The organism is Paenibacillus sp. LS1 (assembly GCF_026013365.1).
Classification (GTDB): domain Bacteria; phylum Bacillota; class Bacilli; order Paenibacillales; family Paenibacillaceae; genus Paenibacillus.
The window spans coordinates 57,672-115,342 of the sequence record NZ_JAPDOE010000005.1; the positions used below are offsets into that span (position 1 = coordinate 57,672).

The following is a 57,671-nucleotide window of genomic DNA, read 5'->3' on the forward strand; positions in this document are numbered from 1 at the left end:
GATATTACTAGTTATAGCATTTGCAAACCATGCTTTTATTTCAGCTTTGCGTTCATGATACTCTTCCAAGGCGGCTTGTTCGATCAACTTTGCTTTGTTATATCTTGCAGACCATCGTTGGTTTGCAATAACTTCATCGGCTGTCCCAAAATAGGTTGAATCCATTGATTGGAGCGAAGGAATCGTCTTATATAATTTATCTCTGTCCCAGTAAGGTAGATCATCCAATGTGGATCTTTGGACTTTTAGTATTTTCTTATTACCAATCACACTAATATTGTGTTTCCCCTTTAATATTCTTCTACCTAAGATATTGGATACTTCTTCCTCTTTATTGGCTGCATAAAGTAGCGTAGACTCAGTGTTATCGTCTATAAGATTAAATAAATCAGTATCATCCAGTTTATGTTGGTAACGCTCTTCCATCCAGCGGTTATCGGAACCCCCTCCACCCCAATCCTCCTTAAATTTACTGTCGTAGGTTAAATCCTTGTTCGTTAGGGGAGATGAATTAAGTACTTGATAATTATCTATCATTACAGGTAAGTCTCTAGCAGCAGCAATCAATACATCCTGATTTTTTAACATATCACCCGTGTAAGATAGTTCTTTTGTTTTAAAATTCTCTTTCCAGAATTTTAAGTGAATTTGGCTGAACATCATAGAGATCCATATTATTTCATCAGGGTGCAGTTCAGAAATTCTTTTCATTGGATGAGAGGTAGACTGGTAAGGAGCAACAGCATGAGACTCTTTATGAATGACATAAGCTGAACGCCCCCCTTCAGAGAATTCAAGCCCCATTAAATCATAAGGAAAGTGATGCCTCCACTTTCTTTCTGCAAGATTTCTATCTGGTCTACGTTGCTTAAATTTGGCTAAAGGATATGCTTCCTTATCACGGTCAGTCAGAATGCTCACTGTCCCACCATTCCGGATGCCAAAGACAAAGAAAGAAGATGTCTCATGTGGGTCGCGTATCAGATTTAGGGTAATACCGGATTTAGGGATTTGGGTCATCGATCTGATTAGACTGTTGATATTCCAGAACTCATAAACCATATCGAAGTATACGGGATGCGTATCATCTGACTCTCCTTGAAGGAACTGATGGCATTCTAACGACTCAATAGAACGTAATGCATCTCGCCTTAAAAAGCCTAGCGCATGTAAGTCGCTAGCGAGAGAAAAGGTTTCTTCATTAGTAACTCCATAATGCTGCAACGAGGCCATGACACTGTCCTTGAATGTTTGCTTTGCTTCTGTGACTTCTTCAGAGTTTAGAATACTCAGTAATTCTCGACTTTTCTGAAGATAATCGGTTAAGACATCGTATTCTTCTAAGATTGACATTACACTGAAAGTCCTGTTTGTGAGGTAATCACGAACAAAATAATCTAACATCATCATCGTTGTAATCTTAGAAGGGTCCAGTTTGAGTGATTCTTTTAGCTCCTCATTGATGTGTCTTATCTCCCATTCATTCGTGGTAGACCAACTCTTTGTATTCGGATCAACCCCTGTAATATCAACCCATATTTCAAGGGCACGAACTATGGAATCAAGCCCTTGAATTGGTTCATCAATCATGATATCCCTCCTGGTATGTATGCCATAAAGCCGGCTTACCTTATATTGATTAGTTTGGCCTTTACTGAAGAGAAGAGTTCTAAAATGTGAAAACAGATCGGGCGGTAAAGGTTATTTTTAACCTATCACAATCGATTTCACTTAACAAAATTGCAAAGTTTTTTTTCAGGTTGTGCATGCATCTAGTAAAAGTACATTACTCGACGTATTATGAAGTTGAACAAAGATATTATTAATTAGGGAGGGTAACCATATGTCTACCGAGGACAAAGATCAAGCAACGCGAATCACTGAGGTTATCAGTAATATTTTTGATGAGAATGATCCAATTGTTAATTTGGAGCTACCTACATATTATGAACCCCTTCAGCGAATGGAGGATTTGACGTATGAAGTGGAATATCAAATAAGCAAAATAAATAATACTGGGCACAAGTTAATCCATCAAGCAACGAATCGATACAACGAAGAGGTGCTTGTTTTCCAGATTCTTAACGATAGTAGGGAAAATGAGCACATACATCTAAGGGTTATGGTCATTACCAAAAATGGTGTGCAAGTACCGTATTCCAATGTATTTCTAGGAATCAAACCAGAGCAAAATAAGATGCATATAAATGACTTCAGGATAGAAGGGGATCGAGTTAACCGAGGTTATGGCTCTATTGCGATGGAAGCTATTAAGAAACTCGTAAACGAGCTGAAAATCACACTGATCACAGGAAGTATCACAAGGGTTGACTGGGATCATATTGAACGATCGGTACACTTCTATAACAAGCATGGATTCACATGTAAACTTGATGCAGGACGTGAAGTGGGTAAAATTGAATGGAGAGTAAGGAGTAAATAGAGTGGACCGATGAGGAGGAGATTTAGACAGAGTGCTTCAAATATTATTATGATGAAGCACTCTGTTTTTCAATATCGATTACTGCAGATTTGAGGTCACGTAAGTTAAACGGTTTTTGATCACCTGGTAAGAGTGAGTGCAGAACCAAATTTCTTCCTTTTCTCCAGCCATTATTTGAATCGTTGTAGCAAACCGTCTTACATGGGGGAATCGAAAATTCAGTGTACTTCATTAAATTACTCAAAATCCCATAGTCACCTGGTGACCTGATGTTGAGGTGAGCGGGTTGAATGGAGCAGTCGTACTGAATAGAAATTCGATAGCATATTAATTTTCGATCCAGAATCTCTCGTTTAATAGTTGGTATAATCTATTCTGTGAAGCCGTGCCAAATAACCTTATCTGGCATAATTCCATGTAACTGATATCCATCAACTGTTCGATGGTGTTAATTCTATGGCGCATCAGGCATAAATACATTCTCTTTTCAAAGGAATGGTCCACTGGTGTTAAGAGCTCCTCAAGATCCAAGTTATAATCAAAATCATCAGCCAAGTTGAAGATCTCTCGCAAACTCAATGAAGGATTATTTTTGAGGTCTTGGATTGTACCAAAACGTAGTTCACGGTTTTGCTTACGTTCAAGCTCTTTTAAAAGAAATTCCTTTTCTCTTTTGATCCGTGCACATTGGGCACAGCCTTTAGTTCTTACTCTAACTTTAACTGGATTGAATTCTTCATGCCCGAGCTCACAAACCCACCAAACTCGTCGGTGTGAATCTGCTGAAACGTCTCCCGGAGTAAAGTTTTTTGTTTTGCTGAAGTTCCAATCGGTAACTAATTGATGATGGGTTTCGAGTAGTGATTTTCTATCCAAGTGTTCAAACATTGATATCACTCCATGATGTTCAGGATCTAAACTTCATCTCATTATAACTTTTTAACTGCCAGATTTGAGAATCTATTCATGCAAGTTGCAATAACTAACTGATTAAAAAATTAGCAAAGGATTTGGTTGTTTTATTTCCCTTTCACTTCACTTTATTTAATAGGCTTAGTGAGGAGGAATAAGAATGGACAATCTAATTCAATGGAGAACTAGGCATCACTCATTAAAAATAGAACTACTAAAACTTAGTAACAAAATTCTAGAATCAAGGGAACCTGACGACATGATATTTTATCAGGAACTGTGTGAAAAGTATGCACATCATTTGAAAAAGATAGAAAACGAGTGTTTCCAAGCTGTTGGAGTTAAAATTTGTTCGTGTAACTTTAACCCTGAAAATTGCAGTTAATTTACAAGCCCTTCCTTCACTGGAAGGGTTTTTTTATATGTCTGTTCGTAATATAATAGGAACATAAGTTCTCATTCGGGTTGTTATTCAACCTTCTAACATCACTATATATATATAATTGTAGGGAGGCGCTCTATGGATAATTTAAGTAAATTACTAGATAAGTTTAAGAACAACGTAATTCTAAAGGAATTTATTGGCGATGAAAATCACAAGAGGCTGCTTTTCGAATACATAAACAAGCCGACAATCTCTGCTAAAAAGAAACTCGATGAAGAATTCCGTAAGTTCTATTTTGAGATCAGATTTACCGCATACATCCTTTCACTAATTCGGTTTGCATCTATAGATTTCGACAAGCGGGTTAGACGAGTTAATCTCAGGTCAGCATTGATCTTAGATGACAATGATAACTCAAGTCTACTAGGCGGATTTGTAAATGGACCAGAAGTGAAATCGACAGAGATAGAAGATATGTTCTCAAATCCGATTCTGTTCAAAGCAGTTCAACGTTTAACAAAAAAGGAAAAAGAGGTGTTGCTACAAGCGTATCTGATGGAGATGTCTGATACTCAAATTGCCCTTAAAAATAACGTATCCCAACAGGCCGTTTCTAAACTACGAACAAAAGCGCTAAAAAAAATAAGGGAATATGCATCCCAACAAAAGGACTGATATCTATATGGATTGTTTAATGACCCTGCTAATACAAGCTAGAGAGAATGATAAAAATGCTATGGAGTCAATCATCGTGAAGTTCAATCCCAAGTTGCAGAAATCACTCTATCAAACTACGCAGCAGGATCGTAATGATCTGAAGCAGGAAATTCATCTAAAGATCATTGAAGCGGTATACAAATATGATCTCGAAACGGTTCCTGGTTTATGGGAGTTCATTCATACCAAAGAGGATGAAGATATGCTTCTCCAGCCAAATTGAGTTCTGTATCTGATTCACATCTTTAAGATATTTAACAATTATCCGTTTAGCCAACTAAACGGTATTTCTCGATTTGAGTTTATGGTAAAGGTTCATTTGTTCTATTTACATCTTATCGGAGGTGGTTTTATGTTGGAGAATGTGCCTTCCAGTCTTCAAATAACTAGCTGTGTAGATAAGAAAGGATCAGAAGTCTTTCCTTCTATTAATGCTGAGAAGTTGTGGAAAGAAGGTATCAAGGGGAAGGGGAGCGTTGTTGCTATCATTGATGGCAACTGTCAGATTAACAATCCGGAATTGAATGATCGGATTATTGGCGGCATGAACTTTGTATCTGGAGAGGAGCCATCTGATTATACGGTTACACCGAATCATGGTTCTGCTCATATCACCGAATCTCCAATGTGTAATGTGGTTATTGGGAGTGCCCCACTTGCTAAGTTGCTTGTTCTAAAGGTGACAAATGACCAGGGAATTGCGTTTAACAATGATGTCATTAGGGCAATATTCTATGCAATCTACTGGAGAGGCCAGGGCGGTGAGCGTGTAGGAATCTTGACGATATCTTTAAGAGTATCAGAGCACGACCCTATGCTTTACAACGCAATTAAATTGGCAACATCACATCATATACTAGTTGTTGCCTCCACAGGGGTGCTGACACGTGCAAATGATTCTGGAAATCATCGTGATTATCCTGAGATTGTGTCGGTTGGGGCGCTTGATGAAGGAGGGGGTCCTTCGCATACAGGCAACCTATACAGCTATGCAGACATTTACGCAATGGATCAATTCCTATTCACTTCTGAAATAGGGCACGATATGTACATATCTGGTCCTTCAGTAGCCACTGCTCACGTAGCAGGTGCAGCAGCTCTGCTGTTACAGGCACTTAAATCCGAGAATAGGGAGCCTATTACAACAAGTGAGCTGCTAATCGAACTGAAGCGAAATACAGTTAGGATAGAACCCAATAAGCAAATGCTTTATTTCACATAGCAAAACAAGTTGCTTCTGGGGTTGTTAAATCCTTCTTAAGCATCACTTTCTTAGTATAGAAAAGCAGTTATGGGGGTATCGCCAAGCGGTAAGGCAAAGGTCTGCAAAACCTTTATCCCCGGTTCGATTCCGGGTATCCCCTTGAAAAACCACTAATAGAATGGAGGAAGATTGATGAAAAAGGATATTACTGTGTATACGAAGTGGAGTTGTGTGCATTGCGTCAAAATGAAAGAATGGCTAAAGGAAAACCATATCGATTACAAAGAAACGGATGTAACAGAGATCAGCGATCCGAATCTGCTTGAGACGATTAAAGGTGTTCCTCACACTATCATTAAGAACGAAGATGGTACAGAGAACGTGGTTACTGGTTTTAACGTGAAAACGCTTAGTGGAATGCTTCTGTAATTCTTTCTTACCTCTTTGAAAGGGGGATATGTATGAGTGCAGAGGAGATCATTTCATTGATAGCAAATGTAGGATTTCCAGTATCGTTATGTGTTATCCTTCTTCGTTATATCTTACAGACATTAGGAGAAAAACTAGATAGATTAGATCAGTCCGTGAATCAACTTATTTTAACGATTAAAGATCTAAATATCCAACAAAGTTCAATCGCTAGCAAAGAAGAACATCACTCGGATTGATAAGGACTTATTTTACTTTCCCTCCCTGAGGCCCCCCCCAGTATAAATAAAAATCCTGTCTGAATATAAAAATGAGTCTATCAAAGCAACCTACTCAAGGTTGTTTTTTTGTTTTTGTTTACACTTTTTATTCTAGAGGGATTCATATGCACTTGATCCCAATGCAAATAATGAAGGAGTGATTTATTTTGAAAGATGGCGCAAAGGAAATCGTTCTAATTCCAAATGCTATTGCTTCAATTTATGAGGAAAGTGATGAAATCCCACTTGGTGTAAAAATGGTGGGTGCGCTTAATTATTGGAAGGAAGGTTTTACGGGAAAAGATGTTGTCGTTGCAGTTATTGATACGGGATGTCAGATGGATCATCCGGACCTTAGGAACAACATTATTGCAGGAAGAAACTTTACGCCGGATTTTGGAGGGGACGTTAGTAATTATGGAGATACACTGTTTCATGGTACTCACGTTGCTGGTATTATTGCTGGTTCTCTAAATAATGAAGGTATTGTTGGAGTAGCACCCGATGCCAAGTTACTGATTCTTAAGGCTATTTCTGAGAGCGGTGAGGGGACATACGATTATCTGATCAGGGCGATTGATTACGCTTTACATTGGAGAGGGGACACTGGGCAAAGGGTACGTATAATTACCATGTCATTGGGAGGTAGTAAGGACCATAGGGGGCTGTATGAAGCCATAATGCGTGCCATTAAGGAAAATATCCTGGTTATTTGTGCTTCAGGTAATTCAGGAGACAATGATTTAGATACAGATGAGTTTATGTACCCAGGATACTACGAGGAAGTCGTACAGGTCGGTGCTGTGGATTTGGATTGCTTATTGGCCCCATTTTCAAACTCAAACGATCAGATCGATTTATACGCACCTGGGGTTGGTGTGTTATCGACAATTCCAAAATCACGTTATGCTGAAATGTCTGGGACTTCAATGGCAGCACCTCATGTGGCAGGAGCTGCTGCTCTATTAATCAACAAGTTTGAGCTGCTCACATCGAGAGTGATGTCGGAATCCGAACTATATGCGGCCCTTAGGCAGAATACAGATGATTACGGAAAGCTGAAAATATTACATCTCAAATAGGTTGTGAACGGACCATGTAGAGATACTTTATTAGATATAAGGACGCTGACCAGTCAAGACCTGGCAGCAACCTTGGATTAAATTACTGCAGGGTTTAATCCACTAATTCAACTATACTGGAGGAATTAAAAATGAGTACAAATTATAAACGCGAATTGAGCAAAGTGGAGAAAGAATTCTTGGCAAACAGCTTGAAAGCAAATCCAGGGGTGCAAACCATAGTAGATTATTTCACCAAGGAAGGATTCATCGCTGAATCCCAGTTCAACATCACGAATGCGGTACAACTTCAAACAGCCGAACAAGGTGGGACAGTTACTGAAATCGAGCTTGGTGATACGGCATATGTCTGGTACAGCAACTTCACACGTGTTGAGCACCCGGAGAACATTGAGCAAGTGATCGGTGTCATTGTTGAGGATGGGAAAGAAAAGCAATATGAGATTGTTAATGACTCCGTGCAGCTGATTAATGAAGCTGAAGTTGTTGAGACAGCTGCTAAGGAAGACATCGTTACACCACAAGATAATTGCTTTATTCATGGTAACTGGTGTGGGCCTGGCTGTAGTGGTCCAAGTGCTCCGGTTGATGCAACGGATCGTTGCTGCATGAACCATGATAAGTGCTATGAAGCAAACGGCTACTTCAGTTGTCAGTGTGACTGGAACGTGCTGGACTGCTTGAGAGGTGTGTCTGGTTTTGCAGCTGGGATCGTTAGAGCCTACTTTGTTGCTGCACAAGTGGCCGGCGCGTGTTCTTAAGATAAATGAAGTAACTCATTACCTGTGATTAATACAATGACCGAATCCTGATACAGGGTTCGGTCATTGTATTTCGGTTATGGACCAAGAATCAAGGTTCCGAAAAACATATACAGTGGGAACAGTAATAGGGCAAATATATTGATTATGATAAGTATGGTATCTGTCTTCGTATGAACTTTCTTTTGTGCGAAATAAACTGCCAATAATCCTATGGGCGGGAGAATGAACGTTGATTTGATCCCAATACCGTCAAGAAATTGACCATAGTGAATAAACAAGCCATCAATACAAAACAAGGCTACCGTAACAATGAAGGTTGCACCAGATGTAAAGCGTAATTTCTTTGGACTCAAGTCTGATTCACATCCATTCACCTAATGTAATGTAGAATTAAATTGAAGTACCAGAACGATACATATAGATTTTACCATTATTTCAAATAAGATTAAAGTGAGCGTTTGAAACCACTTACATTAGTGAATTAGAAGAGTTGCTTAGAATATAACTATAGGTCTCAGTTTTGATTTCTAATGTAATGACGATTGGTTCATATCAAAGTAACTTATGGATTTATTAAATTATCTCTCAGCTATGTCCGATATATAGTACGTAAAAGGAGGAGAGGAAAATACATAACAGGGGTAATAAAATCAAGTTTGGATTAGTCAGTGTATTTCTCATGGCAATGACCATAGGACTGATAGGGTGTTCGTCCAATCAAAACAACAGGATTACCGTAGATATCACAGTGAAAGAAGAGTTTGACAGCGATAATCGCCTCAAAATTTACGGTAACACTAATCTGCCAGACGATATGGAATTGATGCTTTCAATTACTGGTGAAGATGAATATTCCATTCAATCTAAGGTGCACGTGTATAATGGATTTTTTGAGAGTGATTGGATGTCTAATCAAGGGGAAGGACTTAAATCTGGAAACTACAATCTTCTACTGACTTCTTCAGCGGCCACACTACAACCTAATGATGTACAGAAATTACTTGGCCAACAAGGTGAAAATCTCGCTGGGGAGTACATAGTTCCTGTGGAGCCTATAGGCAATCTTGTAGGATTCACATATGCATTTCACACGGATTCTTTTTCCAATACAGTCCTTGAAGAGGAGGATGTATGGGAGACGGTGAATGGCCACTTAGCAACAGGACAATATAAACTAGCAACAGAGCTTATTGATCAGCTACCCGATCCTAGCAACGATCTTCAGATGATGCAGTACTTCATAACGTATCAAATTCAGAAAAACCTGGGTGAAGATAAAAAAGCACTAGAATCTTTAGATAAAATACCCAGCGGATATACCGGCCGTAATGAGGATTTAGTGTCGTATTACAAATATTTAGAGCATTTTTATGAGGATTCAGCACCATTCAGTTTTAATGATTATGTGAGCCTCTATAGAAAGAACCGAATAACGCCCACTTCGTTTTCCTATTACAAACAACAATTTTCTGATGAGAATAATGATCCGAGTTCGAATAGCGAATCTATACCGACTTTGATCAAAGAAGGCGATATTAATGTCTATGGAGAATATCAACCGGTGGAAACGATGACAGCAGAAGAATTACTCGCTGAACTAGAAGAGATTGTAAAGCATTCGTTACCATCGAAATAAGATACAAATGTATAGCTTCAGAAGGAGGAGGGTCTTAATGAAAATTGTGTATAATGAACGGTACTTCCATATACAACGAAATAAAAGCTGGGGCGAATCAGATCATTGGGATATTGGATCTACCATTAAGATAGGAGACCGTCATAATAAATTAATGAAAGAACGATACTTGACTGACTATAAGATGCCGACACAAATTGACCTTGAGAAGTTACATTTAGATGCCTCTGTAAATCCCTTTTATCTGCGTAACATCGGGATTGTGTACCATGAGTATATTATCAAAACAAGAGAGTACATTTTTGAAAATGAAAGGCTACTAATCAATCCAGACCTGCCATCTCGGTTCACTTGCTTATTTTTGACTGATATAGATGGAATCGAATTCTGGAAACAGAGATTACTAAATAATCCTGATCAACAGCCTTATACCATCTACGAAATTAGCGTTTCTGGACGAATTCATAAAGCTAACCAACATTATGTAGAGTTAAACACGAGAAGCCAAGAGTATAATCATCAGTCAGCGAGGGAATATTGGAGTGGTGTTGATGCTGATAAAGAAGGAAGTGAATATCTTTTTGTTGGAGATATGCTAGTGAAAAATCGTGAAGATTTCAACGTGGGTAGAGAATATAAAGAAATAATTCGCTGAACGTGTCCGATTTTCTGTTTTTGGTCCCTATGATAGTAAAGGGGGATTACCATGAATGAATTGGCCATCATGTGTGAAATATGTGAGAAAAACATAGCGTATATATGCAAAGATGAAGGTGAGATGCAGAATCTGCTTACATCCACCCAGGAGTACTCCTACTTCCTACTCTGTGAGAAATGCTCTAGATTAGATTGACGGGTTGGGTGAAACATTAAGGACGACTTATTCGTCCTTTTTGTCGTTCCGTAAATACTACTGGTTAATCGACATTCTCATTAAAAATAGTACCAAACCTAAGTTGGATATATAATATGGTTAGTTGTTCAACATAAACAAAGTGGGTATTGTAGGGTTTGAAATATTTCTTGAAACATATGGTCCATAAAATTCCCCATGAGGAGGTACTGTGGTATGCATCCACGACAAATTAAATCTACTCTAGCAACCCTCTCACGCTATAGTAAGGGTGAAAATATTTCACACGAGGTTATGAGGATCGTCGCTTCCGATATGCTTGAGATACATAATAAAATTTCGGAGGAGCTGTATGAGCAAGAGCAGGATTATGATAAATTGTTTCACAGCGACGGATTGTCAAGCGAAGTGCGACAGTTCCTCTATGAAAGATTCGTGAGCAGTTTTCCAACCTAAGCATTTTCTTGGCCTGTGATTGATTAAATCAAGGCAGTGGGCGAGAGCATCATCCTCTACTTGAGCGAAATCGGTGCCCTTGGGGTGGAACTCTCGAAGTAATCCATTCCCATTCTCATTGGAACCGCGTTGCCAGGATGAATACGGGTCAGCAAAATAAACATGCAGGCCATGGGTTATTTCCAGATTGGCGTAGCAAGCAAACTCTTTTCCACGGTCAGCGGTGGCCGTGAGAAATGTCCCTTTGGGGTACTGTGATATGGCTACACCAAGCGCAATCTCCATGGACAATGCGGTACGATCAGGCATGAGAACAGCGGTAAACAGACGCGTTTTGCGTTCAATGAGTGTGGCTACGCATCCTTTACTTCTCCCGCGGCCCGATACAACGGTATCCAATTCCCAGTGTCCAAACGTTTCACGAGAACGAACCTCTTTTGGACGATCTGAAATGGTTCTGCCTATGGCGAATTTACCACGAGTTTCTGCGGGTTTCCGACGCTTCCCTTTGTGACGTAAAACTTGTAATGTACCTTGAACAAGACGTCCTGCATAGATCCAGCGATAAATCGTTTTAAAGGAAACCGCAGGTAGATCTTCGGTGCGGAAACGTTCTGTGATTTGTTCTGGAGACCACGTTGCCTCTAGTTTTTCCGCAAAAGAAGCCCCTAAGGCTTCTGACCATTTACCACGAGAGACCGAAGCCTTACGTCGTTCCCGATAAGCACTCTGGGCATGCTCTGCCTGATAAGATTGCGATGAAACCATGCGTTCCAATTCACGACAGATGGTCGAATGATGACGGCCCAGCTCCTTGGCAATCACTCGTGAACTTTTGCCTTGCTGGTGGAGGATTTCTAGCTTGCTGCGTTCGATTATGCTAAGATGTGTGTAGCTCATGGTGGATTCTCCTTGTGTGAATGGTTGTTGTGGTGACTTCATTCTACACGAATCCGGCCATGGGCCATTTTTTATTTATTTCCAGTGGGTGTCGCACTTCATATTACAATCCGTCCAGCACAAATTTATTAGAAGGGACAGAAAGCGTTGCTGCACTTCATCCCAAATACGAGCACCCAACTTTAAATGAAGTGCTTGTATATTTCCCACCTGTGGGGGAAGCTTGCTTAGAATTTTGTTTTTTTCTTCAGCGTGACGGCCAGCGTTTCTTCAGAGATTATCAGGAAATGTATGAAAGTCATAAAGATGAGCTACCGTTTTGTGAGACATATGAGCAATACATAACTAATTTCCTTGAACCTTCACTCAAAAAGTATGACAAAATTCGCTTGGGTGTTAATCCTTATGATAATAATGCTACTTGGTTGGGTTTGAAAGATACAAACCAATATACCTTGAATTTTTTGCCACGAGTCAATTATGATTTTTATTTGGGGGCAGCACAGTATAAGTCAAAATATCTACAGTCAAAAAGAGACATATTTTGAATACTTGAAGCTAAGAACTGGAGATATAACAAAATGGAATTATGAGAGGAAATAAACTATGCCCAAACCATCAGAAAAAAATAAATTAGAACAAGAGCAATATAAAGATGATGCAGGATATCTTCCCCCCCTAACATCACATTCGGCTCACAACCGTTTGATTGATAGCCATATGTCTAAAAAAATCATTACACCAGTGGATCTATTACCAGATAGCTTGAGCTCAGTTATTGATGGTATGGATACCATTGGTGGGATAATAAAAGAAGTTGGTCCATTAGATAATTTCAGGAGTATTACTGATAATCACTGGAATGTAAAAGTCGGATTTGAAGCTTTAAATCAGCCGTTTTCAGCAATCGAGTCCATAACTAATAGGTCAAGTTTATTTCCCAACGAACTTTCGAAAAAAAAACTGTTTGGTGAAGCATTTTCGATCATTGGCGGTGATAGTAACGTTATAAAAATTGATGACCCCCTGTGTTCACTCCTGAATACAAGTTGGGGGCCAGGTGACGAGAGTTTTTCAATCTTTGAGGTAGGAGAACTTCCTTTTCAATTAGCCAGAGAGAGTATCATTGCTGCAAATCGAGAGTTTACCTCGTTTATGGATGCTTTTGAAAATAAGGAATACTCTTATGAGACCCATAAAAGTAGCATAAACGAGGAACAACCCTCGTTATACTTGAGGAGACACAATGATAAAATGCCTGTTGAGCAGTTAAAACGTGCATTTGGTTTAAATACATTATTAGAAATTTCGGAAAAAGAAATGGTTGATTTCGTTGGAAGACTTCAAAGACTTCCAATGCTTGCTCTGGAACATCGTGTGGGGAAACATATTCTCAATTCAATAGATGAAATGTCCGAGATGACTGATATTAAAGGACTCACAGTGTACAGATGTAGAACGAGATCGCCTGAGGAGATGTCATGGTCTGAATTTGAAATGTGGGAAGCACCTTCAGGAGTAAGCTCTCAAGGCCGCTTTAATGCTGAAGGGCGGGGATTTCTATACCTATCAGAAGATCCGGAAGTTTCAGTTGCTGAAATGAAGCAAACCACTGTGACAACGTATGACATCATGGAATTGGAGTGCAGCGCTAAGTTTAAAGTCATCGATTTAACGAAACATCCGGATTTAAATTTGTTCAGGTATTGCATGTTTGAATCCAAATCAAAAAATAAAAGGGAATATTTAGTTCCTAATTTTCTAGCCCAGTGTTGTGAGCTCAAAGGAATCAAGGCGATTAAATATAAGAGTATATACAAACAAGATAGTCCTAATTATGTTTTCTTTGATTACTTAACTGACTGGTTTAAATATGCAGGTACATGCTCTGTAAAAAAATAAGTTGAAAAATCGTGGTTCAATCCCACATAAATAGGGGCCAGTTTAAATGCCTAAAATAATAACCGACTATATGATAGAAGTTTCGTATGATCATGCTAAGATGGTGTATTATAATCAGATGACCATAGTAGATGCTTTGAAGGAAATTGAACAACTCTCGGGTATGAGGCAAAGCTCAGCGAAGGATTACATAGGTAATTTCGCTGACATGATGGCAGGAAGCGCATACACTCGTACAATGAATAAAAAAGCGACCGAGTACTACTTAAACGGCATCAAAAGGGATTATGGGATTGAACAGTTGAAACTAGCCGTTTCCTCCGTTAGCAAGCATGCGAAGTATTATGGTGCTTTAGGTAATGGGCAGCTTAGATACGTCACGGATTTAGCCCAACGTATTGGGCGTGAGATTTTAATGGATGAGAACGAATGATATAAGGGCATCTGTACATGTAGAGCGAACCAAAATACATTGCAGACCGGTTTTCGCTAATTATGATTAGAAGGAAGGGTGTTTGTCATTAACGAGGATATTATTAAAAGACTAGGGTTGCCCTCTGTAGAATATGTAGCAACTACTGAAGGAATCAATGTTACTGCTGATGATGTTCTAATTCTAGGAGTGGCACGTGAGGATGTAATCAAAGGACGAGTGGAACGTTACGTGAGAGAGTTTGAGAGGTTCGGACGGAGAAAGAATATGGGCCAGGTGAGAATCCTTTTTGATGGTTGGGAACATGATCCAAGGGAAGTTTACCAAATCAGAGAGATCACGAACTGGGCAGCAAGACTCTTGAAAAACGTGCCTCACTTGTTTTATTTCCTTGCACCTGAAGACTATGCTATGAGAGTCTTTTTTATGTGTATTGTAGATGTTAAGTCCCGCGCCGGTGATAAAGTCTCTATTAGTAAGGAAGAGGGTAAGGTATTAATCGAAAAAGTGTCCAAGAGTGCTGTGTCGTTTGCTAAGAAATCGAAGGAGTCCGTAGAACGACAGTTTCATCTGGCTGAGAGCATTCTACATGAACTTGGATATGATGAGACAGCTTGAAGTGGATCAAGTGTTAAGGTTTACGGATAAGAAATATTGGGGCGCCATGTTACTTGATAACTTATGCTGCCTCAAGGAGGAGGGTAAACACGATGATTACGAAAGAGAATCTGGATTCATATTATAAACAAGGGGTTAGCTATAAAATGCTAACTAGAAAGTTCGAAGCAGATCTCCCTCAGTTTACTTCATATAAAGAAGTCCGAACATTCTTTAAAGATCTTTTTGGGGAGGATTTTATGTTACAAAGCAGTGAAGGCGAGGGTAAGGATAAAATATATTTTTTCACGCTAATCCACAATCGACCAGTATGGGAGGCGGGTATCAAGGAGTTAGAGGCAAGTGGAAGCCTGACAGGATTAGAGTTTGCGATGTCATCTCAAGATATTCAAATATACGTTGATGGGCGAATTCACATTGTATATTGAGGCACCTCACAAATAGTTTAATGTCACATTATTCTCCGAAAATCTCATTGTTAAATCAGCCGCCTGAGTTGTAGGTGGCTATTTTTAATTCCAGTAAATTAACAAAGTTTTTTTATGATTTGACAGTATATCTATCTCGGCTGTATATTTAACATATTCCTGCATATGTTAAATATGCGAATACATTATCGTGAATTAGGGAGGTTTTTCTGATTGATTTTGGCACCTACCTCAGATACAACCGTATTAAAGCAGGTTTCAGGACACAAGAATCACTGGCTAACGTAACATATCTTGCCCAAGGTTATATAAGCAGAGTCGAAAATTCAGAAACCGTTCCTAATGATGACACACTTATGATTTTTGCAATTGCACTTGATCTGCACTATGAGGAAGTTTTCAGGCAAGTGAAAAGTTACACGACTGAAGAGATGTTAGGAATCTTAGAACAAGAGGTTATTGATAAAAAATTATTTATGAAAGTATGCTCCATCTACTATCAGGTCCTAAAAAGTGGGGATACTGAGTTACTAACTAAATACGTAAATTGTCTAGCAAATGTAACAGGCTTGGATATTCAAAGGGGCGTGAAAATTAGGTTAGAACGGTCTCAAAATCAAATTAGTGAAGATATCAGAAATGGTCACGAATTTAAAGAAGACTACTTCAATGATATTTCACGGTGTGAGGCCACTCGCCTGTTTTATTCATTATCACGATCATATGCTATAAACTACCGGAGATTATTGCTACAAGCTTTAGATGGATTAGAAGAACCTGAGAAACCCGAATCTGAATCTGCTTTAAAAGGGATCATTGAGTTATCTGATGATTCTTATCTGTTCTCTATACATGGTAAGCAGCTGTCTCAAAAGGAGATGTATTCTATTATTGAACACCATTTAACTGCAAGAAAGATTGAGGAAATGTATGGGGGGAGAGGTTAAGCATGCTAGGTTGAATATTGTTGGCCCCTTCAACGGTACCCATACCTGACATTTCGACGTACAAAAGAAGATGTAAATGATTAGACAGTCTATTCTAATAAGAGAGGTGAATCCGATCACATTCAATCGAGCAGGTGTTAAAGGTTATAATCCTCCATCAAAAACAGCACTGACCCATACGGACACGTTTATAAGGTCACAACTGAATGAGACTTTAAAAGAGACAGAACAACTTGTACAGACGTACACCATCAAGGAAAGTATTCAGTTCGTTTTATGGAATGACCTTATGAACAAGCATACTTTGAATGGACTAAATTATGATACCTATCAAGGTGCTAATGCGAGAAGCAGTAATCCCATCCGTTATGCAACAGGTAGAAAAGTGTTTGTTGATTATGGATATGGAGTGGATCGAGAACTTTTTCAACCTCATCCAGCAATAGTATTAGGAGACTTCAACGAATTGCTAGTAGTGGTTCCTACCAATTCGGATGAAGGATCAAAGGTTTCAGGGACTATAGAAAAGGCGCTTATTAGAGTCCCAAACGATAATAAACCAACTACGAAGAAACCTGTGTTTCCGAAGGATACGATTATTAATTTACACCAAGTAAGACATATCTCCAAAAACAGAGTGGTGACGGATCTGCGAGCCAACGTTAAATCCTATGAGATGCCGCAACATAAGATTGATCAGCTTAATAGATACTTGCCTTACCCTGTATTAAAGCCTGGTGATAACTTACATAAAGTTATTATGGTGAAATTGGCTCACCTCTACTTTCCAGATATTTTGTTTGAAAACAAACGACTCCAAGACCAAATAACAGAGTTGGAAGCAAATGTGAAGTTACTCACTTCTCAATTAACGGCAATGGGGCAGGTAGCTGCAAGTTTAAGTTTGGAGTAAAAAAACATTGTGATAACACACTTTCTTGACATATTCATTGGATATTTGATATCATTAATGAAGCAAGCTAGTGTTTATCTATATTCCCCGCCAACATGGTTGGTTGTGGTGATTTTCTGATCGTTTATACGAATACGCCGTTACCATCTGGTAATTGTGCATGAAAAGCCTCCTATTGGAGGCTTTTTTTCTTTATAATTAGAGAAATTATATAATGTAAACTAAAGGAAGAAATTAGCCGATATAGATAAAGCTATAGTTAAAAGATCACAAATACGATTTATACCCTGGGAGGTAACATGAAAGACAAACTTAAAGGACTAATTATCGGAATGTCTATTGGCACGGTGATCACTGGCGCAACGGCGTACGCTGCTGGTGGAAAAATGATTGAAGTCTTCTATAGTGTCAATGACATTAAGGTGGATCACATATCTAAAATGCCCAAAGGCGATCTAAAACCCTTTTTATACAATGGAAGTACATTTGTACCTCTGGCCTTTTTGAGTAATGCACTTGGACAGCCCGTGAAATGGGATGCTAAGAATAAAACGGTGCTGATCGGAGAGGATCAGGGGAAAAAAATAATATATCCTGGGAAAGATATCAAACCGATGAATACTCAATCTGCACTGGGGATCTATAATACCTTTGAAGTTGTCTATGATGGACCGACTGTTATAGATAACATCGGAAATGAGTATTCTAACTATCATACATATCGCTTTTCCTCCAATCGGGACAATTGGATTTACGACGAATATTATCTCAATGGTCAATATAGCGAATTCAAAGCTACAGCAGGAATATTTGAAAGATTCAAAAATTCACTCGATACGCTTACACTAACAATTACTTTAGACGGGACGGAAGCTTATTCGCATAAATTTAAAGCTGGCGATCCACCTACTGAAATCAATGTTAATTTAAAGAACGCTTCTAAAATGAAGATTCAAGTATCAAATGGTGATGGTTCCGAGATGTCTGCTTTAGGTCTATTTGATGGATACTTTACGAAGTAAACAACGTTAAATCAAACTCTAAATAGTACTCTCTCGAGTTCAAAGGCAGGTATAAACAAACGTGTTGAAACGAGAAGCTTTAACTAGACGTGTCCTCTCCTGTATTGGATGGCTTAAAAACTATGTTGAACTTAATAATGTGAACAATCTAACCGACATCAATAAATACTGTGAGGACTTCCTGGTTCCCATACTGAACAGAACTTATGGTCTGAGATTGGTGAATCTGAATCAGATAAAAGTTAATTTTCCAGCTGTGGACTTGGGGGATTACGATTCACGTATTTGCTACCAGGTAAGTTCAACCGTTGACGTGAAAAAGATAGAGGAAACACTAAACACTTATGACATAAATGGTCTTTATAGTAGTTTTGATGAGATCTATCTATTTATGCTGGGTACTCGGAAAAAGTATAGGAAGGAACTGCAGTATGATACATTTCCCTTTGATTACAAAAGAAATATCAAAGACTTCACGGATTTATCGCGAGATATACTCAGCAAAGAAATAGATGAACTTAAAGAAATTGTTGATTTGCTGGAATTTGAAATGTCTGGGAACAACAATATGGATGAACAGATAAAACTCATTATTACTGATGAACTTACTACTAATTATTCAACTTTGTTTAAGCAAGTAATCAGGACTAAAGATGTGGAATTGAGATTCAGAGATGTTCTTAACCTAATCACGCCAGAAGTATTTGGTTCAGAAAAGTTTTTCTTTATGTTGACTTGTATGAGACTGAAAACAACTGTTTATGACAAACATGAGCAGCTACTAATCAAGCATCCATCCGGTTATACAAGGAAACTAATAGAAATCTATAATCAATTTAAAAAACTCAACTCGTATGATGACCTTTTCCATATGAGGAGAGATGAATACAGAGATCTGGTACGAGTACTTCAACCTATCTTAAATAATTTTATTATCAAGCCCTTAGTGAACGATTGACTACAGCTGCAGGAGTAAAACGAATGGTTGGTCTATAAACCACAAATAAGGTAGGGGTGAGATCAATGAATAATCATGGTACCGGACATTAAACTGAAGCATAATTTAACACTTGGGGTTACCTATTGTGGGAACACACTTCGTTACGTCAAGAAATGGAGGTCGGTCTTATGCCGGCCTTTATTTCTATTTTGGTGACTATATTGGTATCGTCCCTAAGGAGGATTAAGCATGTCAAAAGCTGAGGATGAGTATTCGTTTATGGATGAGGTAGCTCAGTATGAGAAAGAAAATCCAATTAATTTCGACTTCATTGGAAGAGAGATGCTTAAGAAGGCAGAGAGAAGTGTTAGATCTAACGCAGAAAAGTATAGATACAAAAATCAATTAAGAAATATTACTCATAATGAGATCAGGGATCATGTTGCGAAGAAAATGAAAAAATTGTTCTCATCAACACTGGTGGAAGATCCAAACGTATAAAACCAAATAGGATAAATACCTGATTGATGAATTGCGTGTTCAAAAATAGAAGAAGATGGGGGGATTTAACATGTTATTTGAAGATAAGCTTTGAAGCAGCAGTCTAATGTTATAGGATACTTGCAGAAAAGATGGTATAACCGATACTTGTCAAAAGGCTCAGAAGCGTCATTAAGCTGTTTAACGAATTTGCTGTGAATGTATAGGGATTCTAATTAGAATCAACGAGAAGGGTTGTCTGATGGCTAACAAGCTACTTATAGCAGTTTGTTGGATTGTATCATTTATCATACATACACTATTTGATCTGATAAGGGAGAGGATCTGAAATGGAGATAGCCAAGTTAGCTAATCAAGAGATTGATATTCTGAAAGAATGGTCCCATCTAAGGAGCTGTGGACATTCCATAGATTCAGCGGTAGATACCCTCGAGCACAATTATCGAATACATTCTCAAAAGCATGGGTTTAGATGTAAGTGTTGCGATCAAGAGGTAACCATGGTATTACGTAAAGGTTCACCACATTTTCGTCATCAAGGAGAACGATGCCCAAGTGCAGATAATTATAAATCGTATATCAACCGAGTTAATAACTATGAGACAAAGGAAATTCATAGTATCGGTCGTATTATTCTAAGAGTTTATCTGGAAGGACAGTTAAAAATTAAAGGGGTTACTGTTGAAGATGGTTACATGTATCGCACATTGCTAAAAATAGTCCCCGACTTTATTCTAACATTTCCAGACGGCCGGCAGTGGGCTATTGATTACGTGACTGGAAAGAAGCAAGATGACACTTACCGAAATTACATTAATAAAAGGACGAATACATACAAGGAATTTGGATTCAAGCCGGTTTATTTTATTGACTCTTCGTGGATAGCTGAACACCCCGACCATTCCATGATCACGCTCTATTTGGCAGAAAATCAGATGAGGGTAACAAGCTCAAAAGATCGAATGTGGACTAACTTTATTCAGGAGTACTATGACACCTTTGGGGAGGAGTTTGTGCATCGTGAATTATTTAAAACTTCAAGTATCAAGAAACTTGATCCGGTTCTTAATATCTATAGCCTAGCCTACGTCAATCCGAACGAAGGCTTAGCTTGGATTCAGCGGTTGATCCCCTATTCCAAAAAATTTGGTTATCATGTTTACAGGTCCACATTGTCACTGGATCAAGTGACTACGTTATCTGCAGATATGGAAGAGTTTCAATGGTGGGATGAGAACGAAGATCAGGTCATGATTGATACGTTGAATCAGCTAAGTGCAGCATTTGAAAATGAATATGAAATACCTCAAAACGAACCTGAAGCACCAATCTCATTAGGCGATAATTTTCAGGCTACAGCTATAGACTCTGTTAATGGATTTTATTTGAAAGGGCAAGCCAATACGCCTTCTTCATCGGCACAAACTCTTGTGGAGCTAATCAATGAAAGTATGGATGTAACGATGGCTAAGGACCTGGTAGAAATCATTAATAATCTCAAATCACAGATGAGTAGAGAAGACCTTGTTTTAATCCGAGCTGAAGCCCGTTCAGTTATGGGGAAGTTAAGTGAACATAGAAATCTCCCATGGGATTTAAGGGAGGTATTAATTGAAATTGCACTGATTACTTAATGAAGCGTCAATTAAAATAGGAGTAGGAGTCAGTGTTTCTGGTTTAATTTTATGAGTACCTAAATTTCGTTTTATGTACAATCTTAAAATAGAGAGGGAAGTTTAGAAAATGAGCTGGGAAAGCAGTGAAACTCGTGAGCCGTGCAAATGTGGGAAGGGATTCATATTGAACACTACTCGGTCAGATGACTGGAATCGATTTGAATATAGCACAAGACTACAATGTGATGAATGTAGAAAAAAATATACTAAGTACGTTTATGAATATATAGATTCAGGTATGTCAGACCTTGCCACATGTTGGGTTGATAAGGAGCTGTATAGTTCTTTCAAGAAGAAAGAAACAGAACTTAAAGAGTTTACGGAGCAAATCATTAAGGAATGTAACGAACATATGAGTAAAGCATATTTAACCAGATGGCTTGCAATTTTTAATGACGTTCCCAGAACTAAGAAAGCTGTTTGGGAGTTGTTTAAAAAGTTTCGAATCACCGAATACAGCTACAAAACATTTTGTGCTTACACTGACAAAAAATACTTAACAGAATTAATAGAGAGCAAAGTGGTATATGGAAACAGACACATCATCCTTCCAGCCATAGGAATTGAACATGATGATTTTTTAGACAATTGTCAAGATAAAGTGAAGGAATATCAAAAAACTAGAGACGATGCGAATAGAGAAATGATGAAAACTGCATTCAGATAAAAGCGGGGTCTTATTGTTATATCTAAAATTTATTTGTAGTATGGAGGAATAGTGGATGGTAAACTAAAAGTTAGAAGTTATTATCGATTTAAGGAGTGGAATAGCAAGAATGATCAACTATCATCCGTTGAACTTCGAGCAATCCGAAGAAGTTTATAATACATGTAAACAAAAAATTGAAGCCGGAGCTTGTTATAACAACATCTTCTCAGTAATGATGGCTTCCAAGACTAAATTAAACTCGAAGCAATGGAGAATAGCTTATGGATATTATGCAGTGCAGGGAAACATAATGGCAAGGCACTGTTTTATAGTCAATGAGCAAGGCGAAGCCATCGACCCTACTCTATTGACGCATAAAAATCGGGTTTTAAATGAGGATGAGGAATATCAATCCTTCTACTTAATCGATAATTTAAACGAATATATAGAATTGATCAGTGATAGCTACTCCAACCCCGACTTGTTATCATCTTTAAAGGAAAAAGAACAGGAATTTTTCGAATGGGCACGTAGCAATGATAAAATTTTAATTGGGCAGTAAGTCATATGTCACCATTACAAGTCGCTTTTAGCGGCTTTTTTATTTTAAACAAGAGAGTTTCTGTTCTCCCCAGCTGGAAGAACCCCACTGTTACTTCCTTTCTGATGTATGTCTTGCCTTCGAAAGTAACGAGAGTAAGATTTTTTTGATTTTGTTCATTACTAATACCTCTTCCGTTTATACAAGTAGTGAAATTAATGCGTTTTCTAAGCTGGTTATTTACTTTGGGCTGGAAGTAAGTTGCTTATGTTAATCTCAAATTAATCTCAAATTGAGGATAGGTATCATAATTCATTCCGAAAAGTGATAAAACATATACATGAAGAAATAAGCAACTCGTATCCTTACAAGCGGCTTATTTCTTCATTTTTGTATAACCATATAGAAAATGTTTTGAACTTGTGTGGAAATAACGTTTAGCCCATTACAAGTGAAGGTGCATCACACTTGATTTTTTCAATAGAACCAAATGTTACGCAAGCATTACCGTTTGTTACGCAAAAAGTTTCGTAGCAAGCGAAAACCCACCTCATAAGGTTGCTCGCCTGAAGGTGGGTTTCGCTTGAATAGCATTATTTAGTTCATGCGCGCCGTGGCAATCCACAGCCTTTCGGGTCCAAAGAGTCTTTACCGCTCCAACGGTAAAGGCTCTTTCTAGTATATGACCGAACCCGATCACCATATACTTCACACAAGCAATGTTTCAATTGATATACTACTGCGTGCTAATGGATTCAGTATAACATAGCACTGGAAAAAAGATAAATAGTGAAATACTGATTGAATTGAAAGCTTTACCGTTGGTTACGCAAAAAGTTTCGTAGCAAGCGAAACCCACCTCATAAGGTCGGAAGCCTGACGGTGGGTTTCGCTTGAATAACAGTATTTAATTCATGCGCGCCGTGGCAGTCCACAGCCTTTCGGGTCCAAAGAGTCTTTACCGTTGACGCGGTGAAGGCTCATTTTTTAGTATATGGTCGAACCCGATCACCATATACTTCACGCAAGCAATGTCTCAATTGATATACTACTGCGTGCTGATGTAGACATTATAACATAGCAATGAAAAAAAAGTTCCGTTGGTTGCACAGAAAGTTTCGTAGCAAGCAAAATCTACCTCATAAGGTTGGCGCCTGACGGTGGGTTTCGCTTGAATAGCAATTAGTTCACCCGCGCCGTGGTAAACCACAGCCTTTCGAGTCTAAAGAGCCTATACCGTTGATAACTCGGTAGCAGTATAAGTCTTTTTTATTATAACACAGTTTGCAGAGATTTCTATAATTAAAGGTTAGGCTTTCATAGGATATACATGTGGTTTTATGCGGAGGTATCAAAAATAAATGGTATAATCATAATATTAAAATTGCACTGGATGTTGGCCAAAATATTAACTCTGGTACGATTGTCTAAACAACCACATTCTAATTGTTACTATCGTAAGTACTGTGCAGATCGTACCGTCATTTTATGGGTAGAATCTAATATCGTTGAAACGACTTTAGGAAAATTGACGTGCGGTTTTATGCTGCTTATCTAATTGATTGATCCATTTCATACAAATTTAAAAAGAGGGCAAGGTGAAACATATGGTAAAGTATGCTTACAAAGATAAGGCAAGGACAGTGAAAGTCTTAGCAAGAGAGGCTTTGAAAGAAGATAAAGGACGTCGATTCTACTGCCCTAATCATTTATGTGATGCTGAAATGAAAATTGTTATTAAGGAAGGTGTTTCTGCATCTTTTTTCAGAGGGCAGGGGCACTTAGATGATTGCGTACATTACACAAGATCGAACAGTTTTAAACCCGGTATATTTAACGAACAAGCGTTTGACTTCAATAATGCTCTGATGTCTTTAACCCAAAAGGGAAGATCACAATCCAATCAACTAATCCCTAATAATCACAGCAGTGGTCCTGCAGTAGACAAGCCTTTAAGAACCATTCGTCAAATTTATGACATGTGTACGTGGCACGACGATTGTTCTGATACATACAACGGAATAATGGTGGGACACATGTTGCTTAATGATGAGAGTGCAATAATGTATACGAGTGGAGTCGAAGGTTGGCGATTGATTGAAGCCAAAAGAAAGCTTCCGCAATTCTATGTCCCAAAAAAAATGGAGATACATTTGATTGCACCGATAGCACAAAAGAAATACACTTTCATTCTAAAATTTGCTGATGCAAAATTATATAGGGAGATTAAAGACTGGATATATGCCAATATGAATTACATATTCGTTGTAGCAGGAGACTGGGTTTCATCGAACCTTCCAAATGTTTTCACTGCCCATATATCAGCAAAAAAACAGATGACGATGATAAAGCAAGACAGATCTAAATAATCTTAAAATTGGTGAGCTCGACAGAAAAATGAACACACTAAATGACTTCGACCTCACTAATAACACACCTTGTTACTGCCTTACTTATTCATGCAAAAATGGGTAAGTGTTAGTATGTTGATAGATAATATAATTAATGTTAAAGTTACCTTAACTGAATAACTACAAATTGCGAAGCACGCGATTATCCTAACTTAGGGATAATGCGTGCTTTTTTTTGTTTTGGTTATATTTTCAGGCAGCAGCAAACGTTCTTCATAGTTTATCAATTGTCAGAAGTAGTAGGCGAATCGAGAGAGAGGCTAATAAAAGGGGGCATTTGTATCATAATGAGCGATGTTTCTTGTTAAAAATCTAGAAAAGGTATAGAAAGTATGATATGCGTATTTCACGTTCCAAATCAATATAAAAAAACAGATTGAGCATTCTCTTAAATCTAAGTCCAATAACGGTTCTTTTTTCGCTTTCAATGAAATGCTTTAGAAAGAAATTAATGAGAAATAAGGAGAGTTTATTATGATTCGTAGCTATCTGTACAAGTCTATCATTGTATTTTTATGTTTTATTATGATTGTTCCTACTATCGGGGCAACCAGCCTGTATGCAGCATATTCGTATCAATACGAAGCTTACAATGTTGTGAACGGCAGTAAAGGTGATTTTGTTTTCTCTACAAGTGCTACTGAGGGTACCTATCCAGATGATGGTATACACACAGATGGATACTGGTATGTCAAAGATTATTTAACAAATACTGCACCTGTAGTAAATATTACATCATCTGGTGACAAAACTTTATACAACGATGGTGGAGAATTTAGTATATCAGGTACGGTTCAAGATGAAGATAATGATCCTGTTAACATCATTGCATCTGTAGGTGGTGTATCAAAGTCTATAGAAATATCTGACACTCAAACTACTAAGAACTGGACTCTTACTTGGTCAGGGAAAGAGATACCTGTAGGCGTTTACGCTACTACAATGGTGTGGTTTGCTGATTATGGACCAGGTAGTGAATTGTATTATCAGGGTAAGCTGACCATACAGCAACAAATCTATTACTACTGGAGCAAATTTAGGGTAACTAAAACCCTACCTTACAGCTGGAGTACCTGGCAATTGAGCGGTCAAGGCCCTAATGTATCTGGGTTTTACACCGGGTTTACAGCAGATCCGGACATGAGAACATCAAAAGTTCAAGGTACCTATTTTTATCATTTAAGTGCCGAACAACCGGTAGGTTATACCACTCACTTTAACGACCCTTATAACGTAATCAGGTATACCAGGATCAGTGACAGTGCATATCAGCAAGGAGATCTATACTGGAATCCTCAAGGCAGTCAGTCCACTAAAGGTTCTTTAATGGAAGCTAACATTAAGGCAACACAAAATACTTATCCTATAGATGGAGTGCATACCGACGGGTACTGGTACACCAGAATTGGTTTACTACCTAACACGAATCCAGTGATTACTGTAACCCAGTCAGGAAATAAGTCTATAAACTTAAAAGCGGGAAATGATACGTTCACTCTATCAGGTACTGTCTCTGATGTAGATAATGATACCTTGTCCATATCAGCGAGCATAGGTGGGGTAGAGAAACAAGTAGTTGTAAGCCAAACTAAGGATGCTAAGGCTTGGTCTCTTGTCTGGCGTACATCCGAGTTTAGTAATAGTGGTACTTTCAGTAGGCCAGTAATTACCGTAGATGACGGTAAGGGCGGAGTTTCTACAGCAACATACACAGGAAATCTAACCGTAAATACAAATGCTTTGTACTATTGGGATAAGTATAGTACCAAGAATCAAGTTAGTAGCTGGTCAATGCAAGAGGTAAACAGGGGGAATTATTTTATAGATTCTTTCTCTGGATATGACGGATATACTTTTGATAGGGATAAAGGTGAGTTCATAGGCACAGGGCAGTATGATATTTATCCCACGTACCCTACCTGGGCAGGAAGAGGAAAGTATAACATATACTACCGAGGAATGACCTATAATGTTGTAACTAATAGTGGTGTGGATTATATACGCTATGAGATAGTACCTGCTGCATCAGTTAAAGTAAAAGATAAAATATCAGAAGCGAACATACTAGACATAGATAAAACCTATCCGGATGACGGAGTTCACTCAGATGGGTTTTGGTACATTAAAAAATCTACCACAAATATGTCCCCTGTACTTGTAGTAGAGAATTCTGATCAAATGATCGGTACAGCGGCTAAGGAAATCAGCTTGAAGGGTAGCGCATTTGACTCAGATGGAGATCAAATTACTATTTCAGCAACCTTGAATGGAGTTACAAAATCAACCAGTCTTACGGGGTCAGGAGCTTGGCAACTTGATTGGTCGGTTAATGAGATTCCAGAAGGAACGTATACCAATATTAAAATTAGTGGAACTGATGGAAATCAAGGAACTGACACAATAACCTACAATGGAAGAATCATATTTGATAAAGTAGCTCCTGGAAAGCCAGAGGTAACCTTATCTCATAACACATGGACAAACAAAGATGTGAAGCTGATAGCTAAGCATGGTGTCGATGTTGGTAGTGGTGCGAATTACACCGAATATACGAGAGACGGAGAAACATGGAACCAGTACAATGAACCTCTAATCATTGGGGATTCCGGAGAATGGACATACCAGTTCCGTACAACGGATAAGGCAGGTAATGTTGGCAAATCAAACGAAGTCACTGTGAGAGTCGATAAGCAAGCTCCCACAGCACCGGTGATGAGCTTCTCTGAGGAATCCTATACACAAGATCCGGTGAAGATCACCCTGAAGGACGGAAAAGATGACCTGAGCGGTGTAGATCGGACCGAGGTTAAATTGGGGACAGGAAATTGGACAACATATAACGGGGAAATGAATGTCGATGAGGAAGGACAAACGGATGTATGGGCCCGGACGATTGATGTCGCGGGTAATATCAGTCCTGAAGCAGCTGCAAAGGTCCTCATCGATCGCACTGCACCCACAGAACCAAGTTATACTCTCTCAGAAAGTCATTGGACAAATAAAGACGTGACATTCCACTTGAATGGTAGTCAAGACGCATCGGATGTATATTACGAGTACAAGATTGGTGATAGTCCTTACACTACGGGTGACAGTGGCTCCGTTACAGAATCAGGTGAGCATACAATTACAGCACGCGCCGTGGATGCAGTAGGGCTGATGAGTCCGGAGATTAAATTCGATATCAGAATTGACAAGGAACTACCTGATGTGGATTTTGCACCTAATGGACTGCAATGGTCCATGCAGGGTACCGATGTTCAAATTAAGGCATCTGATAGGTTGTCAGGTGTGATTGAACCGGTATATGTGGAGATTAGTCAAAGCGAACAACCGAGTGAAGCATGGCAGGTAATGCCAGACACCGGTAAAGTGGCCATAGATGACAAAGAGGGTACTTGGTATGTGCACACAAAAGTGACGGACAAAGCTGGAAATATTGGTATGGGTACATCCAACCCATATCAAGTACAGATGGCACCCGATGAACCAACACTGGAAGCAACAGCGATCAGTGCTTCTGAAGTCAAACTAAGCTGGGATCTACCTGGCGGAAAACGATACACATCAGGCTACACGTATACCATCAAAAACATGATTACCGGTACAGAGAAGATATTGGAATATCCAGTTCATGAATACGTGGACCAGCAGCTGCAAGGTGGTCAAGTTTATAACTATCAGCTGACGATTCGAAACCATGTCGGATCAGTGGAGACTCAAGCCTCAGCATTAACATATCCAGGTAGTCCTGGTGTCGATATCAGTCCTGTCTTTCGGACACCAGGAGAAATGTTGATCAACATTTCTCCTGTACCGACTGCAACCGATTATCGCCTGAAGTTGATTGATAAACAAGGTCAAATTCTAGAAAACGGATTAGTTGCAAGCACTCAAAAAGCATTAACTGGACTAATTCCAGGAAGCAGCTACACGGTTCATGTATCAGCAATTAATGATAGTGGTGAGGGCTTGGCTACAAGTGTCGGATTTTTAACTCTTCCGGAAACGCCAACCGGGTTTACAGCAATCGAGATTAAAGAAGATAGCGTAAATACAGAGTGGCAGAGCGTTACCACGGCAACCTATTATGATCTTTACCGGAATAACGAGCTTTTGCATAACGGTGGCGATCTAAACTATAAAGATACTGGCTTAACCCCTGGAACAGAGTATGAATACGTAGTGGCAGCTGGAAATGAAACGGGTGAAGGTGATGTCTCGGAACCTTTGAATGTAATGACCTTGCCTGAACAGGATAACTCCCTACAAGTGCTCGGTTTTAGTACAACAGGATTCACAGCTCAATGGAACGGCGTACCAAGCGGAATCAAGTATCACCTTCAGGTGTATGATCTCGAACAAAATCTTGTTGCCGAGTATCAAGGTCCAAATCTGGAATATACGGCTTCAGGACTTGAACCAGGAAAGGAATACAGCGTATCACTGGTAGCTTTCAATCGAACAGGTGCAGGAAAAGCGAAAATTGTAAGGACAGTGACATTACCGAGTAATGTTGAATCTGTACAAGTTACTGGAATTGGAGAAACGGAAGCGGAATTCAACATTTCATCCGTGACAGGTGCAACCCATTATAAAATTGATCTGAATGGAGAAGAATTCCTGACGAATGATCTCAACTATGTTTTGTCACCGCTTCAAGGTAGCACTGTATATAGCGGGACCGTACAAGCTGGTAATAGCTCCGGTTGGAGTGAACCGACAGCATTCAGCTTCTTGACTAAACCGGTGCGACCAGCATTACTGACGGTGAAGACTTTCAGTGAAACGGGGATGACATTAACCTGGGAAGAAGATAAAACGGCGTCTCGCTACTGGATCACGGATGAGCAAGGTAATAGAACGGATGTAACAGAATCGGAGTTATACGTTGCGGACTTGCAACCAGGGTCAGAATACCGCTTTAAAGTAGCAACCGAAAATGCGACTGGCATAGGTTCTGAATCTGAGATCGTGTGGAGTACCCGAACCGAAGCGCCAGAACTAGAACGAGTGGATGTACAAAATTCAGATGCAACAGTGAGTTGGACTGAACCCCAGGGGGCATTGCGATACGAGATTACAGATAAAGCAACAGGTCAAGTGTATTACAGTGGATCGGAACCCGTTGCACACCTTACGCAGTTGCAAGTGGGATATGTGTATAATTTAACGTTATCCGCATTCAATAAAACGGACCACGCGTCAAAAGGTGTACTTGTGAAACTGGTGACTCGAGCTGAACTGAACAATAGCAATGTCAAAATTACTAATGTTAAGTCTCACTCCGTAACAATGGAGATCGAGACAGCAGGACAGGAAATCCAGGAGTACGTCATTTTACGAAATGGCGTAAAAATTACGAAGGTAGAAGCAGGAAGCCAAGTGAGTTATACAGACACTGAGGTGGAACCAGGTAAGACATATGAGTATGAGATCGTGCCAGTAAATGAGGGCGGCGAAGGAAAAGGCGTTAAACTGACTACATTAACGGCAACGAAACCCGTGTCAGCTCCAGATGTGAAATCAGGGGATGGTTGGGCAGAAATTAGTTTCCAAGCCGTAGAGCAAGCAAATGAGTATGTGGTTCTGGATAAGAATGGAACCGAATTATGGCGTGGAGATACCTTGCCTATCCGTCTGGAAGGGCTAGAACTAGGAACAAAAACTATTTTGAACATCGTGACAGAGAATGCAGCAGGGTATCCATCAGCACCGGTGTCAGTCCCTGTGTGGACCCTACCATCAGTGCCTATGGGTATTGAGTCTAGTGCTTCAGAGAGATCCATTACGCTCAACTTCAGCACTGTGTTGAGTACAGAAGGCTTAACTGAATTTGTGATTTATAAAGCTGGGAAGGAAGTCGGACGTGTAGGTGCTGGAGAAAAATCGTGGACAGATAAAAATCTTACACCTAATACCAAGCATATGTACGAAGTGAGGGCTGTAAATCTTGGAGGAGAGAGTACGAAGGGGATAAAAGTGGAACAAACCACGAAACAGGAACAACCTGTAAATCCAGGTAGTCCTTCAGCTCCAACCCCGCCGTCAAATCATGATAAAGATTCAGACAAGCCTGAAAATGACAAACCTGATGATGTTAAAGGAGATCAACAGGTTAATGATAAGTCTAGACCGGTATCAGGTGTGTTTAAAGATGTGTCCGGTTCAAGTTTTGCTAAGAATGAAATTGAAACCTTAGCGAAAGATGGTGTCATTAAAGGGATCAGCACAAATGCATTTGCTCCGAATAAACAAATCACACGTATAGAATTTGCAGCTTTAATTGTGCGTGTCCTAAACGCCAGTCCTGATGAATCCATCACAATGCCGTTCCATGATGTTAAAGATACAGCATGGTATAGAACAGAACTAAATGCAGCTATTGTTAATGGTATTGCAAAAGGATTCAATAGCAACGAATTCCGACCAAATGCTGTAGTTAATCGAGAGCAAGCAGCAAAGATGTTGGTCAATGTGTTGATTAATGAAGGCTTAACACCTTCAACTAAAGCTCAACAATTCTCTGATGATTCGGATATTGCAGTATGGGCATTAGATGATGTGAAAATGGCAACAGAGCAAAAATTTGTACAAGGGTATCCGGACAATACGTTCCGTCCTAAACACGGACTGACACGTGCTGAGGCGGCTGTAATGATCTATCGTTTACGCGATCATTTAAATTCAATTTCAAAATGATAAGCTGAGTAAACGACTTTGCAGTGAAAGAATGGTTTAGAGACTGGTCTTAGGTTCGACAATTCATGTAGATCACACACAATAGGACGGCGATGGCCGTCCTATTGTGTGTGATCCCCCAACACGTGCTAAAACTTGGTAAGCGAATGTACGGCGATACTGTCCCTAGAGCTTCCTGCGCGTGAGTTTTGAGGATATATCCACTCAAGTACAGGTGTGCCGGCAGAGCAGGAAAGAGTCATTAACGATCTTACTGAGCCCAAATTTAAGTGTTTTTCGATATAATCGGCGTAGCTTTACCGGAGATGGCCATGGAGTATGGCGTAATTGCATCAAGATATGTTTGGGCGTTATGGATAACTTTATGTTTATCAGGGTTTATTGTTTTTATGAGATTCCATGTTGGTATTGCTGTGGAGGACGTGGATTGAAATTAAATTAATATTTCCTACACACTAAAGCCAGTGAGTTTAGCTCACTGGCTTTAGTGTGTAGTGATTGTTCGGCGCTGTCTAATCAGAGCAGCGAGTCAGCAAGTTTGTAGCCAGCTCTATTCTTGCTGTGTATGTAATTCTCTGGATATTTGATTCGGAATCAGTTTTGTAAGCCAAAGCTTGTATCTGTTCATGTGCATCATCGATTTGAGCTTTTAAAACATCTTTTAAAACTCCCACAGTCTTGATAGCGTCAAGACTAATCAGCCCTTCTTTTTTCATGCGTTCACTCAATTCCACTGTTCAGTTCACCTCATCTTTAATAGTATATTTGATGTAATTCACTTCAATAATTTTATCATTCTGAGTGTACGCTGTACACTCGTCATCCGTATTGATTTTTTCACCTAACTAGTATCTCTTTTCCATTTTGCTTGGCAACGGTAGCTAGATGAGAGCTTGCGTCAATCCATCCGATATGTTGAACGCAAGCAATTAACGGCCAATGACGAAGAATAGATATTTTAATCACGTCAGTAATATCCGTTCCAGAATCAATGTAGAAGCTATCAGTTGAGATGGATATAACGAGATCTATTTCTGCTACATTTAATTCTCTGCCTATGACTCCAATTGAATAATTGGATTTAAGGTATCTCAATTTATAATCTTGTCTTGTTAAATATGCCTTCACAACTTCGCTATCTTCTGTATCAAAATCTCTGAAGATATGCCACTCTTTTGCGGCAAGTCTCTTAGATTTGAGAGAAAAGTCGCATATACGTCGATTGAATCTACTGAAATTTATTTTTTTATAGTTCTTCTCGATCCAACCGTCAAATTCAGGTGATTTGATTAGCTCATCGGAAATGAAACTAATAACCGTTTCATTTATATCCATCAAACTCAGAGCTTTTTTTACATCACCATTTATATAATCGTTGATGTAATCTTTGTCCCAATCGGCTACAAGGGATCTGTTAATCATAGTTTCCACAAATTCTTTATCTTTAGGATAAAGAGAAGCAAAGCTTACTGCGTCTTTATCATAACCTAGGCAGTACAGGATTACTTTTTTAGTAGGCATTTTTATTTCTCTTAGCAAATGAGCATAATTTTTCACTGCAATCATTTGAAGCGACTCAGAAGGTGAGTCAAGATATTTAATCCAATCCTCATTTACTTTAATAATTTTTTTTTGAGTCGTTTCTGATAGATCGTTTCCAGATAAAGAAAACAACGCTTCAAGGTCTCCATTTCCCAAGTATTCATTATTTAAAAAGAATAAAATAACTTGTTCATCACTCAGGTTTTTATATGATCTGATGAAATTTTTAATTTCATTTTCGTTTGGTTGATTTCGAGTTTCCATTATCTATTTCCTCCATTGCCCGGCTCCTTTTTGAGTCTGCGGCAGTAATGATAAGGGGACAGAAGCCCCTACAATTTAATGTCCGATGCCATTTCAGTACGCTTCATCCAGCGCAGCAATGAGGCGCACCGCTTGATCTTTCAGGTCACACTCTGAGGCTGCGGATACAATCCGGTCAACCTCAGAGTTGTCAGACACGATTGATTTGACATCAGAGATCCGCTCAGCTTGGGCTTGATGGTCTGTGAGGACCTTCGCCCACCAGCTAAATGTAGCCTGGTCAGCAACATAAACATCTGATCCCTCAATCAAGGAGAATTGCCCATCATTAAACGCTCCATGGTTACCTATGAAATCATTCACCCAATCAACTCCAGTGATTTGGTCGATCATGCTCAATGTAGCTGTTGACATTGCTCCATCAATCAACACTGTAATCATCAGTTCTTTCCTCCAATTTTGGGATAATGGAGGACGGGAAGGCAGTCGAAAGTTTTCCCGTCCAGGCCACCCTGATATGCTCGTATCCAGGCGGCATTTTTAGTTTGCTTCGCAATCTCCCCAGCAGTAGCTGTGGCATTTGCGACAAAAGTTGCTTTTAGACGTTTTTGCTACTGGCTTGGATTGAGATGCACTACTTTGCTTAAAGCAGGAACCTCATTGAGGGCATTAAGCACATCTGCTTTGTCAATGTTGTAGATAACCCCGTTTGCAACTTTGATGAAGTAACGATTGTCCTCTCCGGCACTAACTTCGTACACCCCGTTGCTGAGGTTGAACCATTTGTTCGCCCAGTTCGATCCGTCCTCTATCAGGAACACGCGGTTAAACCCGAAACGCTCGTGACTACCGGTGATACGAGTTACCCAAGTTTTACACTTGCGACTGCCGTTTCCGATGAATAATTCAGCCAACTTCGGCTTACGGCTCTCTGCCCACGCCATGATCAGAGCTTGGCGGAAGAACTCTTCACCCTTACCTCCGAATTTAGCTGCACCATCTTGCGATTTCCCAAGCTCTTTTCATGACGTTCATTTTCATCATCCTTATATAATTTGTTTGACTTACTGTACCTAATATATCATTATCTGTACTTGCATGCAAGCTTTTTGTTTGACTATCTGTACTTTATATATTATTATAGAAACATAAAGTACAGAAAGGTGATTAAAATGTCATTTTCTTATAAACCTCTGTTTAAGCTTTTGTTGGACAGAGATATCAAAAGAACAGACCTTAAGCAGTTGCTAGGCTTTGGTCCATCAACCGTCGCTAAGTTTGAAAAGGGAGAAAATGTATCTCTAGATGTGATTGATAAACTCTGTACACATTTCGGCGTTCAGCCAAACGACATTTTGGAACATAAAAGGGAGGGGGCGGATTGAAGCAAATCAATCACATAACGCTCAATACTGGACATATACGGAGGAGCTCCCCTGACGAGATTGACAAAGGTATGTATTTTGCCCTCAAACGGATCGTCAACGACTCGTTTGGTCCAGACGGTACAACTGTACTGGATGGTTATATCCTCAAAAGTTCACGCATAAAAGAGGCTACTATAGGTACGATATACGCCGATGATGGTATTCCTATCATCACAACAATCTGCACTGAGACAGATGAACCTCTGTTATGGGAGATGATGCACGACACAGCAACGGTACCCCTCGATACAGAACGTTCAAAACCTGCAGCGGGTCCATACATTTCAGATCGGCTTGAGGTGGGCGCTATGGAACATCTGGGTGCAATGGTGTGGTCAGGAGATTTTTCCAGATGTTTCGGGTGGATTTGTTTGTCTCCATCAAGTATCAGATAACAAAAAGAGAGCAGAAGGGATACCAGATCCTTCCGCGCTCAGGTAATGTCTACGAACTTGGAAAAGGTTTCAGTGATCGGGAATGCCATTCCGAGATTTGAGGATCTGGATGGTGTACGGTGGAGTTGATCAGTTGGACATTATTATAAAAAAAGTGTGTCGCAGGGAGTTGTCAGAATGCAAGTGGTGAAATTCCCAGAAGATGATGAAACTGAATTTTACATTGTAACTGAGGAGCAACCTAATGTAAGTGATTTGTTTACTGCTAATGCTAGAACGTGGGAAATCATCTCAATAAAATCAACGGGGCTTTTGTATCGGGGACCAAAATCACCATTTCAAACGACAGGGCAAGTAGTTCGTAAAAGAGTATTAACACCAGTTGACACATCTCATTTGAGGAATGGAAAAAATCCCATTGATAAAGCGCTTAGATAAAGGTTTATGATGGATGATCTACACAACACCTGGATTCAAGGATCTTACCACTGCGGTGAAATCGATCAGCTGGATTTAATAAAAGGATGAACAAGAGGAGGGGTATGGGAATGATTAAAATTTTGGTGTGGTTTCTTGTGGGTGCGGCTCCGGAATTGCTTTATGTTTGTTATCAATCTATTCGTGGCGCTAGTTTGCCGAAGTGGGCCAAAGAACATATCTCTAAGAACAATTCATACTAAGAGGTAGAGTTACTTTGTCCTAAAAAAGCTAGTTGCAAACGAGTGTCTCAATTTCCCTTGTGCATCAGTCGTCTCTTTGTGAGGCATTTTCCAAAAAGGAAAATGCCACTTCTTTGTTAGGGTAACAGACCATGGATACACACTTAACTAAAATGAAGCACCCTCTTCGAGGGTGCTTCATTTTATTGAGTTATCAATTAAGCTCAGGACTACTTATTTTTTAAAAACCAAAACTTATATCCTATCTTGTCAGAATTATCGCAGTATATGTAATACTTAGGGTTTTCACGGCTTACGTAACTTCTATCAGCATCTGTCTCAGAAATATTAAAAACAAGAGTATCAGTTTTTCCATCTATTTCAACTTCAAGCTTAAGTGGTAATATATTAGTACTAACCAAAGCATCAAGGTTGATTAGTGCATCTCTCAATCTGTAAGTAGTATTTTTCCCAGTAACATTATCCGTAATTTCGAGACGATATGCCTGTTCAATTGCTAAAGAAAAATCTGCAAGTAAAAATGGATCAAGTTGTGATATCACTTCATTACTCTTAGACTGTAGCTCAAATGTAACATTAGCCGCTTCAACTTTTGTTGTTTCCTCTGAAATTGATTTAAAACCCATGAAAATCTCCCCTTTTGATTTATTGCTATTATTATGACTTTGAAAAACTATTTAATGTCTTCACTATGAAGATATTAAATAGCTTCCAAAAAGTCAAATATTGAGACTGAATTTAATACTTTTTTATCTTCTCATGTATGAAAGTGTGGGTCTGAATGACAACCGATCTGTTTATTATATCTGAAGCTGTTCAAAACCACGCCGCTATAACTACAGGATATTCTTCAGATTCTCTACTGATATTTTTGTTGCCTGAGGTATACCATCATGCTCAGCAGCCTCGAGAACCTTGCTAATGAGCGCAAAAGGTATTCCATATAGTAACACAATAGCCTTGCTATAGGCTCTCCGAGAAGTCTGATGATGATCGTAGACACAGTTACCAAACATTATGTAATTGATGACTATAAAAGTAGCAAAATACGCCGATTTCGGAAGAAGAGATCGGCGTAACATAGTTCTGTGAGTCTATCGGTTCCTTCTATCTATTGCTTCGGACATTGTTTTGTCTGTAAGATGAGCATATATTTGTGTCGTTTGTGGGGAGGCATGCCCTAACTGAGATTGAGTTTTATATAAATCATTAGAGAGGTAGTAATCTGTTGCGAAAGAATGCCTTAATTTGTGAACGGTCAGAAAGGGTTTTCCAAATGCTTTGGCGTATTTTATAATCATGTCCTGGATGGCTCTTTTAGACATTCTATTTCCTTCTGATTTCCCATTAGGTAGAGCAAGGAAGAATGCATTATCTTTCTTATTTTTATACTGTTGAACGCGGATACTCAAATAGGTACTTAATGCAGGACAGACCTCTTTTCTGAAATTGACAGGGGTTTTGAAGGCTTCATCTGTACCACCTTTACGAAAGACGTAAACCGTATTTATGGTCATATCTATGTCATTTAAATTTAAGTTCACAACTTCTGAAACTCGTAGTCCAGAATGTAAGATCAAACTAACAATACATGCATCACGTACTTTGTTTTGATAGTATGAAACCAAAGCACGCTTTTTATCGCCTATAGCTGAAGGATAACTATTAGCTATGAATTCGATAAATTCATCTATCTCATTTTCTTGAAGGAGTTTACCAGACAAACGACTCGCTGTTTCCTCAGGTTTCTTCATTTTTTGTACCGGAATCTTAGCCATAACGTTTCGTTTAAGCAAAGGATATAAATTCTCATCTTCTGCAAATTGGCTTAGATAACTGAACAAAGAGCGGAGAGAAGATATTCTCCTCGAAATAGTTGATTTAGAAATGGGTAAGGAATCTTTCTTTTTACTAACATTCCTTATAGAAAGATAATGTTTGTACCCTGTGATTGATTCTAGTGGAAGCTTTTCTAAAGTTTCAAGTGAAATGTCAGTAATCTTATCGGCTGAAGAAATACCCTCAGCGATCAGGTAATTAAAGAAAATTTCGTAGTCTCGGATATACTCAAGTAGTGTTGTTGGGGATTTGTCCGGTAATTTATAGTTGATAAATTGATCTACATACCAAGGCATAAAAGGGAGTTTATCCATTAGTTCTAAATAGTCTAAATTTCTTTGAACCTGGGGCATAAAATTTTCACCTCATAATCTAGTTTAAATCTAAATGTAAATAATAAAATAAGGATCATGCAGCATTAACCGTTATCAAACCTATATTTTATATTTGAAGGGAATTTGACATAAAGTTGCCTACCATGTTCCGTTAATTAAAGACGAAGGGCATAAATGCAGTAGTAGGGAAAAGACAGGGTTAAGATTGGTAATTGGCTTTTTAAATGTTAACGTATATAATATCAATTATATGCGGTAACATTTATAGTATAACCAATGATTTAATTTAATACAACAAACAAACAAAAAAGAAAGAAAGAGTGATGTCATTCTCCAGTCTGGTAGGCAACTTTATGTCACTCCCTCCGGATTATTTATTCATGTTATTTACAGCGCTTCTCATTTGATTCATCTGTTAAGTGAGTATAAATCATTGTAGTTTGTATTGAAGAATGTCCTAATTGATGGTTTAGACAAAACTCCCTTTATATTTGATGATCCTATTTCCTATTTCCTCTTTAGATCAATTTTTTGAAGAAACAACTGTTAAAAGACTTGTAAAATTAAGTTTAACTAGGCAAGTTATTATCTTCACTCACAGGCTATCATTTTTAACTCTGCTTAATGACGCTGCAAAAAAAACTGGGAGTGAAATGTGATGGAAATTGGTTGAGATCTGAGTCTTGGGGTGCTGGAGCTTGGTCAGACTCCACTGGATGGGAAAAGTCCATCATCTGCATTAAATTCACTATTAAATGAAAGAGTAAGTTCTGCAGAAAAAGTACTTAATGAACGAGGAAGAACAGAATATGATCTACTGGCTAAAGGAATATGCAGCGATTTTAATTGAACGCTTTATTGAAACAGAATTACTCTCTGAGGTCGTCCTACGGTTTAGACGCTCTGTTCAAACAATGAATAAACTTCATAAATTGTCCCATATTACTCCAGATGATTGCAAAATGTTCGATGAATATATGACGAAATACTCGACATATGAACATTCCCAACCTCATGAAATACCAGTCGAGTTACCCGAACCAGATGAATTGAAAGCCGATATGCAGAAGGTGATACTCTGGTCCAAAGAATTTAAAAGTCGTTCAGCTTGATCATTCTAATTCTTAGCTTCCTTTTATGTTTTTCTATTCTATATATTATCTATATACAATCATCGTTTTCGTTTTGCTATGCCTATAGCAAAATAAAAATATTATTTAACTTTCTCCTAAACGTTAAACGCATTCTATTCCAGATTTACTTCGGCATAATTTCGCTTCTAAATAATAACTAAAGAAGATTTCTTTTCACCTTTATGAACTCGGACTCCATTTCTTTTATACTACCGAAACGTTCTTCTATATTTGCTGAATGTCCTCTCAATAAAAAGTCATGAACATTTTTATCTTTATTGTACAGTCCGCCTTTGGTATTCCCTGTTAACACAAAATTTATTACTTGTATTAAAGCATAGATTTCATGTCTAATTTCATATTTATCAAATCCGACTATATTAAGATGATTATCGTTTAATGAACCTTTTATACTTGAATCTGGGTCAGTCAGTGTACTATCCTTGGTTTTAACCAAACCAAAATCAGAAACTTTCACTATAGTTGTACCATCATCATGAGTTTTAATCAGTATATTACTGTGGCTTATATCGCGATGAAGAAGTTCTTTGCTATGAATATATTTAAATGCTTTAAAAATCTGATTAATAATTGAAACTCTATCCTTTATTGATAACTTGTTATTATTAGCCCGCATATATTTTGCTAGTGTGTCTTCAACATATTCCATAGTATACTCATTAATTTGATCATTATAGTTGTAAACCCTCACTATGTATGGGGAGTCCAACTTGCTAAGCTCTAAAAACTCGTTTTTAAACCTTATAATTTCTTTAGGACTTAAATTTTTCTTTGCTCGTTTTAAAGCAAATGTTTCGTTATAATGTGTATCGTGAAACTTGTAAACATTTGCGTAAGAACCTTCCCCTTTAAATAGGGTTTCGAATGCATCTGACTTTTGGACACGAATAACATCTGTTTTATTCATTAAAGTAAAGATCGGATCGTATTCAACCAGATTGATCCTAGGAAACTCATCAGGTATAGCACTGCCACCACTATAGGAAATAAACGCACGACATTGATTCATTATATCTTCATAATGATCGTTTATTTTAAATGCAAGAGAAGTGTCTTTAAGTCTTGCAAATAGACTCCTTATTTTATCAATAAGATCCGAAAGTCTCCTACTTTGTTCTGCATTGTAAGTTTTATTACCGTTGTTTTTTTTATTCAAAAAAGAAAGTAAAGGGTTAATAGAAGCATGAATAAGAATAAATGTCTCTCTTAAATATTCATTACTAATGTCTTTATAAATATCCTTATATATAAACGCTTCATCAGTCGAGAATTGCCGGTTTATACCTTCATAATTCATTTTCAAAAATCTTTCTAATGAATGGTCAATAATTATAATATAAAACACTCCTTTACTTTATATGTCCCACTAAACCTTGGTCTCTTAAAAGAACTGATCTAACACCAGTAACATAATACTAAAAGCCAAGACGCCGCTGCTCATTGACGCAAGAAGATTGATTTTTCACGATTTCCCCTTCCGAATCTGCGAAGCCCCAAAGCTACTACCAGACCTACCGCTCCAACAACAACGCCTACTATCATTTCATTCACTCCTCAGCCTACAGAAAATTTATCTTAACTTGCTTTAGTATCTTCTAAATTGTGGCATGCCTCTCGTTTTATCATGTCCAGCTGATCGACTCCACCGCTGCCTCCAGATCCTCAACACCAGGAGTAGTATAAATCATCGTCATGGCAATATTCGGTTCCCCGTTTTCCTTAAAATGACCCATTAGCAGAGCGACCTTTTGCAAATCGTTACCGGCTGCAATCAGATCGTGACCAAAGGTGTGTCTAAGCTCAGAAAAGCTCTCATTTGCTTGGGATCAAAGCCATCTCCTTCTTTCCAACATAGGAGCAATACAGCATTCTCCATGAGATTGAGCTTCCCTTCATAGCGATATACCCGGTAAGCGGAGGCGCCAATGGTCACTAGATCGGTATCCGATTTCGAGATGTAGGAAGCGAAGCTTTTGAGCGACTGCCGGATGCCTTGAGGATAGAAAATACGGTTGGTCTTCAAACCACTAATCACATGAAAGCCACGCTCCGCACTCGATTGAAGCACTGAAGCAGACGGATACCAGGCATCCATAAGAGAATGTTTTACTCTATTAAATTGTACTATTTATGACTAGGGTTAATCGTCAAAAGTTTCAGATTTTTGCATGTCATTAACTTGACTTTGGGGATTTTCACCTTCGAGTTCATTTTTACCTCGAAGTAAAAACGCGATTATTTTTTCAACTTCAATACTACCAGAGCTTTTAGTGTAAGTTATGGAAGTGGTTTTTGTATCACTCTCCACTTTATTGTTATTAAATTCAAAATCATTTTCATATTCGTCCTCATCGTCATCGTCATGGATATAGTTAAGTTTGATGACTCCTTTTTTATTGGCTGCATTTAATAAAGCAGCACCTTCTAGAGTTGGATAATTTTCTGTTTCGTCCTCCGGATACTCAATCTGCTTGTAAAAAGTTGCACCATATTCTAACATCTTAATACCAATGCCGGCCCTTCGATAATCAGGTTTTATGTCCATAAGACATAATTTGTAATGTTCAGAATCATAGTAATCATCATCAAAAGTGACATGTTCATAGTTAAAAACACCGATGATTTCTTCATCATGTTCTGCAGTTAAACCTTGATCAGTAACGACAATAACAATCAGTCTTCCTTTTTTGTCCGTAAATTTATTATTACTCACAGATTTTTCCCACCTTTTATTTAATCTACTTCAGATAATTGTAGTTCTCTTTCGGAATTAAAAGTAAAGCATAACATGAATTATGTTTCGTGATCCTGATAGAGTATTTAGCATAATTGATGAGTCGAAAATTTTTTCCTAAACTCTTGGCGAACGTTTCATTGCATCCTCGATTTGAAGTAAAAACCTATCTATAAAAAGCATTTTGAAACTCTCTGTCCAGTGGATATCATTCTCATTTATCTTATAATACTTGGTAATTGAATTACTTCTCGTGCAATGTAATGTTTCCTCTAATTTTGTAGCAAGCAATTGATCAAAGATTAAGGGAACAAACTCACGCTTAATATCCGCAAATTCTAGCACTTGGTTGATTGCGTCGTGTAAAAATGCTATTCGTAATTGCTGTATTTCATCAAAAAATTGAGATTGAAAACCTGGGGACCACAATGTAATCGACAAGGTGTACCGTTCTAATTCTTTCAAGGAATCAATTAAACGACCTTTAGTTATTTTTATTATGTTATCCTTTGTTTTACATATACGTTTAGGGTTAGTTGTGGCAGATAAGCAAAGCATTATAAAACGGATACTTTCCTTTATGACTATGTTTTTTTCTTGAGCACGTGTAATTGCAGCTTCAAACTCATAATTTACGTTGCCGGCCAGGGGCAATACATATTTCTCGAATTCCTCTTTATATAAAATGTGATTGTTCTCATAGTCTTCTTTATAAGAAGCGAATTCGTCTATCCTATCAATTGCGCTATGCATCTCCTCATAAAACTTATGTATCTTGTTAATTCGTTCAATGCGTATTTGGGATGTCTTTAGACGATTAAGTTCATCTTTTAAATTAACTCTAGAGAATGGTTTGGACGTCTTTTGTTCAGTATTCACCTCATTTGGCCCCCTACAACCGTTTTTGTCCATAATAATGGACAAATTCAAAAAAAATTCAAATATACATCATACCCTAGTTGCTTGACTTATTTTTTGATAAGATATGAGCAAAGCATAGGTCACAAACACACATGGATTTGTCCAATACAAATTAAAATTCATTCTTTACATGAATGATGTGGACAGACAGTTACCTAAGACCATGCTATAATATTCCATACGAGGTTCGATTGATGTAGTGAGTTGTGGTCACGGTTTGCCTTCGAAAGGAGGTGAAACACTAATGACCACATTTCTAGTTGTTGTAAATGTTCTCAAGGGGTGTGCAGCCTTAATTAGCATAGGGCTAGGCATAAAAAGAATCTACTTCTTGATCAAACGACATAAGCGGCAAAACAAGAAAAAACCCACCGTTTAATTAGGTTCGCAGCCTAACGGTAGGTTTTTTAGTCCACTGCTAACTGGCACTGCCGTGGCTACACATTACATCTTTTGGCACTCATGGGTCTTCACTGTTCCAGCAGTGAAGGCCTTTTTTTGCACAGTATGTGCAAAAAGAAAATGTTATATAGCATGTGTAATGTATATGTGTATTATACTACCCGTAAGGTTGATTATTCAATCTATAAGACCTTTTCCTCGTGAAAATATGATCTTGAGGATTTTACCTTGGGCTGAGTATGGCTATAACCTTACAACAAATCCCGCCATCCTAAAAGAGGATCACGTGTAATGTTTAGATATCCTCAATTACTTTCCCAAAGATAATGGGGGTTATTTCGTTATGAAGCGTTGAGTTTAACCCTGTCCATCCTCGTAAGATTCTCGACATGCTATCTAACTCATCCATAAAAGTTTCTTTGGTGATCCGACCAGATATGAGCGTCCATCCCGCTTTAATAATTTTGTCCTGAATACTATCTCCCTCAGTGCGGCTATACTCTGAAGCCAGTTCATTAATTGCTTCTGCCACCAAAACAGGATACATAAGTCGTTGCTGTCTCAGCTCAAGCTCAGTGGTTTTTGGTCCTACAGAGTGCGTACTGAAATGGACTGCAGCATCTTTGAAAATGATCCCTCCCTCGGCTCGATAAAGATTCCGATACGAGCGTTCAGGGTCATTAAACAGTGCATACGGATGGAGCGTGACCAAGATGCATGTTGTGACTTGGAATGTCCTCTCTTCAATGAAAAAATCTCGCAAGATTATTTCCGGAATTCTGCAAGAGGTTCGAGTTCGATAGGAATCGTTGAACTTATGGAGCATGTTGTGTTGGTAGCGATATACGAAATCTTTAAGATCTGCGTCACGGTAGCGCCAACGGGTTGTCCCTATTGGCTTAATTGCATTAATTTCAAAATTTCTAGTCCAATTGCTGAGGTCCGTTGAATTAAGTTCTTTATTGAAAGTACCCTGATGCTGATTTAAGTAAATCAGCGCTTCTTTACTTGTTAGCATATACTCTTGCTCTGGAATATAAGTAAACATGAATTAGAATCAACCTCCCTTTAAATTAATAACAATTTATTCCAAGTATATCACCTATCTATTCCCCGAGTAAGTGTATTCTAATCAAGTAACAAAGAAATAGGGGTTAACCACTGATAAATCAGTTGAGATATACTGTTAAAGCTATAACGATCAATAATATTGAGAGAAATAAGCCTGGTAACAGGATCAAATAAGATCGCATTTTACACCGTCCCTCATTTAGTCTTAAGAACTGAACAACATGATATTTACTACCATTTAATCAATACTGACAAAGAATATTATAATAGCAGTTCAGAATATCGAAAGATTCACGGTAATACAATAGGGCCATATTAACCAATAAAAAAGCAACCGATCGAATGATCGGCTGCTGGATTACGTAAAGCAGAATACTTTTGTGAAACTGTTGAATTAAGAACTTCAAATCTTGGTGTGTTCTCTCTTCTTGATTTTTTCATCATGTACAGATATGAAAATTATCATTCCCACAATATCTGTGAACATAATCCCTGCTAGTATGTACAATGCATAACCATCACTTATAGCACACAAGGCTATAACGTTAAACATTACAAATAAGAGAATATATTCCCAAGGAGCTCATTTCGGAGCTCCAACAAAAACAATTAACAACCACAATAACCTTCTCGTAATTTTTCAACTTTATCTTTAAAATTCCCATGTATATCTATCCAATGTGAATTCCGACCACATTCCCAGCAACGATATTCAGCTTGCACTCCATTGCGAGTAAGTCTCAAGTCTAACTCAAACTCATCCATTGACCTTACAAGAGTCACATCATCAACTGAGGGTATTCTACTGAATATATGCGTCTCTACGTTATAATCATCAATACTAGTCTGATACCCTAACTCAGCACAATAAATAATTCCATTACCAACATTGTAACTATAAATTACGAGATCACTCAAACCAAAAAATCCAGCGTATCTACGGATTTCCTTGAGTGCTGATATTTCAAATAGTTTTTTCTTTTTGAGAATATCTTCAATACCATAGTACCCTCCATTGCTACCTACCAATCCAATATTTTTCCTCTCGATTTCAAAATATTTTTCACTTCTTTCATCTAACTGCATTCTAGTTCATCCTTTCTATAGTTAGTCGGGTGGCCTGTAAGTGTGATTTATTAGATATTACTAGTAAATGTATACAATCCAATGGCTCGGTCTTATTCTGCTTATGTACTTTAATTATATGTAATCCTCCTCTATCGAAATGGTAAGACGCAAAAAAAGATGCAATCTTCAACAATGATTAATTTCCATTAAAAATGTGGAATTGTATCCCTGTGGACACTATTAATCGCTCTTGAAAAGGCATCTACTTAGAATTCTCTCTATGCGCTTGCAGGAGAGACGCTTAATGAATGAATATGATTTAATTCTATCAGAAAAAGTACCATATGAACAGAATTTAGTATAAATTGAAGATTAAATGTGATCCTGTCATACACTTAACAACGATAATGATTTGTGCTGGTCAAGTAGGAAAATTGAACTTTTTAACTATTCATATCGGAAAGGACCAGTGTTTAGTTCATAAAGTTCTTACAGCAAAAAACCGTCGATTATTTCGGATTAACGATTTTATTACAAACTAGCATTAGTAATTTCTCAGTATTATTCTCTCGTTCCATTTACCGAAAAGATTGTTACGTTCAAATACTTTAATTTATCTACGGCCCTATAAACATGATGGGAGTTATTTCGTTATGAAGACCAGTGTTAAGACCAGTCCATCCTCTGAGTATCTTCGACCGGTTGGCCATTTCTTCCATATAATCCTCTCGAGTAATGCGGCCAGCTATGAGCTTCATTCCCGCATTTTTAATTTTTTCCTGAATACTATCTCCCTCTGTGTGGCTGTACTCTGAAGCCAGTTCATTAATTGCTTCTGCCACCATAACAGGATACAAAAGTCGCTGTTGTCTCAGTTCAAGTTCAGTGGTTTTTGGCCCAACAGATTTTGTACTGAAATGGACTGCAGCATCTTTGAAAATGATCCCTCCCTCAGCTCGATAAAGATCCCGATACGAGCGTTTAGGGTCATTGAACAGTGCATAAGGATGGAGTGTGACCAGAATGCAAGTTGTGACTGGGAATGTCCTCTCTTCAGTGAATGCTGAGGTCTGCTGAATTAAGTTCTTTTTTGAAAGTGGTCTGGTGTTGATTTATGTAAGTAAGCGCTTCTTTACTTGTAAGCACGTACTCTTGCTCGGGGATATAAGTAAACATGAATTAGAATCAATCTCCCTTCAATCTAAAACATTTTATTTCAAGTATATCACCCTGCTAAGGTTTTCTAATCAAGTAACAAAGAAATAGAAGGTGAACCACCGATAAATCAGTTGAAGTATACTATTAAAGCTAAACCGATCAATATTATTGAGAATAATATGCCTGGTAATAATATCAAATTATCTCTCACTTTCCACCGTCCCTCATGTTAGATTAGAGCCATTCCTTATACAACGTACGCCGGCGGATAATATTAAAAGCTTTTGCTAGATAAATGTTATGTTTACTTCAACGCTACAAACTACTAGGTTCTATCCTTCTGAAAAAGGAAGATTAGAACGGCTTTGAAATGATTGGAGTAATTCGTAATAACCGCAATTCTTCTGGTTTAATAAATCCATTATTAAGCATGTAGCTTCTGAGGCTGTATATCTCCTTAGGATTTATTCTCCAATTCTCCGCTATTTCTGAAACAGTGTACTTCTGGAACAACATTTTGGCCAACTCGATTTTAACGTTTTGATCCAGAGCCTCAAACTCCTCATAAGTTAAAGTGACGTCGTCTGATATATTATATTTGTTGTAACCTTGGTCGTGATGACTAATAGGAATTCCTTTTATAACAAATAGGCTTTCGAGTTTCAATAAAATTAGTCGTATATACAAAGTCGTTCTTGAGATTCCCATGCCCTTACATATAACCTTATTTGTCTTATTTAATCTCCAGTGCCTCATGTACATGTGTTGCAGGTCAAAATCCATGTTCTTGAATTCATTGTATGGCATGAAATTGTTCAATTCTGTTTTCCATTCTGCTGAATTTATATTTATTATTCTTTCTGAAATAATCATTTATAATCTCACTCCCTGCCATAGTTTATAGCGAATTAAAACTCTACCGAAAATGCTTACAATTAACATAATTGAATCATCTCGCATTTTATCACTTTCCTTCAGTTAGTTTGACATTCAAGACAATAAACAATCTGAACAAACTATATTATAATAGCAGGTCAGATTATCGAGTAATAGAATGATGAAAGTTAACTAGAGTGTAGGCAACAGCTTATTTCAGGCTTTATATTTGTATCGAGTTTTTCGTAATTAATAATAAAAAAAGCAACCGATTGAATGATCGGCTGCTGATTACTTAAAGCATAATGGCTTTTATGAAACTTTACTTAATGTATTTATGGACCTTCAAACTAGATTCAATTCTTTAATTTATAAAAGTATTTTAAGTTAAACTCCTAAAGATTAAAGCCGCGATAATAATCAGGACTGTCCAAAAGGTAATTGGGATTATATCATCTTTGTGCAAGATGATACACCTCCTTATTAAAATGTATTGCAGTTTGATCAATATCCCCGTTCTGTTTATTTCTATTACTGTAACGAGTTGTATAAAATATTTTAAATAAACAGCAATTAGAATTACTGTTTTGATAGTCTGTTGATGGTGTTATGGTAATTCTGATCAAGGGTCAGCCAAAATTCCGCCGGCGGAGTAAATACTTTAGCAAGTTTATCTGCAAAATCTTGACTAACGGGTTCTTTACCATAAAAGTACTGTATCATCTTTTCATTGCTATATCCCGTTTTGTCTATAAGGTCATCCATGTTCATGCCATTATCAGCCAAAAGTTCAATTACGGTATCTCCTATTGGGATAGCTATAGGAGATGAATATTGATTTGTCATTGTTTTCGTTCCCTTCGTATATACAATTATCTTTATTCTTGGTTGCAGGATCAATATATAATTATCGAGGCCAACCATCAAGTTATTTGAAGCCAAGACTTTATGAAAACTAATTGATTGAATTTATTGCAGTTTTCTTGGCATCATCATAGGATTCAAGTTGCGTGGCTATCGTGATACCCTGTGAATTATCTACTCTGAAAAATGAAATAGATTCACCCATAACCTGGCTGTATGCCTTGACTATATAGCACGATTCATCTGAATTTGTGTCGTATACTAGCCAGCGGTTTGCATTCTGCTCATGTACCCTAATCATTTATATACTCTCCCCTTTATGGAATTTTCATAGATTAGCCCTGAAAGAACGCAAAAAAAGATGCAATCTTCAAAAATGATTAATCCCGCAAAATTAGTGGAATTGGTCCCAAGGACACGATTAATCACTCTTTGAAGAGGCATCTTAATTTAAATCTCTCGTCTGCGCTTGCATGAGAGTTCTATGAATATAGTAATACACTCATTGTATCAGTCGTGGAGACTTTTGAAAAGCTTGGGTACAGTTCTGCTTGCACAAGTGCAGTGAATGACTCTGTTAGATTAGTTCAAACTCCGGACTACCTGTACTCTTTGTTCAAGTTCCCAGAGAGAATTTTTATACTTTTCCAAAGAAGCGCTGTCTGTTGATGTACCCTGTTCCAGTTCTTTCTCTCTTGCAGCTATGTTTTGCGTTGTTCTTTCTATTAAACTCTCTAACCATCTTATTGTATTGACCTTCCCCATCTTATCGAATGAATATTTGTCAGCTTCTAGCTCAGCGTAGTGTACTTCTCCACGTGCAATTGATTCTTCTCGTCCGATTGCTTCATATTCTACTAAATGATTAAGCTTGATGTGACCCAGTTCGTGGTAAAAAGTGCTTAAGAGGAGATCTTTGTCCAGCTTAATATCATGAAGAACAATGAATGTTTTCTCCTCTAATTGATCACCATCTATAATACTTGCATCCAGGAACTTAAATCTAAACATTGCGGAGGATGATGTGAATTCTGGTGCACTCATGACAACAATATCCTCGTACAAAAAATATTTATATGGACGCAAATTGCCATCTCTCCCCCTAACAATCATTTCATTATCAAAGTTAAACACGGGTTCCATCTTAATCACGCTCCTTTTCTAAATGTTATAAAATCGTATTTACTTTTGATAAGGTACTTGCAACTGCTACGGGAGAAGTATGCCTCGACTTATTTTATACTGCGATAGTTTGTTTTACTATATAAAGCATGTTGAATTCGCCTCACCAGTAGAAAACCAGAGAAAAAAAGCCACCCTGATGAATCAGTGACTTATAATAGAATTCAATATTGTATTGAGGGTTAAGTTGGTAGTAGCTGAGGTAGGCTATCGTAGTATTTAATCACAGATGCTTCCAGCGAGTTTTCGAGTTTCTGACTCAACCAGCCAACCCAAAAGAAACGAAAACAAACTTATAAAATAAATATCTCAACTTTCGCACCTAGAATATCGACCTAAACCCTTGTGAGCGTAAGAAGACTTCAAATATTTGATTAAAAAACCTCGCTTGTTTTGTATTATGGAAGTGCGACCAACAATGAATAAGAAAGATTTGTAATCCTATGTTACAAGAACATTCTCTGTCTGACCAGACTTGTTTTTCTAAGCTTTTTGCTACACTTCATATCGGAAAAATTTTTGCGACACTTAGGTATGTCGTAGTTTTTCGTTTTCCTTATCAAGAAGTTCATTTTTCATTATACTGTGTTTTGTATATCCAAGTTAAGCTGTACAGATCCTTGTTTTAGTCCTGAGAAGCCAGGTCTCTTTGTATAAACTACTAAATACATAAATGGATTGAGAATATAATGTAGTACCTATGAAGAATTCGTCGTATAATGTAATAACTTCTCAGTTAACAGAAGTTTATAATGTCATAATCATATTTGGATAAGTATAGGACGTCACATTTTTTATTTCTATTTCTCAAAAGAAAGAAGGAAATTATATGGCCACTAAAAGACAACATTACGTTCCAAGATCTTATCTTAAATTATTTGCAGATTCAAAAAGTAAATTAATGTATTTTGATAAAGTTCAATCTAAAACGATTCCCAATGTTAAACCAGAGGGGGTTGCAGTTGAAAAATACTTTTACAATTTGGATGACGATATCATTTCAGAAGCTAAAAGGGAAGCAGAATTATTAGGTTCTCCTACTGCAAGTTTTATAAAAAAAGAATTTCTTGAAGATTATTTTGCTGGGTTAGAGGATGGAATATCTAAGGTGTTAGAAGTAGTTAATCAGAAGTTGGAGACATCTGATATAATCCAAAAACAATTCAATGAAATATTCACAGAAGAAGAAAAAGTGGGCATGTCTATTTTTATCGCACTTCAAAGCATCAGAACTCCTGCTTATAGGGAGTTAGGAGCGAAATTTGTGTCATCAATAGATCAGAATTTAGGAAGATCATTTGACGATGTAGACGACAATGTAAAATTATTAATGCAGTTGAGTACAGGAACGCTTGAAAGAGTGGGAAAACATTTACTCGATAACTTTGATTGGAACTTGGCTATTATAGGAGAAGAAAAACAAGCGAAGTATGCTGCTGTTAGAATGAATTATGTAACCGACGAATTCTTGATTTCTGATAATCCTGTTGTAAATTTTGTTCATCTTTCTGAAGAAAAACAAGAATCTTACAGAGAGATGGCTTTGCCCCTGACACCAAAGCATCTACTTGTATTGAAAGATAAAAATATCCCTTCTAAACCTGAAAAATCTATTTATACTATCCATGTAAATGACATACGTATTTATAATGAATACCAATGTCGTTTTTCTTCAAGGAAAGTGATATATCACAAAAAGAGCAATGAGAAAAAAATAAAATCATTTTTCAAGAGTTATCCACGTAGTTACACGCATAACAGTGGATCATTTTGTGTTTTGGGTTAATTATCTTGCCTCAAGTAGAGTTGAACTCTAAAGGTGTTTAGAGAATGGACATTAGAGTGCAGTATTATCCAATGAACGATCTTATATAGAAAGAAGCAAAGTAAAAATCACCAATTCTCATATACGGTCATTGTCAATTCTTATAATTATGTTCTCAACTTTCGCAGCTCAAATTTCCAAACAAACTCTTGATATAACTAGGTAAACCAGAGATCCATTCTTGTAGTTGACAAAAAACAGATGCTTTATTCTTGTTGGTTTTCGCCTGGGACATTTCGAGAAATAAACTCATCAGTTGCTGAAGCGCAGACTGGTAGTCCAGATCGCAAACCTCATCGGCAAAGAGAAAGAAGAGTCTTCCGAGTGTGCGGTCATCACTGGTTTCGCGCCGTTCAAATTCGGTTCCCAGTTTCAAATAGCTCTTTGTCACTTTAAAAAAGGTCTCAATACTCCAACGCATGCCATATATTCGTACAATTTCAGTCGAATCCAGCGTGACGTCTGTGCTTAAAATAGCAAGCCATTCCGTCTTTTATTCCGGTTGCGCACAAATACAAGCTTCACGGGCAGACCGCACGAAGTATGCACGACCACAGAACCTTTGATATCGTTTGTACTCGACTTGGGCACGCTTTGAAACACGGCACTCAGCGTCATTCGCTGTCCCTGTACGAGATATCGTTGCTTCATTTCGTTGACCATTCCAATTACAGGCAGACCGCTGCCCACGAGCTGGCGGAGCAATGGAGCTTGCGTAAACCAGCTCTTGGGCACGTAATCTGCAGTGAAGCCGGCTTTTAAAGCCTGATCAAGCAAGCCTACAACCGCATCAGGCTTACGTGAAAAAGACTCCATTCGGCGTTTGTATCCATGGCTGCGCTTCGAGAGATGGGAAACCATTTCGCAAAAACGATTGGACAGTTTGGCGGAAGACAGCATGACGAAATCGAGCGGTGCAAAGCTAAAACCGTCCGACCAACCGAGCGTGAGCATGGTGTAGCCTTTGATGTATTTGCCTGCGGCATGGTCAAATACACGTGCCAGCAGCTCCGCTCCGTGGTCACTTTCCAGAATGCGAAACCAATTTTTTCCTTCAAAAACCAACGAAAACACGATTCGAAAAATGGCTAAACCGGAAAGACCAAATGATTTGGAAATGCCTGCGTGCCACTTGGCTTTTCCGATGTGAAGTGTAATCCCTAAGATAAAATATATCCTATAATTACGTTCCATAAGTCACTCCCCCTGTTTCTGTGAGGTCTTTCATTTACAACTATCCGATGTCACCACTTCTGGTGTTACGTCTTTCCTTGATGTTCCGTGCGGTTTCTATCTTGATCCTCTTCATTCTCTGATCAAGAATAAGGTCTGCAAATTGAGTTAAGGCACCTATTGCCAAAATTGCTGAAACCGCCCATGTAGCGGTTGTTTTGTTTCCAGTACTAAGTGTTAGTATATCAACTGCACTGTCAAAGTAATATACTGCTATATCATGAATTCCTGAAAATATTCCAAATTACCACCCACCGACAACAAAAACTCCCACAGTACCATAAGTAAGAATGCTCTTATTCCATGTTATATTAATAACCTCCAGTTCGAGCTTCAGAAGATAACTTCAATTATTTGATCCGACACATTACTGGACATTATCCGACCTGGGGATGTACAGCATATTACATTGGTAGTAGCTCAGGTGGCTTCCCTATTCCTGAGTAATTGAGCATTCGAGTTATGTTAGTGCGTACGGTGTATGCAACTCGCATATAGTCGAACAATAGTGCAGATATATGTTGTTCTTCGCTGAATACATATCCATTGATCAACTCAGCTTTATGATGCCTTGAGGCTATTCTGTGATTACCATCAACTGCCCATTGTTCAAGCTCTTGGCCCCCCTGGTACTTGATTATGTATACAGGATCATCGTTGGATTCGGCATGAGCAAGAACTTTTTCTGTTAGTTCTTCAATGTTGATATGCTTCATTAGATCTTTTATGCTATAGCCCACAGCTTTCATCTCACCACTAGCGACAATCTGATCGAAAACGGGAATACTCCAGGTGAATTGGATGCTTCCAATGCCAGATGGGTGAATTCGACTATAAGTTTGAGCACCATAGCGATGTATTGGGTTAACCATAATTGATGAAGATGCAGCATGCTCTAATGCATCATACATATTCTTAAATATGATTTTATTATTCGGAAATTGAATTATTTGGATGTTCTTTTCAAACACTTGTACTTGCTTTTTTGCTACTTTAAGCGTGTTGATTTGAAAGAAATGAAGTTCCTCGATGGAGAACGCAATATCTTCTTTAAGCGGTTTATTCATGTGACAGTGTTTATACTTTTTGCCACTACTACAAGGACATAGTTCATTTCTTCCAATCATCCCTGGTTGCCTCCCTTAAAATCCTTTGTATTCTAACACTAGCATATTATCGAATAAATCGCCCATGGAGCTTAACCTAGAAGAAAAATAAAAATCTTCCAGTCAATTTGTATAACCAGTACAAACAAACTACAACCAGGAATAATCCGACAATTAAACTGCCATTGATTACAGCTCTCCAATTATACGGTCCTTCACCTTTAGATCCCTTAACAAAACCTAAAGATATTAGAGCAATTCCTACACCAAAACCAATTTGTGAAAGTATACCTATTATACCAGCTACCATGTGAACAACCTCCGATGTGCCCGAACGGGCTTATTGTATGTACTCGGTCCTATTTGTCTCCCAAAGAAGAGGCTAACTTGTATCGACCCTCATATTCATCACAAGACCCTTCAGCTACCTCCGGTGCGTCATATGGACAACATGACACCTCTATGACTAAATCAAGCTTATAGCTTCAATTAACAGATTTCTAAAGAGTGTATCAATTCTCTGGTATCTTCAAGTTGACTGCGGTTAAGTTTGGATCATCTTTTAGAAAAATTCGAATAACAGAAGTTATGGATTGTAACAAAGCCTGTATATATGCGATTCCAAGTAAAGTACAGTAAATCCATGTTAGCTCAAATAGATTAACATTCTTAATTAAAATGAAAGCGTAGGAAATAAGAAAGATTAACCTTAGTGCATACTCTATCTTTAGATTCGATGTGAATAATTTGAAAGCGGAAAATGAAATGTATAGTATAGAAACAAAACCAATCTGAAGTACTCTCTGGTTAACATCATGTTGACTTGATAAAAATAAATAACATGGAACGACGACCAACCAAGCAAAAAACATAATATTCATGAGTGTATCATCAATTTTGTTAAGTGTAGAAAACAAACCTTTCATCTTAAGCCCTCCAGGTTTACTGAACACCTTCTACTTTTAATAAATAATCAAGGGTCATTTAAAGTAATTACTTCGTATGTTTTTAAAAATGTCTACTACAACATCACGATAAAAATAATTCAATGTGATGGCATTAATGAAAAGTGCAGTCAATATGTAGACACTAATCGAACCGAGCGTACAAAACTGAAGAATAAGAAGAAAAATTGAAGTAGGTATAGATGCCATAACTAAACAAGTGATTATAGTCCGTAAATCTAACAAAGGGGATGCTCCTCTCTTAATGATTATTTAAAGTAATATTCCCATGTTGAGAAGCTGCTCAGTGTATGAATTCATAGAGCCATCGTATCAAGCCGTACTTTAGGAAGCAGGAAGCTCCGTCTGGTTCATTTAAAGTAATTCTTTCGTATGTTCTTAAAGATGTCTGCCACAACATCAGAAAAATAATACTTCAAAATGAGCACCCTTAAGGCTAGGAAACTGATTATAATAAGACTAATTGTTCCTTCTGAGTAGAAATGCATAACAAGATTAAAAATTGAAACGGGAATAGTTGCTAATATCAAACAAGCTACGATCTTTCGAGTATCTAACATGAGAAGTGTTCTCCTCCTCCTTCTTTAAATGTTTTTTCTGATTGTCCCTTTATATGTAGGAAGCACACTCAATATATAATTATCGAGTCCAGTCTTCAAGTTTTGAGCTAGAGTGGTGCTTTGTTATCACCTATTCCCCTGTGAACTACAACGATAGATGTTTCAGTGATTAGTAGCGATTGCAGAACTTCTACTTTGTGAGCACTTAGGTATCCCAATAAGGGTGTATTTTGAACGTGTTAATCATCAGAGGGACCGTAAACAAATTAGTATAACTCACGATAGATAAGCTGGTCTGTTTTTGTCTTGTGCATATAACCTATTAAATATGGATGTAAAGAAAAAAGCCGCTATAATAGCGGCGTCTTTGTCATTAGATATTAGATTAGCAACTTTACACTTACCATAAATTAATTAAACGGATCAGGGGAGAGAAGCAATCAGTATGGTTAAATCAGACAATCATTTGCATCAAATTCATCAATCGTCGAACCGTCTAATGCAATAAGCTTATATCCAAGCAACTTGTTGTCTTTTCTCCAACTGTCTAGGATGGGTTGAAGCTCTGCATTGCTTTCATATCGATACTGAACATAGTCAGTCTGATAATCTTTGACTTCAACTTCAAGAGTCAGTTTCGTCACAGGCTGATTGTCCTTATCAAACTCACCAATAAATTTGCCATCGCCGTCAAAGATTTTGTAGCCGATCAATTGTTTCTTGACTCGCCAAGGGCTCACAATATCCTCAATCTCCATTTCACTTTTAATTCTATAAGAGATACAGTCAATTATGTAGTTTTCTACTTCAACTTCGAGTCTCAATTATATCATTCCATTTCGTGAGAATACGTTACTCCATTATATGATCATCTTTCCTCTTAATTCAATATTAAAAATACACAGTGAAATGGAGCTCAGTACAATTAATGCTTGACTAATTCTGTAGAATTCTTATACTGTATGTAGCCAATATATTATTGAGCTGTTCTTTAAGGTTTGAGTAGTGTGAGATGTACAAAATAATCCGTTTCACTAGGAGGATAATCATGAAAACACTATCAAACGTAAGAACTGCTTTGAATGATGTCAGGAACAAAAGAGACAGAAAGCATTTCAGAAAAATTCTTGTCTTCATCCAGCATACTGAAAAACCCCAAGCTAACAAGAATGGTGTATATGGAAGATGGGGTATCGACGCTAAAATTCGATCAACATTCCAACCTAGATGGTCTGAGCCAGTCACTTCAGTTCAGTTTTGGGGGAAATAGACAGAGAGGAGCCCGATCGGGCCCCTCCTTTTTTTATTTATATGAGAGTTGGCTATTTCTTAGTTATGTTTCTTATCTGAGAAATTCACAAACAACCACAACACATCAGCTGCTAATAGAGTGGGCAGTAAGAATGTTAGAACAGCAGGATTTGTGAGAAGAGCAATACCAAAAAGAACAACGGCCGTAGCTCCTACAATGTTTTTCGTTGTTTGGATGGCCATCTTCACATTTTTCACTGTCAGCTCACCATACTGCTTAGCTTTAGAATCAATTTCTTTGATATAAGTGGAAACCGTCTGTGGTAGAGCAATCCCTGTCCCCACTACTCTTTCAAGGATATCTCCCTTAAGAAGTACATAAGCAATTGCAGTTGTAAGGGACTCAATAGATCGTGAAGGCATACTTCTCAGATAATTCAAACGTTCTTCCTCTGTTCTAAGAAACATCAGGGAACGGATCGGTTTAGGGATCTGTAATTTTGTTCTCACATTTTGTAGTGCATTTTTCCATTTGAATTTCGACGCCGGCTTTTCAATACTATTGTCTATTTCATGCTGGCTTACTGAAATACTTGTGCCATCTCCAAGATCAACAGTGTAGCCATCCTGTGTCTTAACTACCTCATATTTTCCCATTACACTCTCCTGACAATTTTTATATGTACCTGCCTACAATAATAATTGAATATCCTTCATATTACTGGATGATGTCTGTAGCTGATTGAGTATTGAAACTGCCCCTTGGACCAGAAGTAAGCTTTCTGGATCTGGTAAAGTGCTTATAGAATTTTTTACCGAAGGGAAAAAAATAATGGAGAGGTTTCATATTTTTTAAGATACGGTACCTAGTATTCGCCATTTTATTTCGTTTATCTTGATAATCTTTGTATGCAGCGTCTCTTTCATCGGAGGTCATAGTGAGTAGACCGAATTCATCAGACGTGTACAGCTTAACATGTAACTTTTCATTCTTTTTGATTTGACGTTTCTTCATAATAGCAACCCATCCTTATTGATTTATTGGGGAATCGTCTAAGCGTGATCCAATACTCTTTCCAGCAACAAGACACAGAT

The 57,671-nt window shown here is 38.0% G+C and carries 54 protein-coding genes, 1 tRNA gene and 2 pseudogenes (1 of these 57 only partly in view); 33 read left to right on the forward strand and 24 right to left on the reverse strand.

Annotated features, from left to right (window positions below; genetic code table 11):
* Positions 1 to 1,590 carry the 5' portion of a hypothetical protein gene (locus OM416_RS19315; RefSeq protein WP_264932235.1) on the reverse strand. It extends 516 nt beyond the left edge of the window, so 1,590 of the gene's 2,106 nt are visible here — the first part of the coding sequence; it begins with the start codon at positions 1,588 to 1,590; its stop codon lies beyond the left edge, outside the window.
* 253 nt (positions 1,591 to 1,843) lie between these two features.
* On the opposite strand from OM416_RS19315, the gene OM416_RS19320 reads away from it, so the two are divergent.
* The gene (locus tag OM416_RS19320; protein ID WP_264932237.1) at positions 1,844 to 2,443 is read left to right on the forward strand and encodes a hypothetical protein; all 600 of its coding nucleotides are present in this window, start codon (positions 1,844 to 1,846) and stop codon (positions 2,441 to 2,443) included.
* A gap of 327 nt (positions 2,444 to 2,770) precedes the next feature.
* Here OM416_RS19320 and OM416_RS19325 read toward each other — a convergent pair whose 3' ends face one another.
* Entirely contained in the window at positions 2,771 to 3,331 is a 561-nt protein-coding gene (locus OM416_RS19325; RefSeq protein WP_264932239.1) for a zinc-ribbon domain-containing protein, read from the reverse strand.
* A gap of 544 nt (positions 3,332 to 3,875) precedes the next feature.
* Between OM416_RS19325 and OM416_RS19330 the strand changes: the two genes are divergently transcribed.
* The 10 genes from OM416_RS19330 (at position 3,876) to OM416_RS19375 (ending at position 10,487) form a co-directional block, all read left to right on the forward strand.
* Entirely contained in the window at positions 3,876 to 4,415 is a 540-nt protein-coding gene (locus tag OM416_RS19330) for a sigma-70 family RNA polymerase sigma factor (RefSeq protein WP_264932241.1), read from the forward strand.
* Positions 4,416 to 4,434: 19 nt separating this feature from the next.
* Positions 4,435 to 4,680 carry a helix-turn-helix domain-containing protein gene (locus OM416_RS19335; RefSeq protein WP_264932613.1) on the forward strand — a complete coding sequence of 82 codons (246 nt, stop codon included), beginning with the start codon at positions 4,435 to 4,437 and terminating at the stop codon, positions 4,678 to 4,680.
* A gap of 129 nt (positions 4,681 to 4,809) precedes the next feature.
* Positions 4,810 to 5,679 (forward strand): S8 family serine peptidase, encoded by an 870-nt coding sequence (locus OM416_RS19340; RefSeq protein WP_264932243.1) that lies wholly within the window; start codon positions 4,810 to 4,812, stop codon positions 5,677 to 5,679.
* A gap of 71 nt (positions 5,680 to 5,750) precedes the next feature.
* Positions 5,751 to 5,821, forward strand: a tRNA-Cys gene (locus OM416_RS19345).
* A gap of 32 nt (positions 5,822 to 5,853) precedes the next feature.
* Positions 5,854 to 6,090 (forward strand): glutaredoxin family protein, encoded by a 237-nt coding sequence (locus tag OM416_RS19350; RefSeq protein WP_264932245.1) that lies wholly within the window; start codon positions 5,854 to 5,856, stop codon positions 6,088 to 6,090.
* A gap of 32 nt (positions 6,091 to 6,122) precedes the next feature.
* Complete coding sequence (locus OM416_RS19355; RefSeq protein ID WP_264932247.1) at positions 6,123 to 6,329, forward strand: hypothetical protein; 207 nt, start codon at positions 6,123 to 6,125, stop codon at positions 6,327 to 6,329.
* 188 nt (positions 6,330 to 6,517) lie between these two features.
* Positions 6,518 to 7,432, forward strand: coding sequence for a S8 family peptidase (locus OM416_RS19360; protein WP_264932249.1), 915 nt, complete (start codon positions 6,518 to 6,520; stop codon positions 7,430 to 7,432).
* A gap of 131 nt (positions 7,433 to 7,563) precedes the next feature.
* Positions 7,564 to 8,193, forward strand: coding sequence for a hypothetical protein (locus OM416_RS19365; RefSeq protein WP_264932251.1), 630 nt, complete (start codon positions 7,564 to 7,566; stop codon positions 8,191 to 8,193).
* Between the two features lie 682 nt (positions 8,194 to 8,875).
* A complete protein-coding gene (locus tag OM416_RS19370) occupies positions 8,876 to 9,832 on the forward strand; it encodes a hypothetical protein (RefSeq protein WP_264932254.1) in 957 nt (318 codons plus the stop codon).
* A gap of 37 nt (positions 9,833 to 9,869) precedes the next feature.
* Positions 9,870 to 10,487, forward strand: a complete 618-nt coding sequence (locus OM416_RS19375) for a DUF2441 domain-containing protein (protein WP_264932256.1) — start codon at positions 9,870 to 9,872, stop codon at positions 10,485 to 10,487.
* A gap of 597 nt (positions 10,488 to 11,084) precedes the next feature.
* On the opposite strand, the gene OM416_RS19380 is transcribed toward OM416_RS19375, so the two are convergent.
* Entirely contained in the window at positions 11,085 to 12,041 is a 957-nt protein-coding gene (locus tag OM416_RS19380; RefSeq protein ID WP_264932259.1) for an IS30 family transposase, read from the reverse strand.
* 20 nt (positions 12,042 to 12,061) lie between these two features.
* Here OM416_RS19380 and OM416_RS19385 point away from each other — a divergent pair, with 20 nt between their 5' ends.
* The 15 genes from OM416_RS19385 (at position 12,062) to OM416_RS19455 (ending at position 31,724) form a co-directional block, all read left to right on the forward strand.
* Positions 12,062 to 12,589, forward strand: a complete 528-nt coding sequence (locus OM416_RS19385; RefSeq protein ID WP_264932261.1) for a hypothetical protein — start codon at positions 12,062 to 12,064, stop codon at positions 12,587 to 12,589.
* Positions 12,590 to 12,647: 58 nt separating this feature from the next.
* Positions 12,648 to 13,943: an RES family NAD+ phosphorylase gene (locus tag OM416_RS19390; protein WP_264932263.1), complete on the forward strand. Its 1,296-nt coding sequence runs from the start codon at positions 12,648 to 12,650 to the stop codon at positions 13,941 to 13,943.
* A 46-nt stretch (positions 13,944 to 13,989) separates the two neighbouring features.
* Positions 13,990 to 14,376 (forward strand): hypothetical protein, encoded by a 387-nt coding sequence (locus OM416_RS19395; RefSeq protein ID WP_264932265.1) that lies wholly within the window; start codon positions 13,990 to 13,992, stop codon positions 14,374 to 14,376.
* Positions 14,377 to 14,454: 78 nt separating this feature from the next.
* Positions 14,455 to 14,994, forward strand: coding sequence for a hypothetical protein (locus tag OM416_RS19400; RefSeq protein WP_264932267.1), 540 nt, complete (start codon positions 14,455 to 14,457; stop codon positions 14,992 to 14,994).
* 92 nt (positions 14,995 to 15,086) lie between these two features.
* Positions 15,087 to 15,422, forward strand: coding sequence for a hypothetical protein (locus tag OM416_RS19405; protein ID WP_264932268.1), 336 nt, complete (start codon positions 15,087 to 15,089; stop codon positions 15,420 to 15,422).
* A 275-nt stretch (positions 15,423 to 15,697) separates the two neighbouring features.
* Positions 15,698 to 16,369: a hypothetical protein gene (locus OM416_RS19410; protein WP_264932614.1), complete on the forward strand. Its 672-nt coding sequence runs from the start codon at positions 15,698 to 15,700 to the stop codon at positions 16,367 to 16,369.
* A 76-nt stretch (positions 16,370 to 16,445) separates the two neighbouring features.
* Positions 16,446 to 17,282, forward strand: a complete 837-nt coding sequence (locus OM416_RS19415) for a type II toxin-antitoxin system PemK/MazF family toxin (protein WP_264932269.1) — start codon at positions 16,446 to 16,448, stop codon at positions 17,280 to 17,282.
* Positions 17,283 to 17,581: 299 nt separating this feature from the next.
* Positions 17,582 to 18,304: a stalk domain-containing protein gene (locus OM416_RS19420; RefSeq protein WP_264932270.1), complete on the forward strand. Its 723-nt coding sequence runs from the start codon at positions 17,582 to 17,584 to the stop codon at positions 18,302 to 18,304.
* 61 nt (positions 18,305 to 18,365) lie between these two features.
* Positions 18,366 to 19,262, forward strand: coding sequence for an SMEK domain-containing protein (locus OM416_RS19425; RefSeq protein WP_264932271.1), 897 nt, complete (start codon positions 18,366 to 18,368; stop codon positions 19,260 to 19,262).
* Positions 19,263 to 19,493: 231 nt separating this feature from the next.
* On the forward strand, positions 19,494 to 19,745 hold the full coding sequence (locus OM416_RS19430; protein ID WP_264932272.1) for a hypothetical protein: 252 nt from the start codon (positions 19,494 to 19,496) through the stop codon (positions 19,743 to 19,745).
* Positions 19,746 to 20,074: 329 nt separating this feature from the next.
* Positions 20,075 to 21,379, forward strand: a complete 1,305-nt coding sequence (locus OM416_RS19435; RefSeq protein ID WP_264932273.1) for a hypothetical protein — start codon at positions 20,075 to 20,077, stop codon at positions 21,377 to 21,379.
* Between the two features lie 109 nt (positions 21,380 to 21,488).
* The gene (locus OM416_RS19440) at positions 21,489 to 22,088 is read left to right on the forward strand and encodes a hypothetical protein (protein WP_264932274.1); all 600 of its coding nucleotides are present in this window, start codon (positions 21,489 to 21,491) and stop codon (positions 22,086 to 22,088) included.
* A 109-nt stretch (positions 22,089 to 22,197) separates the two neighbouring features.
* Positions 22,198 to 22,632: a hypothetical protein gene (locus OM416_RS19445; RefSeq protein WP_264932276.1), complete on the forward strand. Its 435-nt coding sequence runs from the start codon at positions 22,198 to 22,200 to the stop codon at positions 22,630 to 22,632.
* A gap of 1,577 nt (positions 22,633 to 24,209) precedes the next feature.
* A complete protein-coding gene (locus OM416_RS19450) occupies positions 24,210 to 24,980 on the forward strand; it encodes a hypothetical protein (RefSeq protein WP_264932277.1) in 771 nt (256 codons plus the stop codon).
* A 516-nt stretch (positions 24,981 to 25,496) separates the two neighbouring features.
* Entirely contained in the window at positions 25,497 to 31,724 is a 6,228-nt protein-coding gene (locus OM416_RS19455) for a fibronectin type III domain-containing protein (protein ID WP_264932278.1), read from the forward strand.
* 512 nt (positions 31,725 to 32,236) lie between these two features.
* Here OM416_RS19455 and OM416_RS19460 read toward each other — a convergent pair.
* The 4 genes and pseudogenes from OM416_RS19460 to OM416_RS19475 form a co-directional block, all read right to left on the reverse strand.
* Complete coding sequence (locus tag OM416_RS19460; RefSeq protein ID WP_264932279.1) at positions 32,237 to 32,458, reverse strand: hypothetical protein; 222 nt, start codon at positions 32,456 to 32,458, stop codon at positions 32,237 to 32,239.
* Between the two features lie 103 nt (positions 32,459 to 32,561).
* A complete protein-coding gene (locus OM416_RS19465) occupies positions 32,562 to 33,530 on the reverse strand; it encodes a hypothetical protein (protein WP_264932280.1) in 969 nt (322 codons plus the stop codon).
* Between the two features lie 93 nt (positions 33,531 to 33,623).
* Entirely contained in the window at positions 33,624 to 33,971 is a 348-nt protein-coding gene (locus OM416_RS19470) for a hypothetical protein (RefSeq protein ID WP_264932281.1), read from the reverse strand.
* Positions 33,972 to 34,141: 170 nt separating this feature from the next.
* Positions 34,142 to 34,516, reverse strand: a pseudogene (locus tag OM416_RS19475) (hypothetical protein); the annotation flags it as partial.
* Positions 34,517 to 34,702: 186 nt separating this feature from the next.
* On the opposite strand from OM416_RS19475, the gene OM416_RS19480 reads away from it, so the two are divergent.
* From OM416_RS19480 to OM416_RS19495, 4 genes are all read left to right on the forward strand, one after another.
* A complete protein-coding gene (locus tag OM416_RS19480) occupies positions 34,703 to 34,915 on the forward strand; it encodes a helix-turn-helix domain-containing protein (protein ID WP_264932282.1) in 213 nt (70 codons plus the stop codon).
* Complete coding sequence (locus OM416_RS19485; RefSeq protein WP_264932283.1) at positions 34,912 to 35,352, forward strand: hypothetical protein; 441 nt, start codon at positions 34,912 to 34,914, stop codon at positions 35,350 to 35,352. The genes OM416_RS19480 and OM416_RS19485 overlap by 4 nt, the downstream gene beginning before the upstream one ends.
* A gap of 177 nt (positions 35,353 to 35,529) precedes the next feature.
* Complete coding sequence (locus tag OM416_RS19490) at positions 35,530 to 35,790, forward strand: hypothetical protein (RefSeq protein ID WP_264932284.1); 261 nt, start codon at positions 35,530 to 35,532, stop codon at positions 35,788 to 35,790.
* 110 nt (positions 35,791 to 35,900) lie between these two features.
* The gene (locus tag OM416_RS19495) at positions 35,901 to 36,032 is read left to right on the forward strand and encodes a hypothetical protein (protein ID WP_264932285.1); all 132 of its coding nucleotides are present in this window, start codon (positions 35,901 to 35,903) and stop codon (positions 36,030 to 36,032) included.
* Between the two features lie 209 nt (positions 36,033 to 36,241).
* Here the strand turns inward: OM416_RS19495 and OM416_RS19500 are convergent, their stop codons facing one another.
* A complete protein-coding gene (locus tag OM416_RS19500) occupies positions 36,242 to 36,658 on the reverse strand; it encodes a hypothetical protein (protein WP_264932286.1) in 417 nt (138 codons plus the stop codon).
* A gap of 468 nt (positions 36,659 to 37,126) precedes the next feature.
* Positions 37,127 to 38,224 (reverse strand): tyrosine recombinase XerS, encoded by a 1,098-nt coding sequence (gene xerS, locus OM416_RS19505; protein WP_264932287.1) that lies wholly within the window; start codon positions 38,222 to 38,224, stop codon positions 37,127 to 37,129.
* Positions 38,225 to 39,015: 791 nt separating this feature from the next.
* On the opposite strand from xerS, the gene OM416_RS19510 reads away from it, so the two are divergent.
* Positions 39,016 to 39,318: a hypothetical protein gene (locus OM416_RS19510; RefSeq protein WP_264932288.1), complete on the forward strand. Its 303-nt coding sequence runs from the start codon at positions 39,016 to 39,018 to the stop codon at positions 39,316 to 39,318.
* 178 nt (positions 39,319 to 39,496) lie between these two features.
* On the opposite strand, the gene OM416_RS19515 is transcribed toward OM416_RS19510, so the two are convergent.
* From OM416_RS19515 to OM416_RS19560, 9 genes are all read right to left on the reverse strand, one after another.
* Complete coding sequence (locus tag OM416_RS19515; protein WP_264932289.1) at positions 39,497 to 40,657, reverse strand: protein kinase family protein; 1,161 nt, start codon at positions 40,655 to 40,657, stop codon at positions 39,497 to 39,499.
* Between the two features lie 474 nt (positions 40,658 to 41,131).
* The gene (locus OM416_RS19525) at positions 41,132 to 41,455 is read right to left on the reverse strand and encodes a hypothetical protein (RefSeq protein WP_264932291.1); all 324 of its coding nucleotides are present in this window, start codon (positions 41,453 to 41,455) and stop codon (positions 41,132 to 41,134) included.
* A 45-nt stretch (positions 41,456 to 41,500) separates the two neighbouring features.
* On the reverse strand, positions 41,501 to 42,073 hold the full coding sequence (locus OM416_RS19530) for a GNAT family N-acetyltransferase (protein WP_264932292.1): 573 nt from the start codon (positions 42,071 to 42,073) through the stop codon (positions 41,501 to 41,503).
* Positions 42,074 to 42,211: 138 nt separating this feature from the next.
* Entirely contained in the window at positions 42,212 to 42,973 is a 762-nt protein-coding gene (locus OM416_RS19535; protein WP_264932293.1) for a hypothetical protein, read from the reverse strand.
* Between the two features lie 739 nt (positions 42,974 to 43,712).
* Complete coding sequence (locus tag OM416_RS19540; RefSeq protein ID WP_264932294.1) at positions 43,713 to 44,465, reverse strand: hypothetical protein; 753 nt, start codon at positions 44,463 to 44,465, stop codon at positions 43,713 to 43,715.
* A 632-nt stretch (positions 44,466 to 45,097) separates the two neighbouring features.
* Entirely contained in the window at positions 45,098 to 45,574 is a 477-nt protein-coding gene (locus OM416_RS19545; RefSeq protein ID WP_264932295.1) for a hypothetical protein, read from the reverse strand.
* Between the two features lie 1,494 nt (positions 45,575 to 47,068).
* Positions 47,069 to 47,587: a hypothetical protein gene (locus OM416_RS19550; protein ID WP_264932296.1), complete on the reverse strand. Its 519-nt coding sequence runs from the start codon at positions 47,585 to 47,587 to the stop codon at positions 47,069 to 47,071.
* 582 nt (positions 47,588 to 48,169) lie between these two features.
* Positions 48,170 to 48,436 (reverse strand): helix-turn-helix transcriptional regulator, encoded by a 267-nt coding sequence (locus tag OM416_RS19555; RefSeq protein WP_264932297.1) that lies wholly within the window; start codon positions 48,434 to 48,436, stop codon positions 48,170 to 48,172.
* A 600-nt stretch (positions 48,437 to 49,036) separates the two neighbouring features.
* The gene (locus tag OM416_RS19560) at positions 49,037 to 49,597 is read right to left on the reverse strand and encodes a hypothetical protein (protein ID WP_264932299.1); all 561 of its coding nucleotides are present in this window, start codon (positions 49,595 to 49,597) and stop codon (positions 49,037 to 49,039) included.
* Positions 49,598 to 50,465: 868 nt separating this feature from the next.
* On the opposite strand from OM416_RS19560, the gene OM416_RS19565 reads away from it, so the two are divergent.
* Positions 50,466 to 51,422: a DUF4238 domain-containing protein gene (locus OM416_RS19565; protein ID WP_264932301.1), complete on the forward strand. Its 957-nt coding sequence runs from the start codon at positions 50,466 to 50,468 to the stop codon at positions 51,420 to 51,422.
* 154 nt (positions 51,423 to 51,576) lie between these two features.
* Here OM416_RS19565 and OM416_RS19570 read toward each other — a convergent pair.
* The 4 genes and pseudogenes from OM416_RS19570 to OM416_RS19585 form a co-directional block, all read right to left on the reverse strand.
* Positions 51,577 to 52,655 (reverse strand): annotated as a pseudogene (locus OM416_RS19570) (IS4 family transposase).
* A gap of 443 nt (positions 52,656 to 53,098) precedes the next feature.
* Entirely contained in the window at positions 53,099 to 53,821 is a 723-nt protein-coding gene (locus OM416_RS19575; RefSeq protein ID WP_264932303.1) for an SEC-C domain-containing protein, read from the reverse strand.
* A 76-nt stretch (positions 53,822 to 53,897) separates the two neighbouring features.
* Positions 53,898 to 54,110 (reverse strand): hypothetical protein, encoded by a 213-nt coding sequence (locus OM416_RS19580; RefSeq protein ID WP_264932305.1) that lies wholly within the window; start codon positions 54,108 to 54,110, stop codon positions 53,898 to 53,900.
* 1,664 nt (positions 54,111 to 55,774) lie between these two features.
* Entirely contained in the window at positions 55,775 to 56,065 is a 291-nt protein-coding gene (locus OM416_RS19585; RefSeq protein ID WP_264932307.1) for a hypothetical protein, read from the reverse strand.
* Positions 56,066 to 56,373: 308 nt separating this feature from the next.
* Here OM416_RS19585 and OM416_RS19590 point away from each other — a divergent pair, with 308 nt between their 5' ends.
* The gene (locus tag OM416_RS19590) at positions 56,374 to 56,595 is read left to right on the forward strand and encodes a hypothetical protein (protein ID WP_264932309.1); all 222 of its coding nucleotides are present in this window, start codon (positions 56,374 to 56,376) and stop codon (positions 56,593 to 56,595) included.
* 59 nt (positions 56,596 to 56,654) lie between these two features.
* Here the strand turns inward: OM416_RS19590 and OM416_RS19595 are convergent, their stop codons facing one another.
* Positions 56,655 to 57,233, reverse strand: coding sequence for a hypothetical protein (locus OM416_RS19595; protein ID WP_264932311.1), 579 nt, complete (start codon positions 57,231 to 57,233; stop codon positions 56,655 to 56,657).
* Between the two features lie 61 nt (positions 57,234 to 57,294).
* Positions 57,295 to 57,591: a hypothetical protein gene (locus OM416_RS19600; RefSeq protein WP_264932313.1), complete on the reverse strand. Its 297-nt coding sequence runs from the start codon at positions 57,589 to 57,591 to the stop codon at positions 57,295 to 57,297.
* Positions 57,592 to 57,671 lie beyond the last annotated feature (80 nt).

Excerpts from the sequence above, each read along its gene's own strand:
- OM416_RS19525 (WP_264932291.1), bottom strand. The coding sequence starts at position 41,455 with ATGGATGCCTGGTATCCGTCTGCTTCAGTGCTTCAATCGAGTGCGGAG.
- OM416_RS19325 (WP_264932239.1), bottom strand. The coding sequence starts at position 3,331 with ATGTTTGAACACTTGGATAGAAAATCACTACTCGAAACCCATCATCAA.
- OM416_RS19415 (WP_264932269.1), top strand. The coding sequence starts at position 16,446 with ATGATTAGACAGTCTATTCTAATAAGAGAGGTGAATCCGATCACATTC.
- OM416_RS19440 (WP_264932274.1), top strand. The coding sequence starts at position 21,489 with ATGAGCTGGGAAAGCAGTGAAACTCGTGAGCCGTGCAAATGTGGGAAG.
- OM416_RS19480 (WP_264932282.1), top strand. The coding sequence starts at position 34,703 with ATGTCATTTTCTTATAAACCTCTGTTTAAGCTTTTGTTGGACAGAGAT.
- OM416_RS19375 (WP_264932256.1), top strand. The coding sequence starts at position 9,870 with ATGAAAATTGTGTATAATGAACGGTACTTCCATATACAACGAAATAAA.
- OM416_RS19590 (WP_264932309.1), top strand. The coding sequence starts at position 56,374 with ATGAAAACACTATCAAACGTAAGAACTGCTTTGAATGATGTCAGGAAC.
- OM416_RS19320 (WP_264932237.1), top strand. The coding sequence starts at position 1,844 with ATGTCTACCGAGGACAAAGATCAAGCAACGCGAATCACTGAGGTTATC.
- OM416_RS19455 (WP_264932278.1), top strand. The coding sequence starts at position 25,497 with ATGATTCGTAGCTATCTGTACAAGTCTATCATTGTATTTTTATGTTTT.
- OM416_RS19465 (WP_264932280.1), bottom strand. The coding sequence starts at position 33,530 with ATGGAAACTCGAAATCAACCAAACGAAAATGAAATTAAAAATTTCATC.
- xerS (WP_264932287.1), bottom strand. The coding sequence starts at position 38,224 with ATGCCCCAGGTTCAAAGAAATTTAGACTATTTAGAACTAATGGATAAA.
- OM416_RS19385 (WP_264932261.1), top strand. The coding sequence starts at position 12,062 with ATGGTTGTTGTGGTGACTTCATTCTACACGAATCCGGCCATGGGCCAT.
- OM416_RS19555 (WP_264932297.1), bottom strand. The coding sequence starts at position 48,436 with ATGACAAATCAATATTCATCTCCTATAGCTATCCCAATAGGAGATACC.
- OM416_RS19445 (WP_264932276.1), top strand. The coding sequence starts at position 22,198 with ATGATCAACTATCATCCGTTGAACTTCGAGCAATCCGAAGAAGTTTAT.
- OM416_RS19370 (WP_264932254.1), top strand. The coding sequence starts at position 8,876 with ATGGCAATGACCATAGGACTGATAGGGTGTTCGTCCAATCAAAACAAC.
- OM416_RS19390 (WP_264932263.1), top strand. The coding sequence starts at position 12,648 with ATGCCCAAACCATCAGAAAAAAATAAATTAGAACAAGAGCAATATAAA.
- OM416_RS19490 (WP_264932284.1), top strand. The coding sequence starts at position 35,530 with ATGCAAGTGGTGAAATTCCCAGAAGATGATGAAACTGAATTTTACATT.
- OM416_RS19335 (WP_264932613.1), top strand. The coding sequence starts at position 4,435 with ATGACCCTGCTAATACAAGCTAGAGAGAATGATAAAAATGCTATGGAG.
- OM416_RS19350 (WP_264932245.1), top strand. The coding sequence starts at position 5,854 with ATGAAAAAGGATATTACTGTGTATACGAAGTGGAGTTGTGTGCATTGC.
- OM416_RS19600 (WP_264932313.1), bottom strand. The coding sequence starts at position 57,591 with ATGAAGAAACGTCAAATCAAAAAGAATGAAAAGTTACATGTTAAGCTG.
- OM416_RS19470 (WP_264932281.1), bottom strand. The coding sequence starts at position 33,971 with ATGATTACAGTGTTGATTGATGGAGCAATGTCAACAGCTACATTGAGC.
- OM416_RS19435 (WP_264932273.1), top strand. The coding sequence starts at position 20,075 with ATGGAGATAGCCAAGTTAGCTAATCAAGAGATTGATATTCTGAAAGAA.
- OM416_RS19355 (WP_264932247.1), top strand. The coding sequence starts at position 6,123 with ATGAGTGCAGAGGAGATCATTTCATTGATAGCAAATGTAGGATTTCCA.
- OM416_RS19395 (WP_264932265.1), top strand. The coding sequence starts at position 13,990 with ATGCCTAAAATAATAACCGACTATATGATAGAAGTTTCGTATGATCAT.
- OM416_RS19545 (WP_264932295.1), bottom strand. The coding sequence starts at position 45,574 with ATGCAGTTAGATGAAAGAAGTGAAAAATATTTTGAAATCGAGAGGAAA.
- OM416_RS19495 (WP_264932285.1), top strand. The coding sequence starts at position 35,901 with ATGATTAAAATTTTGGTGTGGTTTCTTGTGGGTGCGGCTCCGGAATTG.
- OM416_RS19405 (WP_264932268.1), top strand. The coding sequence starts at position 15,087 with ATGATTACGAAAGAGAATCTGGATTCATATTATAAACAAGGGGTTAGC.
- OM416_RS19330 (WP_264932241.1), top strand. The coding sequence starts at position 3,876 with ATGGATAATTTAAGTAAATTACTAGATAAGTTTAAGAACAACGTAATT.
- OM416_RS19510 (WP_264932288.1), top strand. The coding sequence starts at position 39,016 with ATGATCTACTGGCTAAAGGAATATGCAGCGATTTTAATTGAACGCTTT.
- OM416_RS19430 (WP_264932272.1), top strand. The coding sequence starts at position 19,494 with ATGTCAAAAGCTGAGGATGAGTATTCGTTTATGGATGAGGTAGCTCAG.
- OM416_RS19565 (WP_264932301.1), top strand. The coding sequence starts at position 50,466 with ATGGCCACTAAAAGACAACATTACGTTCCAAGATCTTATCTTAAATTA.
- OM416_RS19560 (WP_264932299.1), bottom strand. The coding sequence starts at position 49,597 with ATGGAACCCGTGTTTAACTTTGATAATGAAATGATTGTTAGGGGGAGA.
- OM416_RS19580 (WP_264932305.1), bottom strand. The coding sequence starts at position 54,110 with ATGGTAGCTGGTATAATAGGTATACTTTCACAAATTGGTTTTGGTGTA.
- OM416_RS19365 (WP_264932251.1), top strand. The coding sequence starts at position 7,564 with ATGAGTACAAATTATAAACGCGAATTGAGCAAAGTGGAGAAAGAATTC.
- OM416_RS19595 (WP_264932311.1), bottom strand. The coding sequence starts at position 57,233 with ATGGGAAAATATGAGGTAGTTAAGACACAGGATGGCTACACTGTTGAT.
- OM416_RS19340 (WP_264932243.1), top strand. The coding sequence starts at position 4,810 with ATGTTGGAGAATGTGCCTTCCAGTCTTCAAATAACTAGCTGTGTAGAT.
- OM416_RS19540 (WP_264932294.1), bottom strand. The coding sequence starts at position 44,465 with ATGTTTACTTATATTCCAGAGCAAGAGTATATGCTAACAAGTAAAGAA.
- OM416_RS19380 (WP_264932259.1), bottom strand. The coding sequence starts at position 12,041 with ATGAGCTACACACATCTTAGCATAATCGAACGCAGCAAGCTAGAAATC.
- OM416_RS19575 (WP_264932303.1), bottom strand. The coding sequence starts at position 53,821 with ATGATTGGAAGAAATGAACTATGTCCTTGTAGTAGTGGCAAAAAGTAT.
- OM416_RS19500 (WP_264932286.1), bottom strand. The coding sequence starts at position 36,658 with ATGGGTTTTAAATCAATTTCAGAGGAAACAACAAAAGTTGAAGCGGCT.
- OM416_RS19515 (WP_264932289.1), bottom strand. The coding sequence starts at position 40,657 with ATGAATTATGAAGGTATAAACCGGCAATTCTCGACTGATGAAGCGTTT.
- OM416_RS19420 (WP_264932270.1), top strand. The coding sequence starts at position 17,582 with ATGAAAGACAAACTTAAAGGACTAATTATCGGAATGTCTATTGGCACG.
- OM416_RS19550 (WP_264932296.1), bottom strand. The coding sequence starts at position 47,587 with ATGATTATTTCAGAAAGAATAATAAATATAAATTCAGCAGAATGGAAA.